Origin of the sequence: Mesorhizobium sp. WSM2240 (genome assembly GCF_040438645.1) — a bacterium.
GTDB lineage: Bacteria > Pseudomonadota > Alphaproteobacteria > Rhizobiales > Rhizobiaceae > Allomesorhizobium.
Genome location: NZ_CP159254.1, coordinates 1 through 55,483 on the forward strand (window position 1 = coordinate 1; position 55,483 = coordinate 55,483).

At 61.4% G+C, this 55,483-nt stretch carries 54 protein-coding genes, 5 pseudogenes and 2 riboswitches (1 of these 61 cut by a window edge); of the genes and pseudogenes, 40 read left to right on the forward strand and 19 right to left on the reverse strand.

The window, feature by feature from the left end:
• From repA to ABVK50_RS28420, 6 genes are all read left to right on the forward strand, one after another.
• Window positions 1–1,194, forward strand: coding sequence for a plasmid partitioning protein RepA (repA, locus tag ABVK50_RS28395; protein WP_353646136.1), 1,194 nt, complete (start codon window positions 1–3; stop codon window positions 1,192–1,194).
• The gene (gene repB / locus ABVK50_RS28400) at window positions 1,194–2,210 is read left to right on the forward strand and encodes a plasmid partitioning protein RepB (RefSeq protein WP_353646137.1); all 1,017 of its coding nucleotides are present in this window, start codon (window positions 1,194–1,196) and stop codon (window positions 2,208–2,210) included. Before repA ends, repB begins: the two co-directional genes overlap by 1 nt.
• Before the next feature lie 157 nt (window positions 2,211–2,367).
• Entirely contained in the window at window positions 2,368–3,573 is a 1,206-nt protein-coding gene (gene repC / locus ABVK50_RS28405) for a plasmid replication protein RepC (RefSeq protein WP_353646138.1), read from the forward strand.
• A 159-nt stretch (window positions 3,574–3,732) separates the two neighbouring features.
• The gene (locus ABVK50_RS28410) at window positions 3,733–4,026 is read left to right on the forward strand and encodes a type II toxin-antitoxin system Phd/YefM family antitoxin (RefSeq protein WP_128204710.1); all 294 of its coding nucleotides are present in this window, start codon (window positions 3,733–3,735) and stop codon (window positions 4,024–4,026) included.
• Window positions 4,013–4,444, forward strand: coding sequence for a plasmid maintenance toxin (PemK-like) (locus tag ABVK50_RS28415; protein WP_353646139.1), 432 nt, complete (start codon window positions 4,013–4,015; stop codon window positions 4,442–4,444). Before ABVK50_RS28410 ends, ABVK50_RS28415 begins: the two co-directional genes overlap by 14 nt.
• Before the next feature lie 169 nt (window positions 4,445–4,613).
• Window positions 4,614–4,877, forward strand: coding sequence for a DUF2934 domain-containing protein (locus ABVK50_RS28420; protein WP_353646140.1), 264 nt, complete (start codon window positions 4,614–4,616; stop codon window positions 4,875–4,877).
• Between the two features lie 138 nt (window positions 4,878–5,015).
• Here the strand turns inward: ABVK50_RS28420 and ABVK50_RS28425 are convergent, their stop codons facing one another.
• Window positions 5,016–6,212, reverse strand: coding sequence for a site-specific integrase (locus tag ABVK50_RS28425; protein ID WP_353646141.1), 1,197 nt, complete (start codon window positions 6,210–6,212; stop codon window positions 5,016–5,018).
• Window positions 6,213–6,219: 7 nt separating this feature from the next.
• On the reverse strand, window positions 6,220–7,113 hold the full coding sequence (locus tag ABVK50_RS28430; RefSeq protein ID WP_353646142.1) for an rRNA adenine N-6-methyltransferase family protein: 894 nt from the start codon (window positions 7,111–7,113) through the stop codon (window positions 6,220–6,222).
• Between the two features lie 198 nt (window positions 7,114–7,311).
• Between ABVK50_RS28430 and ABVK50_RS28435 the strand changes: the two genes are divergently transcribed.
• From ABVK50_RS28435 to ABVK50_RS28480, 10 genes and pseudogenes are all read left to right on the forward strand, one after another.
• Complete coding sequence (locus ABVK50_RS28435; RefSeq protein ID WP_353646143.1) at window positions 7,312–8,493, forward strand: RHE_PE00001 family protein; 1,182 nt, start codon at window positions 7,312–7,314, stop codon at window positions 8,491–8,493.
• Window positions 8,494–8,898: 405 nt separating this feature from the next.
• Window positions 8,899–9,171 (forward strand): hypothetical protein, encoded by a 273-nt coding sequence (locus ABVK50_RS28440; protein ID WP_353646144.1) that lies wholly within the window; start codon window positions 8,899–8,901, stop codon window positions 9,169–9,171.
• Window positions 9,172–9,432: 261 nt separating this feature from the next.
• Window positions 9,433–9,640: riboswitch (cobalamin riboswitch) on the forward strand.
• Window positions 9,641–9,865: 225 nt separating this feature from the next.
• Complete coding sequence (locus tag ABVK50_RS28445) at window positions 9,866–10,855, forward strand: ABC transporter substrate-binding protein (protein ID WP_353646145.1); 990 nt, start codon at window positions 9,866–9,868, stop codon at window positions 10,853–10,855.
• Between the two features lie 6 nt (window positions 10,856–10,861).
• The gene (locus tag ABVK50_RS28450; protein ID WP_353646146.1) at window positions 10,862–11,905 is read left to right on the forward strand and encodes an iron ABC transporter permease; all 1,044 of its coding nucleotides are present in this window, start codon (window positions 10,862–10,864) and stop codon (window positions 11,903–11,905) included.
• A 1-nt stretch (window position 11,906) separates the two neighbouring features.
• Window positions 11,907–12,692 carry an ABC transporter ATP-binding protein gene (locus ABVK50_RS28455; protein ID WP_353647060.1) on the forward strand — a complete coding sequence of 262 codons (786 nt, stop codon included), beginning with the start codon at window positions 11,907–11,909 and terminating at the stop codon, window positions 12,690–12,692.
• Entirely contained in the window at window positions 12,655–13,350 is a 696-nt protein-coding gene (locus ABVK50_RS28460) for a class I SAM-dependent methyltransferase (protein WP_353647061.1), read from the forward strand. Before ABVK50_RS28455 ends, ABVK50_RS28460 begins: the two co-directional genes overlap by 38 nt.
• Before the next feature lie 197 nt (window positions 13,351–13,547).
• The gene (locus ABVK50_RS28465) at window positions 13,548–13,922 is read left to right on the forward strand and encodes a hypothetical protein (RefSeq protein ID WP_353646148.1); all 375 of its coding nucleotides are present in this window, start codon (window positions 13,548–13,550) and stop codon (window positions 13,920–13,922) included.
• Window positions 13,923–14,116: 194 nt separating this feature from the next.
• Window positions 14,117–14,643, forward strand: a pseudogene (locus ABVK50_RS28470) (YcnI family protein).
• Window positions 14,644–14,705: 62 nt separating this feature from the next.
• Complete coding sequence (locus ABVK50_RS28475; RefSeq protein ID WP_353646150.1) at window positions 14,706–16,310, forward strand: CopD family protein; 1,605 nt, start codon at window positions 14,706–14,708, stop codon at window positions 16,308–16,310.
• Window positions 16,311–16,405: 95 nt separating this feature from the next.
• Window positions 16,406–16,664: riboswitch (cobalamin riboswitch) on the forward strand.
• 762 nt (window positions 16,665–17,426) lie between these two features.
• Window positions 17,427–17,836, forward strand: a pseudogene (locus tag ABVK50_RS28480) (IS6 family transposase); the annotation flags it as partial.
• A gap of 297 nt (window positions 17,837–18,133) precedes the next feature.
• Here the strand turns inward: ABVK50_RS28480 and ABVK50_RS28485 are convergent.
• The 4 genes from ABVK50_RS28485 to ABVK50_RS28500 form a co-directional block, all read right to left on the reverse strand.
• Window positions 18,134–18,298: a hypothetical protein gene (locus ABVK50_RS28485; protein ID WP_353646151.1), complete on the reverse strand. Its 165-nt coding sequence runs from the start codon at window positions 18,296–18,298 to the stop codon at window positions 18,134–18,136.
• Window positions 18,299–18,531: 233 nt separating this feature from the next.
• Window positions 18,532–19,347 (reverse strand): substrate-binding domain-containing protein, encoded by an 816-nt coding sequence (locus tag ABVK50_RS28490; RefSeq protein WP_353646152.1) that lies wholly within the window; start codon window positions 19,345–19,347, stop codon window positions 18,532–18,534.
• Between the two features lie 28 nt (window positions 19,348–19,375).
• Window positions 19,376–20,101, reverse strand: a complete 726-nt coding sequence (locus ABVK50_RS28495; RefSeq protein WP_353646165.1) for a phosphate ABC transporter ATP-binding protein — start codon at window positions 20,099–20,101, stop codon at window positions 19,376–19,378.
• A gap of 5 nt (window positions 20,102–20,106) precedes the next feature.
• Window positions 20,107–20,808: an ABC transporter permease gene (locus tag ABVK50_RS28500; RefSeq protein WP_353646153.1), complete on the reverse strand. Its 702-nt coding sequence runs from the start codon at window positions 20,806–20,808 to the stop codon at window positions 20,107–20,109.
• Window positions 20,809–20,901: 93 nt separating this feature from the next.
• Here ABVK50_RS28500 and ABVK50_RS28505 point away from each other — a divergent pair, with 93 nt between their 5' ends.
• The 8 genes from ABVK50_RS28505 (at window position 20,902) to ABVK50_RS28540 (ending at window position 29,532) form a co-directional block, all read left to right on the forward strand.
• Entirely contained in the window at window positions 20,902–21,786 is an 885-nt protein-coding gene (locus tag ABVK50_RS28505; RefSeq protein ID WP_353646154.1) for a helix-turn-helix transcriptional regulator, read from the forward strand.
• A 78-nt stretch (window positions 21,787–21,864) separates the two neighbouring features.
• A complete protein-coding gene (locus ABVK50_RS28510) occupies window positions 21,865–22,800 on the forward strand; it encodes a LysR family transcriptional regulator (protein ID WP_353646155.1) in 936 nt (311 codons plus the stop codon).
• Between the two features lie 88 nt (window positions 22,801–22,888).
• Complete coding sequence (locus ABVK50_RS28515; RefSeq protein WP_353646166.1) at window positions 22,889–23,371, forward strand: formate dehydrogenase subunit gamma; 483 nt, start codon at window positions 22,889–22,891, stop codon at window positions 23,369–23,371.
• Window positions 23,372–23,376: 5 nt separating this feature from the next.
• Window positions 23,377–24,927, forward strand: a complete 1,551-nt coding sequence (locus ABVK50_RS28520) for an NADH-quinone oxidoreductase subunit NuoF (RefSeq protein WP_353646167.1) — start codon at window positions 23,377–23,379, stop codon at window positions 24,925–24,927.
• A 10-nt stretch (window positions 24,928–24,937) separates the two neighbouring features.
• Window positions 24,938–27,817: a formate dehydrogenase subunit alpha gene (fdhF, locus tag ABVK50_RS28525; RefSeq protein ID WP_353646156.1), complete on the forward strand. Its 2,880-nt coding sequence runs from the start codon at window positions 24,938–24,940 to the stop codon at window positions 27,815–27,817.
• 22 nt (window positions 27,818–27,839) lie between these two features.
• Window positions 27,840–28,661, forward strand: coding sequence for a formate dehydrogenase accessory sulfurtransferase FdhD (fdhD, locus tag ABVK50_RS28530; RefSeq protein WP_353646157.1), 822 nt, complete (start codon window positions 27,840–27,842; stop codon window positions 28,659–28,661).
• Window positions 28,651–28,956, forward strand: coding sequence for a formate dehydrogenase subunit delta (locus ABVK50_RS28535; protein ID WP_353646158.1), 306 nt, complete (start codon window positions 28,651–28,653; stop codon window positions 28,954–28,956). The genes fdhD and ABVK50_RS28535 overlap by 11 nt, the downstream gene beginning before the upstream one ends.
• A 507-nt stretch (window positions 28,957–29,463) precedes the next feature.
• Complete coding sequence (locus ABVK50_RS28540; RefSeq protein ID WP_353646168.1) at window positions 29,464–29,532, forward strand: helix-turn-helix domain-containing protein; 69 nt, start codon at window positions 29,464–29,466, stop codon at window positions 29,530–29,532.
• A gap of 32 nt (window positions 29,533–29,564) precedes the next feature.
• Here the strand turns inward: ABVK50_RS28540 and ABVK50_RS28545 are convergent, their stop codons facing one another.
• Together ABVK50_RS28545 and ABVK50_RS28550 are read right to left on the reverse strand one after the other, a co-directional pair.
• A complete protein-coding gene (locus ABVK50_RS28545) occupies window positions 29,565–30,419 on the reverse strand; it encodes a hypothetical protein (RefSeq protein ID WP_353646159.1) in 855 nt (284 codons plus the stop codon).
• Complete coding sequence (locus ABVK50_RS28550) at window positions 30,397–30,621, reverse strand: hypothetical protein (RefSeq protein ID WP_353646160.1); 225 nt, start codon at window positions 30,619–30,621, stop codon at window positions 30,397–30,399. Before ABVK50_RS28550 ends, ABVK50_RS28545 begins: the two co-directional genes overlap by 23 nt.
• A 565-nt stretch (window positions 30,622–31,186) precedes the next feature.
• On the opposite strand from ABVK50_RS28550, the gene ABVK50_RS28555 reads away from it, so the two are divergent.
• Window positions 31,187–31,408, forward strand: a complete 222-nt coding sequence (locus ABVK50_RS28555) for a hypothetical protein (RefSeq protein ID WP_353646161.1) — start codon at window positions 31,187–31,189, stop codon at window positions 31,406–31,408.
• A gap of 197 nt (window positions 31,409–31,605) precedes the next feature.
• On the opposite strand, the gene ABVK50_RS28560 is transcribed toward ABVK50_RS28555, so the two are convergent.
• Both ABVK50_RS28560 and ABVK50_RS28565 read right to left on the reverse strand, forming a co-directional pair.
• Window positions 31,606–32,349, reverse strand: coding sequence for a Crp/Fnr family transcriptional regulator (locus ABVK50_RS28560; RefSeq protein ID WP_353646162.1), 744 nt, complete (start codon window positions 32,347–32,349; stop codon window positions 31,606–31,608).
• A 517-nt stretch (window positions 32,350–32,866) separates the two neighbouring features.
• On the reverse strand, window positions 32,867–33,118 hold the full coding sequence (locus ABVK50_RS28565) for a hypothetical protein (RefSeq protein WP_353646163.1): 252 nt from the start codon (window positions 33,116–33,118) through the stop codon (window positions 32,867–32,869).
• A 625-nt stretch (window positions 33,119–33,743) separates the two neighbouring features.
• On the opposite strand from ABVK50_RS28565, the gene ABVK50_RS28570 reads away from it, so the two are divergent.
• Both ABVK50_RS28570 and ABVK50_RS28575 read left to right on the forward strand, forming a co-directional pair.
• Entirely contained in the window at window positions 33,744–34,850 is a 1,107-nt protein-coding gene (locus ABVK50_RS28570; protein WP_353646081.1) for a chemotaxis protein CheB, read from the forward strand.
• A pseudogene (locus ABVK50_RS28575) lies at window positions 34,850–35,383 on the forward strand (chemotaxis protein CheB); the annotation flags it as partial. The gene ABVK50_RS28570 and the pseudogene ABVK50_RS28575, both read left to right, overlap by 1 nt.
• Here ABVK50_RS28575 and ABVK50_RS28580 read toward each other — a convergent pair.
• Window positions 35,279–35,518, reverse strand: coding sequence for a hypothetical protein (locus ABVK50_RS28580; RefSeq protein ID WP_353646180.1), 240 nt, complete (start codon window positions 35,516–35,518; stop codon window positions 35,279–35,281). The pseudogene ABVK50_RS28575 and the gene ABVK50_RS28580 overlap by 105 nt on opposite strands.
• A gap of 21 nt (window positions 35,519–35,539) precedes the next feature.
• Between ABVK50_RS28580 and ABVK50_RS28585 the strand changes: the two genes are divergently transcribed.
• Window positions 35,540–38,392 (forward strand): CheR family methyltransferase, encoded by a 2,853-nt coding sequence (locus tag ABVK50_RS28585; RefSeq protein WP_353646169.1) that lies wholly within the window; start codon window positions 35,540–35,542, stop codon window positions 38,390–38,392.
• A gap of 20 nt (window positions 38,393–38,412) precedes the next feature.
• Window positions 38,413–38,814, forward strand: a complete 402-nt coding sequence (locus ABVK50_RS28590; RefSeq protein ID WP_353646082.1) for a hypothetical protein — start codon at window positions 38,413–38,415, stop codon at window positions 38,812–38,814.
• Between the two features lie 632 nt (window positions 38,815–39,446).
• Here the strand turns inward: ABVK50_RS28590 and ABVK50_RS28595 are convergent.
• The 3 genes from ABVK50_RS28595 to ABVK50_RS28605 all read right to left on the reverse strand — a co-directional run bounded on the left by ABVK50_RS28595 (window position 39,447) and on the right by ABVK50_RS28605 (window position 41,214).
• Complete coding sequence (locus ABVK50_RS28595; protein WP_353646083.1) at window positions 39,447–40,142, reverse strand: IS6 family transposase; 696 nt, start codon at window positions 40,140–40,142, stop codon at window positions 39,447–39,449.
• Window positions 40,143–40,324: 182 nt separating this feature from the next.
• Window positions 40,325–40,642: a hypothetical protein gene (locus tag ABVK50_RS28600; RefSeq protein WP_353646084.1), complete on the reverse strand. Its 318-nt coding sequence runs from the start codon at window positions 40,640–40,642 to the stop codon at window positions 40,325–40,327.
• A complete protein-coding gene (locus tag ABVK50_RS28605) occupies window positions 40,639–41,214 on the reverse strand; it encodes an arginase family protein (protein ID WP_353646085.1) in 576 nt (191 codons plus the stop codon). The genes ABVK50_RS28600 and ABVK50_RS28605 overlap by 4 nt, the downstream gene beginning before the upstream one ends.
• A gap of 873 nt (window positions 41,215–42,087) precedes the next feature.
• On the opposite strand from ABVK50_RS28605, the pseudogene ABVK50_RS28610 reads away from it, so the two are divergent.
• A pseudogene (locus tag ABVK50_RS28610) lies at window positions 42,088–42,240 on the forward strand (hypothetical protein); the annotation flags it as partial.
• Window positions 42,241–42,418: 178 nt separating this feature from the next.
• On the opposite strand, the pseudogene ABVK50_RS28615 reads toward ABVK50_RS28610, so the two are convergent.
• Window positions 42,419–43,392: pseudogene (locus ABVK50_RS28615) on the reverse strand (helix-turn-helix domain-containing protein).
• Between the two features lie 149 nt (window positions 43,393–43,541).
• On the opposite strand from ABVK50_RS28615, the gene ABVK50_RS28620 reads away from it, so the two are divergent.
• The 9 genes from ABVK50_RS28620 to ABVK50_RS28660 all read left to right on the forward strand — a co-directional run bounded on the left by ABVK50_RS28620 (window position 43,542) and on the right by ABVK50_RS28660 (window position 51,665).
• Complete coding sequence (locus ABVK50_RS28620) at window positions 43,542–45,467, forward strand: DUF3604 domain-containing protein (RefSeq protein ID WP_353646086.1); 1,926 nt, start codon at window positions 43,542–43,544, stop codon at window positions 45,465–45,467.
• Between the two features lie 62 nt (window positions 45,468–45,529).
• On the forward strand, window positions 45,530–46,120 hold the full coding sequence (locus tag ABVK50_RS28625) for a hypothetical protein (protein ID WP_353646087.1): 591 nt from the start codon (window positions 45,530–45,532) through the stop codon (window positions 46,118–46,120).
• Window positions 46,117–46,746 (forward strand): HupE/UreJ family protein, encoded by a 630-nt coding sequence (locus ABVK50_RS28630; RefSeq protein ID WP_353646088.1) that lies wholly within the window; start codon window positions 46,117–46,119, stop codon window positions 46,744–46,746. The genes ABVK50_RS28625 and ABVK50_RS28630 overlap by 4 nt, the downstream gene beginning before the upstream one ends.
• Entirely contained in the window at window positions 46,743–47,345 is a 603-nt protein-coding gene (locus tag ABVK50_RS28635; RefSeq protein ID WP_353646089.1) for a HupE/UreJ family protein, read from the forward strand. The genes ABVK50_RS28630 and ABVK50_RS28635 overlap by 4 nt, the downstream gene beginning before the upstream one ends.
• Window positions 47,342–48,226 (forward strand): peptidylprolyl isomerase, encoded by an 885-nt coding sequence (locus tag ABVK50_RS28640; RefSeq protein ID WP_353646090.1) that lies wholly within the window; start codon window positions 47,342–47,344, stop codon window positions 48,224–48,226. Before ABVK50_RS28635 ends, ABVK50_RS28640 begins: the two co-directional genes overlap by 4 nt.
• On the forward strand, window positions 48,226–49,212 hold the full coding sequence (locus ABVK50_RS28645; RefSeq protein WP_353646091.1) for a HupE/UreJ family protein: 987 nt from the start codon (window positions 48,226–48,228) through the stop codon (window positions 49,210–49,212). Before ABVK50_RS28640 ends, ABVK50_RS28645 begins: the two co-directional genes overlap by 1 nt.
• A gap of 50 nt (window positions 49,213–49,262) precedes the next feature.
• Window positions 49,263–50,003: a DUF2092 domain-containing protein gene (locus tag ABVK50_RS28650; protein WP_353646092.1), complete on the forward strand. Its 741-nt coding sequence runs from the start codon at window positions 49,263–49,265 to the stop codon at window positions 50,001–50,003.
• A 5-nt stretch (window positions 50,004–50,008) separates the two neighbouring features.
• Window positions 50,009–50,329 carry a hypothetical protein gene (locus tag ABVK50_RS28655; RefSeq protein ID WP_353646093.1) on the forward strand — a complete coding sequence of 107 codons (321 nt, stop codon included), beginning with the start codon at window positions 50,009–50,011 and terminating at the stop codon, window positions 50,327–50,329.
• On the forward strand, window positions 50,319–51,665 hold the full coding sequence (locus ABVK50_RS28660; RefSeq protein WP_353646094.1) for an alpha/beta hydrolase: 1,347 nt from the start codon (window positions 50,319–50,321) through the stop codon (window positions 51,663–51,665). The genes ABVK50_RS28655 and ABVK50_RS28660 overlap by 11 nt, the downstream gene beginning before the upstream one ends.
• A gap of 65 nt (window positions 51,666–51,730) precedes the next feature.
• On the opposite strand, the gene ABVK50_RS28665 is transcribed toward ABVK50_RS28660, so the two are convergent.
• From ABVK50_RS28665 to ABVK50_RS28680, 4 genes are all read right to left on the reverse strand, one after another.
• The gene (locus ABVK50_RS28665) at window positions 51,731–51,919 is read right to left on the reverse strand and encodes a hypothetical protein (protein ID WP_353646095.1); all 189 of its coding nucleotides are present in this window, start codon (window positions 51,917–51,919) and stop codon (window positions 51,731–51,733) included.
• A 68-nt stretch (window positions 51,920–51,987) separates the two neighbouring features.
• Window positions 51,988–52,218 (reverse strand): DUF2950 family protein, encoded by a 231-nt coding sequence (locus ABVK50_RS28670; protein ID WP_353646096.1) that lies wholly within the window; start codon window positions 52,216–52,218, stop codon window positions 51,988–51,990.
• Between the two features lie 145 nt (window positions 52,219–52,363).
• Window positions 52,364–52,447, reverse strand: a complete 84-nt coding sequence (locus ABVK50_RS28675; protein WP_353646170.1) for a hypothetical protein — start codon at window positions 52,445–52,447, stop codon at window positions 52,364–52,366.
• 116 nt (window positions 52,448–52,563) lie between these two features.
• On the reverse strand, window positions 52,564–54,642 hold the full coding sequence (locus ABVK50_RS28680) for a mechanosensitive ion channel family protein (RefSeq protein WP_353646171.1): 2,079 nt from the start codon (window positions 54,640–54,642) through the stop codon (window positions 52,564–52,566).
• A gap of 769 nt (window positions 54,643–55,411) precedes the next feature.
• On the opposite strand from ABVK50_RS28680, the gene ABVK50_RS28685 reads away from it, so the two are divergent.
• On the forward strand, window positions 55,412–55,483 hold the start of the coding sequence (locus tag ABVK50_RS28685) for a diacylglycerol kinase family protein (protein ID WP_353646097.1). The gene runs 849 nt beyond the window's last position; only the first 72 of its 921 coding nucleotides appear in the window; the start codon lies at window positions 55,412–55,414; the stop codon falls past the right edge of the window.

Genomic DNA, 55,483 nt, shown 5'->3' on the forward strand with positions numbered 1-55,483 from the left:
ATGTTACAGACTTCTTTTCAAAGGCGTGAACAGGAGCACCTGCCGTCCATGTTGTCGGCGGATTCGCTGGAACTGTCACGTCAGTTGCAGTTGCACCAGCAGAAGATTTTTCCTCCGAATTCTCAGAAGGTGATTCGCAATTTCAGCCCGGCCGAGGCCTCCTACTACATCGGCATCGGAGAAGGGTACCTCAGGCAGATTGCTTCCGAAGGCTATGGCCCAGAGCCGCTGGCTAACGGTCGGCGCATGTACACGCCGGACGACATGGGGCGGATTCGACAGACTCTCGACGAAAAGAACGGGTCCCCCAAATATGTCCCGAGCCGCCGTCCTGGAGAGAAACTTCAAGTGATTGCGGTCATGAATTTCAAAGGGGGTTCTGCAAAAACTACCACGTCCGCGCACCTTGCCCAGTATTTGGCGCTTCGAGGTTACAAGGTTCTGGCGATTGATCTCGATCCGCAAGCCTCGCTTTCCGCTCTGTTCGGCCATCAGCCCGAACTTGATGTTGGCGCCGGAGAGACGCTCTTTGGCGCTATCCGGTATGACGACCCGCGACCGCTCTCGGACATCGTGCGGGCGACATACACTCCGAATCTGCACATTGTGCCGGGCAATCTCGAGTTGATGGAATTTGAACATGAGACCCCGAAAGCGATAATGACCGGATCGGCGGAATCGATGTTCTTTGCCCGTATCGGGGAAGTCCTGACCGATATTGAAAGCCTGTACGATTTGGTCATTATCGACTGCCCCCCGCAACTGGGCTTCTTGACGATGTCGGCGCTTTGTGCCGCGACATCGGTTCTCATTACCGTTCACCCACAAATGCTCGATGTGATGTCGATGAGCCAATTTCTGGCGATGACCAGCGAGTTGATGGCAGTCGTGGAAAGGGCAGGGGGTCGCACCAGCTACGACTGGATGCGCTATCTCGTGACACGTTTCGAGCCGAATGACGGGCCGCAGAGCCAGATGACTGGCTTCATGCGCGCCATCTTTGGGAATCGGATGCTTCACAGCCCCATGCTCAAATCGACGGCGATCTCCGACGCGGGCGTGACAAAGCAGACCCTCTATGAAGTCGAGCGGTCGCAATTCACCAGGGGAACCTACGACCGGGCAATGGAGTCATTAAATCAGGTCAATTCGGAAATCGAAGGCTTACTGAAAGCGACTTGGGGAAGGAAATAATGGCCCGCAAGAATCTCATTGAGGTTTCGGTTGATAACCCAGCGACTGAAACTTCATCGCCCATGACGGCTGCGAGACCGATTGCAGGCTTCGTTCCTCCGTCCATACGCAACCCTCCCGTTGGGGGGATCACCAAGACCCTCGGCAACATCACGGAGAAGTTCGAGCGCGCCCAGGATATCGAGAAGCAGTTAGCCGAAGGGCAAACGATCATTGAGATCGATCCAGCCCTCGTTGCTTCCTCTTTCGTCAGCGATCGCATTGGCATCGATGCCGTCAAGCTCGCCCAGCTTAGCGAGCAAATCAAGGACCACGGACAACAGGTTCCGATTCTAGTGCGCCCTCATCCAGATGGTCCGGGAAGGTACCAGGTCGCCTACGGCCATCGGAGACTGGCGGCCGCTAAGGCACTAGGCATCAAGGTCCGTGCAGTCGTCCGGGCACTTTCTGACGACCAGCTCGTAGTCAGCCAAGGGCAGGAGAACAACGCCCGGACCAATCTTTCATACATCGAGCGAGCACTCTTTGCAGTTCGGTTGGAAGACCGCTCATTCTCCCGAGAAACCATCATGGCAGCTCTTGGGATCGATAAGGCCGCTCTGTCGAAGATGATCTCAGTTGTGCGGCAGGTGCCAATCGAGTTGATTGAAGCCATAGGTGCAGCGCCTGAGATCGGCCGTAGGCGGTGGATGGAACTCGCGGATCAGCTGCCGAAGGCAAACGTCAAAAACCTGCTGGCATCGCTGTCCGCGCCAGAAACCAAGGCGCTCTCCAGCGATCAACGCTTTCAAGCAGTGGTCGATGCCCTGGCAACAAAACCTGAGAAAACGCCCAAAGACATCAGCGCTCTCAAATCCTGGGCCCCTGAAGACAAATCGGTTCGCGTCTCGCTGAAGGCCAACGGCAAAACCACCACAATCGCCATTGGCGAGGTCAATGGGCCGCTGTTTGCAGCATACATTACCGAACGGCTGGATGACCTCTATGCCGATTGGAAGTCGAAGCAGGAGAACTGAAACCGCAAAAGAAAAAGGCCCCCGAACGTCGCCGTCGCGGAAGCCCTTTCTCGTAGATCGCACTTCGAGAATCTCATTTCCGCGAATCACTGTCAAGAGTTTTAAGCGTCGGTTCGGCGAGCGGATTTCTTTTGCCTAACTGAAGGCGAAGGAAGAAATGGAGACGGGTATTGCAGCGACGCCCTTTGGGCGGCGGCCGATGTCGCTTGCCTTGTTGGCAGCGCAGAATGAATCACGCGAAATCCCCGAAGGGAAGTCCGTAGACAAATGGCAGCTCTACAGGTGGCTTTGCGAAGGCAAAAGCCTCGTCGGCATCGGGGACCGTTCCCTGGCGGTACTTGCAGGCCTGCTGTCGTTCTATCCCGATAACGAGCTGAGCGAGGAAAACGGTCTGATCGTCTTTCCGTCGAACAAGCAGCTGTCGCTCAGGGCACACGGTATGGCCGACACGACGCTCAGGCGGCATCTGTCGGCATTGCTCGATTGCGGCCTGATCCTTCGCCGGGACAGCCCGAATGGCAAGAGATATGCCCGCAAAGGTGGGGGAGGGGACTTCGAGGACGCGTTCGGCTTCTCCCTGGCGCCGCTTTTGGTACGCGCTGACGAGTTTCAGGAGGCCGCAGAACGCGTTCAAGCCGATAACCGCGCCCTGAAGCTCATGAGGGAGAGGATCACGCTCCACAGGCGGGATATCTCCAAGCTGATCGAGGTGGCTGTCGAGGAGGGCGCCGCGGGTGACTGGGGAGGCCTTTGGAGGCGATTTCGGGCGATCGTGGACGCAATTCCGCGCCGGGCGACTGTCGACGACCTGGAGCCGTTTGTAGCCGATTTGGCAGCGATCCGCGAGGAAGTGGACAACCTATTGGATTCTCACATGAATGTTGTGAATCCGGATGGCAATGAGTCCCATACTGGACGGCAGCAATCTGATTCAAATACCGACTCAATTTTTGAATTTGAACCTGCTTTCGAAAAAAGCGGGGCGACGGCCGAGCCAAGAACGAGGGAGGCCGAGAAGCCGAAAGGGTATCCGCTTGGGCTGGTGCTGAAAGCCTGCCCCGAAATTGCGGATTACGCCGTCGACGGGATCGGCAATTGGCGCGATTTCATGGCAACGGCGGCCCAGGTGCGCGGCTATCTCGGCGTGTCGCCGTCCGCATACGAGGACGCCTGCCATGTCATGGGGCAGGAAGCTGCGGCAATCGTGATCGCCTGTATTCTGCAGCGGGCGCAGCACATCAATTCGGCTGGCGGCTATCTCCGCGTGCTGACCGATAAGGCCAGAGCAGGGGAGTTTTCGGTCGGGCCGATGCTGATGGCCGCCTTCAAGACCAATGGGTCGATGTCAAGGATGACGGGATGAGCGCCCATCGCATTCTATCAGCGCATGTTACGCCGGTTCGAGCGGCCTTGCCGCTTTTGGCAAGCTGTGGCTGTTACGGCCCATCCTCATTATGGTTAGCCCTCAATCCTTGCGGCAATGCCGTAAATCCCGTATATTCCGGAATGCAAGGAGCTTCCGATGACCACCACCGTTACTGCTGCCGCTGTCTCGAAAAACTTCGGTGCTTACCAGGATGCCGCGGTTCGAGACCCCGTCATAATCACCAAGAACGGCCGCCCGCGTACCGTGCTGATGGCCTACGAGGATTTTGTTCGGTTGTCGAAGCGCGATCGGCGGGTTGAGCTCACGGCAGAACTGAGTGCGGACGAGATCGCTGCGGTTGAAGCATCTGAAATGGAGCCGGGGCTTGACCATCTCAACGACGAACTTTCCGGGGCAAATCCGCTGACGGCAAAAAATGCTGCCGACTGAAATCAAGGTCGGCTACGTCTTCCGCTATTCCTATCTATGGCATTGGCAACACCTCGAAGGGCGAGAGGAGGGGGACAAGGACCGGCCCTGCCTGGTGTTGGCCCTGGTCGCCATGCAGGAGGACGGCACTCCGGTCGTTCGGGTGCTGCCGATCACTCATACCCCGCCATCCAATCCCGATGATGCCGTCGAGATCCCGGCTGCGGTCAAGCTACGCTTGCGGCTAGATCACGAGCGGTCATGGATCGTTCTGACGGAAAGCAATCGGTTTGCCTGGCCCGGACCGGACGTCCGGCCGCTGGAGACCGAGAGCGGCTATTACGGGCCCCTGCCGCCGGCATTGTTTGCCACGGTCAAGCGAGGCTTTATTGCCCTCGCGAAAAGTCAGGCACATCAAAGCACTCCGCGCACAGCCTGAATTCGCGAGCCGGTCAGCAATCTTCATCAATACGGCTTACCTTGTCGCGGCATGGATGCGAGGGCATCGGCGAACCACCGCGATGCCAGCCTCGCCGCTTCATAGCTGGACAAAACCATCGTTTGCGGAGACGCTTGCGAGGCGAAAAATGCGAAGCAGGGAGGAAGCCATGGCTGGCGATCGAGAGGCTCGGATTCGGGCGCGTGCTCACGAAATCTGGGAAAGGGAAGGTCGGCCCGTCGGCGAGGAGAAACTGCACTGGGAACAAGCCTCACGCGAGATCGATAGGGAGGAGGCGGAGAGCAGTCCCGGAATGATCTCCGGCGGCGAAGGTGGTTCAGCAAAAAAAGATGTGGCCGGCCGTAGCAAACCGGGACGAGTTTCCCCTAAAGCTTCGGGCGCGCCAAAACGCGGTCGAGGTAAGCAATCCTGAATCCCCGCGTCGTTCGCTCAATCGCGATCTGGTTGCGGCGTGCCGGGGCGACGCCCACGGATTTGCCTCTGAATACAGCCCGATCAGATCGTGGCAACGAACGGACGTTGCCTGATTTCCGTGGAACAACCGGCCGGGTTAGACGATCAGCCGTGCTGCTCGGCCGAGTGTCCGCTCCGCGTCGTTGTAATAGTTGGAGGCCTGCTGCACGGAGCGGTGCTGCGACTGCTGCATGGCCTCGGGCAGGGGAATGCCGCGGCGGGCGGTTTCGGTGAGATAGCCGGAACGCAGGCCGTGGGCGCTGAAGGCGTTTGGGTCGAGCCCGGCCTCGGCGACGCGGCGTTTCAGGATCAGATTGACCGCCTGCGGGGTCAGTGCGCGTTTTTCGAGATTGCCCCAGCGGTCGATGCCGCGAAACACCGCGCCTTCCGAAATGCCCGACCGCATTAGCCAGTCTTTCAAGGCAAGCACCGGCCGGCCGACCAGCACGACATAGGCGTCAGTGTCGGCCTGCGTTGTCTTGGTGCGGCCGAGCCGGATTTTCAGGCAGGGGAGTTTTGGCCCGTCCGGATCCTTCGGATCGACGGGAACCGGTTCTTCCTCGGTGAGCTGTTCGAGGCGCAGCGAGGAAACCTCGCTGCGGCGCCGGCCGCCGGAAGCGAAGGCCATGAGCAAAAGAGCGCGGTCACGCACATCGACAAGACGGTCGCCGGCGCAGGCCTTGAGGAGGGCGGAAAGGATATCGGCGGTCACCGCCTTTTTGCTCTTGCGGCCGCGCGGCCGGGCGCTGGCGCGCACCGCGAGTTTTATCGCGCTCTGCAGGCCCGGCGCGTTGAATTTTCCCCTAAGACCGCGCCATTTGGTCAAGGTGGACCAGCTCGACAGCCGCCGGCGCACGGTGGCCGGCGCATGCGGGCCGTCGATGCGCAGCAGTCCTTGGGATTTCAGCGCCGCCATCACCTCCCCGGGCATTCCATGCGAAAGATCGGTTTCACGCTTGGCAGAATCCCACAAATGCTGGGCGACAAATTTGATCAGCAGCGCTTCAGGCGCTGGCCAGGGTAGGGGATGTCCGGTGGCGGCAAGCGACCATGCCTCGAGATAGCCGAGATCCGAGGCGAGGGCGCGCAGTGAATTCTCGCCGATGCCTTGTTTCGCCAAGTGCCGCAGCGTCTCGACGTCGTCGTCGGTCAAAAGCGTGGCCAAAAAATCGCGGCGGTCGAAGGGCAGCACGGACTCCAGTGCATCGAGCGGTTCGGCGCGGCGGCCCACGCCGGTGTCGTTCCGGGGGAGACCCAGTGTTGCGGCATGCTCCGGCGGTTGTTGCGTCGCCATCGACGGCTCAGACTTCATCATAGCAAAGAGCCCACTTATCGCCGACGTACCAGCAGCGTTCGACCGGCGGCGCGGTCTTCCAAAGCAGGCTTTTGACGAACTCGATGCCGCCGCGCTTGAATGCCGCCGTCAAACGCTGGAGCTCATCCGGCGTGGTTGCGAGCTGCCCGTCGGCGCAGACGAAATAGGCCGGTCCAATCGATGTCGCAGCAAAGCCATTCTGAGCGTTTTCGATCCGCAGGGCGGTGCCATGGCGTGCGTGGCGGCCGCCGGTCACCGGCCGCTCTGGGCGTGGAACGCCGAGCGGCAACACCAGTCGCCCGCCGGGCCGAAGCTTGTCGATCCAAGCCTCGGCCGGGCGCGGAACCGAAAAGTTGACGTAAATCCCATCCGCCGCCTGCCGCGGCCATGCCGCGCCGTCGCCGGTGATCACCGTGACATTGGCTCGATCGGCAAGGGCCGCTTCGGCGCGCCGCGCGAGATGACCGTCCCACTCGATTGCCAGCACATGTCCGGCGGGCCCGACCAACTCGGCGAGAATTGCCGTATAGTAGCCGGTGCCGGCGCCGACATGGACGATGTGCTCGCCGGGCCTGGCGTCGAGCGCGACAAGGAGCCGGGCGTGCAGCGACGGGCTGCCATTGTTGACGCCTCTGTCCGGGGCCAGCGCGAAGAGCGTGTCCTGGTAGGCGAGGACGGGGTCTGCGCAGGGCAGGGGCCTGTAGCCGCCGCGCAGGTCGGATACCAGCCACGGCGGGTCGCCGAGGAAGGTTTCGCGCGCAACGGCGGCGAACGCGGCCTCGACGCGTGGGTCCATGGTTGCGGCGGCGCCCGCTATCTGGCGGGCATAGGCGCGACGGACGATGGCGAGTTCCTCAGGCGTGAACGGTTGATTGGGCATCGAGGCGTGTATTCCAAGCGGATTCCACAGCCGTTGCGGCGGTGCTTTGCGCCGACTCTAGCGGTTTTGCGCCGTGAAATCCATCACTATCGATAAGAGGTACTTATCGTTAGTGTATTCTGTCCTCAAAGAAATCACCTGTGGCGGAAGCCAGTGGCGAGATAGCTTCGGTAGCGCGAATCGGCTACAAACGAATCAATGGCTTACGATTTTTCCGACCTGCCCCTCGACACCCTGCTGGGGCCGCTGGCCCGCGCCGACGACCTTCTCGCCCGCCTCGACGAGCGCTTGGCAAAAAGCCCGGTCCGCGAGGGTTGTGTCGAGCGCCAAAACTTTGCCGACGCGGCGGCCGCGCTGTGGCTCGACGGCGAGCTCGTCCACGCCGAAGACCTAGTCCTGCACGACGCCCATATGGACGTCCGCACCCCGACCCACGAGCTGACCCGCGCGCACGCGGTGCTGCGCGCCCGCCGCCGCATTTTTGCGCAAAAGCCCGACTGGGCACTTTCTCGCGTCGGCCTTTCGACCCTGCGCGGCCGCGAAGGGCAGGACGGCAACGCGGCGCGCGCGGCAAGTGCCGCCAGGCCCGATGCCGCGGCGCCGAACGAAGACGCCGACCCTGCTGAGGAGGCCGACCAGGACGATGCTCTTGCCGATGAACTGGCCGAGATCGACGCCGTGCTGGCCCGCTCCAGCCGACTGCTTGCCGGCGAAGATTTGTCGCCGCGCGCCGCGGACAGCCCGGAGGTCGACACGGCAGGGCAGGGGGCAAACGCGCGGCAGGCCTTGCCGGACAGCCTCGGGCCGCTGATCCGCGACCTCGACTGGGACGAGGACCAGCGGCTGGCCGACTGGCTCGCGGTCGTCGGCCGGCTGCGCAGCGAGGGCATGCCGGCGGTGCTGCAAGCGGCGATCGCCTGGGACGCCTGGCAGGACATCGAACCGCTGCAGCACCAGCATTGGCTCGGCAATCTGCTCGTCGCCGCGCTGTTGCGGGAGACCGGCAAGGTCGGCTCGCATCTCTTTTGCCTGAACGCCGGGCTGCGCATCGTTTCGCGGGAGCGGCGCAAAAGCCCAATTCGAACCACCCGGCTGATGGCCGTCCTCGACGCCCTTGCCGAAGCGGCCTCAGCTGGACTGAAGGAACTCGACCGGCTGGTGATGGCCAAAAGCCAGATGGAACGCCGGCTGAGGAACCGGCGAAAAAACTCGAGCCTGCCGGCGCTGATCGACCTGGTGCTGGCGCGGCCGGCGGTGTCGGCAGGGCTGATCGCGGCCGAGCTCAAAATCACACAGCGCGCCGCGCTCGGCCTGATCGCCGAGCTCCACATCCGGGAGGTGACGGGCAGGGGGCGCTACAGGGCGTGGGGGATCATCTAGATCGTTGCATCTGCGGCCGGACCCGAACCAGACCTATTTCTTCGATGCCGGGGGGAGGCGGTCCACGTATGGAATGACAGTACCTGCCGCGTTCCGGCTCGAAGCGTTCATCATTGGGCTGGGACTTCTGTCGCGCGGATCGAAACAGGCTATGCAAAAGGGCCGCGACCGATGGGTTCATGTATGAGGACCGCGCCGTACCGTAGAAGCAAAACCGGCGCAACTGCTCGACGCACCAGCCGTAGCCGCGGTGGCCGCATTGCTTTCCGCCCGGCAAGAGGCGACTCGATGTGCCGCATGCGGGAGGCTCGCGCCCGTTACGGGGGGCCAAAGTCTGCTTTTCGTCGCGGTGAATCATGCTAACAATGCGACATCGACAGTGGGTCCATCCCGGAGGTTCCGAGCATGCGCACAATCAGGTCACGATGGACCGTCGTTCTGGCGATGGCGTTCTGCGCCTTGCCGGCCGCCGCGCAGACGGGTTCCGACGATGCGGCGGCGGCCGCGTTGGTCGGCGACCAGATTCGCGAACAGGGGTTTGCCTGCGCGGAGCCCGCCAACGCCATGCGCGACCCCTCGGTTGACGAGGATGCCGTCTGGATGCTGACCTGCGCCGATGCAAAATACCGCGTCAGGCTGGTGCCGGATCAGGCCGCTGTGGTCGAGAAGCTCGACTGAGACACAATGTGATCGCTGTGGCACTGCTTTGCGCAGAGCGTCGCGCGATTTCTCTCGCGGATGCGATCGCTCTGCCCGAGCAAGGTCAGAAGCGGGAGCGATGCGGCCCGTAACAGTGGGTTGGGAAACTGATCGGCCGTCCTACTGGTTCCCTGCCAGTGCTCGTCGACGTCAAAACCGCCGCAAGAAATGGGATGCATCCAGAACGGCACCTGCTGAGTGAGTTCGACGGTTTATCGTTTGACCGGATGTGCCCACACTGCTACCCACAACGCTGACGGTTCCGCGTTCGTAGCGGATGAAAAGGGAACACGGTGAGGACGACCCGAAGAAGGGCCGAATCCGTGGCTGTCCCCGCAACTGTAAGCGGCGAGTTTTCGTCAGATGCCACTGGGGTAAGTTCCCTGGGAAGGCGACGAAAAACCGGGACCCGCGAGCCAGGAAACCTGCCGTCAGCCGTGGTCACGCGCGAAACCGTAGGGCGGGGTGTCCTTTTGGTGTGACGAGCTGCATGCCTATGCATGGAGTTCGTTCGGTTCGCGGTGACGGAAGCCACAACACAGGTCTTGCGATGCCGCGTTCTCTCCTTTCTGTTTTCAAAACAATTGTCGTGTCAGCTCTTGCCGCGCTTCTTTCCCAATCGGCATTTGCCGAAACCGCTAAAATAACCGATGTCAGCGGTCGAACCTTCGAAATGGAAGTTCCGGCCAAGCGCGTCGTTCTCGGTCTCTATTTCGAGGACTATTGGGCGATCGGCGGCGATGCCGCGATGGACAAGCTTGTCGGCATTTCCAAAGCCGCCTGGAGCGACTGGCGTCCGGCCAACTGGCAGGCCTATCTGAAAGTTCGGCCTTCCCTTGACCAGATTCCGGACGTTGGCGAAGTCGAGGTCAGCACCTTCTCGGTGGAGAAGCTGATCGCCCTGAAACCTGACGTCGCCATCCTTGCCGAATGGCAGGTCAACGGCATCGGCGGCGACTTCCAGCGCATCGTCGATGCAGGGATTCCCGTGGTGGTGGTGGACTACCATGCTCAAACCGAAGAACGCCATGTCGCCAGCACGAGGCTGATCGGCAAGGTTATCGGAGCGGAGGACCGCGCCGAGAAAATTGCCCAGGAATACGAAACCTCGATCAAGGAAGTTCGCGACCGGATTGAAAAGGCCGGACAGCCGCGCCCGTCCGTCTATATCGAACTCGGTAGCAAGGGTCCCGAAGAACAGGGGCCAAGCTATGGCGACTACATGTGGGGCAAGATCGCGGAAGTCGCCGGTGGCGACAACATCACGAAGGACGTTGTACGGACTTGGGGGCCGGTCGCTCCCGAACAGGTCCTGGCGTCCAGGCCAGAGGTCGTCATGATGGCAGGTTCGGAATGGCGCAAGCATCCGACTGGCCAGTTGATGGGCGAAGGAGTCACCGCGGCGGAGGCGCTCGAACGGCTGAAGGACTTCACGCAGCGTCCCGGCTGGAGCTCGCTTCCTGCGATTGAAAACGGAAGACTTCACGCCGTCTATCAGGGCGCATCCCGGACGATCATGGACTACACCTCGGTGCAGTATTTCGCCAAGGCGCTCTACCCGGACCTGTTCAAGGACATTGATCCGCAGTCGAATTATCTCGCCTTCTACGAACGCTATCTGCCGATCCGGCCGAGCGGCACCTTCATGACCGGCTTGAAGTAGGCCCTCATGAGCGAAGCCATAAACGCTGCCCTGTCGCGGCATCGGGCGGCGGAGCGCAGGAAGGTGACGCTTGTCGCTGGCCTGCTTGTCCTTGCCTGCGTCTCCCTCGTCTTCGATATCGCGACTGGGCCGGCTCTGCTTCCGGTCCCCGACGTCGTCGCCGCGCTGATAAGTCCGGCAACGACTGACCCAACGACGCAGATCATCGTCTGGACGCTGCGCCTGCCGATGGCATTGATGGCGATTGTCGTTGGCGTCGCGCTCGGCTCGAGCGGCGCGACGATGCAGACGTTGCTCGACAACCCGTTGGCCAGTCCCTACACGCTGGGGCTGGCTTCCGCGGCAGGCTTCGGAGCTTCGCTGGCAATTCTCAACGGCGGATGGGGTCTCAATCCGCTCTTCATAGCCCCGGCCTGCGCCTTCATCGTCGCGTGCTTGGCATCTGCCCTAATATACGTTGTCGGCAACATGCGCGGCATGATGGGCGACACGATGATTCTGGCCGGGATCGCCCTGATGTTCCTGTTCCACTCCCTGCAGTCGCTTCTGCAGTTTCACGCCACGCCCGAGGTCGGGCAGCAGATCGTCTTTTGGATGTTCGGGACGCTCGCCAAAGCGACTTGGACAAACCTTCTCATGACGGCGGCCGCGGTTGCAGTTTCCATGCCCCTGTTGATGCTCAATGCCTGGAAGCTTACCGCTCTCCGCCTCGGCGAGCAGCGCGCACGCGCGGTGGGGGTTTCCGTCTCGAGCCTGCGTTTGACAACTATCGCGCTGGTCTCATTGATGACCGCCACGGCTATAAGCTTCGTCGGCACGATCGGCTTCATAGGATTGGTCGCTCCGCACATCGCCCGGATGTTGGTCGGTGAAGACCAGCGTTACCTTCTCGTGGCAGCCGGGTGTGTGGGTGCGGTCATGCTCTCACTGTCCTCGGTTCTCTCGAAGATCATCATGCCAGGCGTATTGCTGCCGGTCGGCATCGTCACCGCCGTCATTGGCGTGCCGTTCTTTCTTCATCTCATCCTTCGACGTTCGAGGGAATACTGAGATGCTGTCGGTCACTGACCTCGATCTGGCGCACGGCAATGTTCCCGTCGTCGACGATCTCAACATCAACTTCATGGCAGGCCAAGTGACTGGCATCGTCGGTCCGAACGGCGCGGGAAAGTCGACCTTTCTGCGCACCCTGTTCGGAGACCATGCCGCCAGGAGAGGAAGCCTTCGCCTTGGCGAAGAACAATACAGCCCCGCCCATCGCCGAAAGTGGCAGGCCCGTATTGGCTTCATGCCGCAGGACAATGGTTCGCATGGCGGACTGACCGCGCTGGAAGTGGTGCTTCTCGGATCTATAGAGCACCTTTCCCTTCGCCTGAACGATGTCGCTCTGCGCCGTGCCGCGTCCGTGCTTGATCGGCTCGGGATGATCGACCTTTCCCAGCGCCGCGTCGAGACTCTCAGCGGCGGGCAACGGCAGCTTGTGTATTTCGCGCAGGCCTTGATGCGGGAACCTGCAGTGCTGCTTCTGGACGAACCTGTCAGCGCGCTCGACATGCGTCACCAGATGCTGCTGATGAAACAGGTCCGGGAAATCACCCGCCAACGCAGGATTATAACCATCGTCGTTCTGCACGACCTCAATCTTGCTGCGAGCTTCGCCGACAGGCTGATCATGATCCACGACGGCAAGGCCGAGGTCGATGGAATTCCCCGCGATGTTCTGTCCAGCCAGCTTCTGGAAAGGGTCTACGGGGTGCAAACGAGACTTCATTATGACCCGGACGGCCGCCCGTGGGTTCATGTCCACGACGCGAACGAGGTCCACCGTGCAGTCTGACACATCCGTCTTTGATGACGTCACCGAATATTGGAACCGTCGCGCCCCGCTGTTCGATGGAGCGGCGTCTCATGTCCGCCACAAAGCCGAATGGCTCATAGTTCTGCGAGCGGCATTTGCAACCGCTGACGCGAAGGATGTTCTCGACTTGGGTTCGGGCACTGGCGCGTGTGCGCTGGCCGCCGCCGAACTCGGGCACCGGGTAACCGCCATCGACGGAGCAGCCAAGATGCTGGCGCATGCCCGGCGGAATGCGCTTTTGCGAGGGCTGGATATCAACTTCATCGTCTCGTCGATCGACGACTTCGCAGCAACGCCCGGCAGCGCCGATATAGTCACCATCCGCAACGTTCTGTGGACGCTTAAGGACCCGCTCGCGGCATTGAAAAAGGCGCGAATGCTGCTTCGCCCGGATGGAAGGATTGTGGTGTCGGACGGCCTGTGGTCCGTCGATCCAGGGAATCAATCGACCTATACGACCGATCTCGCTGCCCGACTGCCATTTCACGCCGGGCTTACACAGCCTGACGCCGAAAAGCTCCTGAACGATGCCAGCTTCGGTGACGTTCACTCCTGGCATCATCTGTTAAATGCATTGCCATACCCTGGCGGGGCGCCGTTCTTTGTCCTCTCGGCTGTGACACCAGTGACCAGGTAATGCGCGTGTCGAACTGGGTTGTGGCAATGTCGGCAGGCACTGAATTCAAATGCGGCCATTGGATAACGATCCCGGGATGAGGGACGCAGATGCGATACAAATTCAACTCAGACGGATGCGACTGTCAGTCGATTGGCCGCAATTGAAACCTGTTCGTTTCTCGCCGCTGTCATGCTAGGAGCATCGCCGGAGGCCGAATGCTCGACTTAGCGGCACACAGGAAAGACAAGACGGTCGCGTTCATCGCGACACTTGTCCTGTTGCTGCAGACGTTCTTCGTGTCCTGGTCCCTCGCGGCTGCTCCGCACGACGGGATTTTGGATGCCTTCGGCAACCCGCTCTGCGTCACCAGTTCCGACCCAACTCCATCGGACGGCCCCCTTGAGGGACCGACATGCTGCACGCTCGGTTGCAACATGTCGTCGACGGTCTTCCACACGCCAGCCCCCGATGCCGTGCCAGTCAGGCAGGATGTTGAAGCGAACGTTCAAGTTGGCATTGAGCATGCCCTTCTTCGTGCCAGTCCCGATCATAATCCGGGCAGCCCTCGCGCTCCCCCTCTGACGGCCTGATCGCCGGGGCGTTCGCGGTAACCCAACCTGTCAGGTGTCGCCCGCGTCGGCCCTGTGCGGCGGGCGTGCTGGAGCAAGTCCATCACCGGATTGCGATCGCGCCAGGCGCGCGGCCGCGACGAAATGCGAAGGCCGTCCCTTCGCGCCAATCCCTGTCGGCGGGGAGCGCCGACATAACAGAGAAAAGGGAAACCATGTTGAAGAGAATCACGCTTGCGCTGGCGATGGCCAGCATTGCCGTCCCGGCATTCGCGCACGTCACCCTCGAGCGGAGCGAGGCCCCGTCGGCACGACCTACAAGGCCGTGCTGCGCGTGCCGCATGGCTGCGAAGGCAAGCCGACCAACATCGTGCGCGTGCAGGTGCCGGAAGGGATGTATGCAGTGAAGCCGATGCCGAAGCCCGGTTGGAAGCTGGAGAAGGTGATCGGCAAGTACGAGAAGGCCTACGACAACCACGGCACCCAGCTGACCGAAGGTGTCAAGGAAGTGATCTGGAGTGGCGGCAATCTCGCAGACGACGAATACGACGAGTTCGTGCTGCGCGGCTCGCTGGCTGGCGACTTGCCTGTGGGATCGGCTCTCTATTTCCTGGTCGTTCAGGAGTGCCCGGAGGGGCTGGCCGAACGGTGGATCGAGATCCCGGCGGAGGGGCAGACGAGCGACGACCTGGAGATGCCAGCCCCGGCCCTCAAGCTGATCGAAAAGACCGACGGCCACTGACCTGAAGCATCGGAGGCGCGCCGGACATCGCGCGCCTCCGTAAATACTGGAGGAATGAGTCGATGGATGGACACGGCACATGCTGGCGGATCGTCCGGCTGCTGACGCTGGCATTGCTTGCTCTTGCTTTCCAGGCATCAGCCGCTTTCGCCCATGCCGCGCTGAACGGCAGCGTGCCGCAGGACGGATCGATGGTGGAAACCGTGCCGTCCGTGTTCTCCCTGGTGTTCAGCGAACCCGTCTCTCCGCTGACCCTGAAACTTGTCCGTCCTGACGGGTCTTCGACCGACCTGAGCGGTTTCGAGCTGAAGGACCGGACACTTGAGATTGCCGCGCCTGATGATCTTGGACGGGGAACCCATATCCTGACGTGGCGCGTCGTTTCCGCCGATGGGCATCCCGTCGGCGGGTCCGTCGTCTTCTCCATCGGCGAGGCTAGCGCTCACGCGCCCACGGCCGCCAACGAAGTCGACTGGACGGTGCGGATCGGCGTGTGGCTGAGCAAGACCGCTCTCTATGCGGGGCTGTTCATCGGTATCGGTGGCGTGTTCGCCCGCACTGTCCTGATGCCTGGCGTAAAGGCGGGCGTACGCCCCACCGCGGCCGCGCTTGCCACGGGAGCCGTCGGGGCAGTGCTGTCTCTCGGCTTCCAGGGACTGGATGCGCTAGGCGTGCCTATCGGAAGCTTGACCGACACACGTGCGTGGTCTGCCGGGTACGGGACAACCTTCGGCTCAACCGTCGTGGTCGCCCTGGCCGCGTTCGCTCTGGCCGGCATTGCGAGTGCCCTCCGGGGCGTGAGCGCAAAGGTTCTGGCCAGCGTCGCCCTGGTGCTTGGAGCCGGATCGCTTGCGCTGAGCGGCCACGCGAGCGCCGCGTCTCCGCAATGGCTGATGCGGCCTGCCGTGTTTCTTCACGCAGCGGCCATCGCCGTCTGGCTCGGCGCCCTGATCCCGCTCGGTCTGGCATTGAGGCGCTATGAAGCCACGAGCGTTTCCGCGCTGGCGCGGTTTTCGAAGTCCATCCCTGTCGTCGTGGCCGTGCTCATTGTCGCGGGGGTGATTCTGGCCATCGTGCAGGTGGGACGGCCGGAGGCCCTTTTCACCACCTCCTACGGCCGGGTGTTCGTCGTGAAGCTTTCCCTGCTGGTCGGCCTGTTCGCGCTGGCGGCCATGAACCGCTGGAAACTCACCGCTCCGACGGAGGCAGGGGATCACTCAGCCGCTCGGCGTCTCGCCCGCTCGGTCGCGGCGGAAACGCTGATAGTCATCCTCGTCTTCGGAGCGGCCGCCGCCTGGCGGTTCACGCCCCCTCCGCGGGCGCTCGCTGCGGCCGCGGCGGAGCCAGCCACGTTGCATGTCCACGGCCCGCAAGCCATGGCCGACCTGACGATCACGCCGGGTCGCGCGGGCAAGGTCGGCGTCTCCGTCTTCGTCATGGCAGGTGACTTCGAACCGCTGGATGCCAAGGAGGTCACCTTCGTCTTTTCCAACCCGGCAGCTGGGATTGAGCCGTTCCGCCGCCGCGCTGAAAGATCCGACGGTGGCCCCTGGCGAGCCGACGGCGTGGTGCTGCCGCTACCCGGGACATGGACCGTCCGCATCGACGTCCTGATCACTGACTTCGAGATCGCCCGGCTCGAGGGCGAGATCAGCATTAAGCCGTGAACCAACGAAACCGGCAGCAGGCAAGGAGACTACCTGATGGCATCAAAGGACCGGGATAGGCGAATCCACATGTTGACGCTGGCCAGGCAAGCGGTTCAACTTGCTGTCGTTATGGTTCTTCCGAGTCGGTTCTGGCTTGGAAGCTAAGAGGGAAGCCGGTACCCTTCGGGAATGCCGTCGCTGCCCCCGCAACTGTAAGCAGCGAGTTGCTGTCGCTCAGTGTCACTGGTGTCGAGGCAACCAGCGTTAAGGCGGAGAAGATTGGATCAGGCGTGGTTGTCTCAGGCCATTTGAAGGCAAAGTGCTCCATCGCGGCTTGCAGAGCCGGATACTACCAGGGGCTGGACGTCGCTATCGAGGCAAATATCAAATACGGCTCAAATCGGGCGTGTGCCGTACCTCTGACAGCTCTGACAAACGCGACAATCTGATCCCAGTTGGACCAGCGCATGATGCAACCCCCGGACGTGCTACTTCAAGAACGCAAGTATTTGGAGTGTTGCCGCCCTAGAAACAATCGTCAAGACATAGGTGATCGCAGGAAGAGCTTAGTCTCTTTCCTCTGATCCGGGATCTGAACCGCCGTCCGCGCCCGCCGCTGGCCCTCGCATCCGCCTCCGAAAAATTCAACGTCGAGGATTCAACGAAAAAAGCCCGGTCGGTTGGGCGGGGGATGTGGGAACCGGCCGGGCTTGCTCAGCAACTTGCAATGCCGAAGATTAGATCGTCACTGAAGAACGCGGCGTTGATATGGCAGGGCGGGAACAGCAAGAAAAAGAGGCCCGACCGAACGGGGCAATGTCGGCCGGGCCTTTAGTTCATGCATATTAGGCAGAAGGAATATAATGCGGGTCACGAAGAGCGGTCATTTATAAATGACGTATCGGCGATCAATGTTAACCCCGACAGAACAAGTCGAAGGCACCGTAGATTTCTGGAACATTCCGGCATTGGCGCAGTTGGGTTTTCGATCGTGGGTTCCCGTCAGTGTTCACGATCAAAGGCCTGTTGCAATCGAGGCCGAAGCCCGCCGCGTTCTATGTGGCAACCTCCTACGTGGCGGGGTTGTATCCCGGTGCAGTTCGGCCGTTGAAACGCCCTCTCGTTGACCTCAATTTCCCGCTCAGCCTGCGCATGGTCGAGGATATGCTGGCGGCCCGTGGCATCATCGTCACTGATCAGACCATTCGAACCTGGGCGGAGAAATTCGGGCGGCACTTCGCGGGGAAGATCAAACGACGGTCAGCGGGTCGCCTGAGCGACGAATGGCATCTCGACGAGATTGTGGTCAGCATCGGCGAAAAGAAGCAGTGGCTCTGGCGAGCGGTCGACCAGGACGGCTTTGTCCTCGACGTTCTCGTGCAAAGCCGCAGAGACGCCAGGGCGGCAAAACGGCTCATGCGAAGCTGCTCAAGGCTCAAGGGCGTGCGCCACGGGTCATGATCACCGACAAGCTCGGGTCGTATGCCGTCGCTGGAAAACAGATCATGCCGACAGTCGAACATCGCCGACACAAGGGCTTGAACTGATGCTTCTTGGTTCCGGCCTCGGGCTCACCATGGTGTCTCCCTGGTCCAACGTAAGCGCCAGCGTCACGACCTTGGCCGTGTCCACCGCGATCTGGCTGGTCATCGTTCAATGGCTCTCGTCGGGTCTGGGCGGCTATCTGACCGGGCGCCTGCGGACAGTTGGAACGTCAGGGTCGAGTCAGTACTGCCGGTACCAGTTGTCAGGACAAACGGCAGAGAAGGGTCGAACCTTGCCGATCAGGCAGCGGCGAAACGCCTACCGTGAATCTGTGTCCCGATAATGCACAGGGGCCCTTAATGCCAAGGCCCGCGATCGCTTTGCTCGTGCAGAGTGTCGCCCGCCACCTGAAGATCAGGCTGCGCCAATGCACAAAGCGTGTTTCGTGCGAACGGACGCACCTCAAGTCCCCGCTCAGCGGCGATCGCCCGCGGGTGTTCGAGGTTGGCCGATGCGAACACATCCGCGTCCTCGCCACCGGCGATCCGTTCACGCAGGTGACCGGATGCGCGAAGCCGTTCTCGACCGCTGTTCCGCTTGCGGCCGAGTACGCTTTTCCGATGTCCGTCATCCCGGCCTTGAGGCTGCCGGCGGCGAGCAGCTTCACCGGCTCCGATCCTGATGCGGAACCTGTGAGAGACAGTGTCGCTAGCATCAAGACAGCAACGAGCCGCATCGGGAGATCCCCCGTTCCTCAGCTTCCGGCCGCATTCGGAAAGAAGAGCTGCTGACCGTTGATCTTGTACTCGGCAATCGCCTTCTGACCTTCGGCCGAGATCAGCCAGTCGATGAAGGCCTGGCCCTGCTCCGCCTTCACATGCGGATGCTTCTCAGGATTCACGAGGATGACGCCGTACTGATTGAACAGTTTGGCGTCTCCCTCGACAACCACTTGGAGGGGTCCCTTGTTTTCGAATGACAGCCATGTTGCGCGATCAGTCAGGGTGTAGGCGGGCATCTGCGCAGAGGTGTTGAGCGTGGGGCCCATCCCAGTGCCGAGCTCGCGGTACCAGTCGCCCGAAGGCTCTATCCCCGCCTGCTTCCAGAGCGCCAGTTCGGCCTTGTGCGTGCCGGAATCATCCCCACGCGAGGCAAACGTCGCGCCAGCCTCGGAGATTTTCTTCAGTGCGGCCACGGCATCGTTGCCGCCCTTGATGCCCGCAGGATCTTCGCCAGGCCCGACGATGACGAAATCATTGTACATGACCTCCTGGCGCTCGACGCCGGAGCCTTCCGCCACGAATTCCTCCTCGGCTGCCTTCGCGTGCACGAACACCACGTCGGCGTCGCCGCGCCGCCCGGTCTCCAGCGCCTGACCCGTGCCTTGGGCGATCACCCGGACTTCGATGCCGGATTTTTCCTGAAAGTGCGGAAGGATGTGACCGAACAGCCCCGACTGCTCGGTGGACGTCGTCGACGCCACGGTGATGAATTCCTGGGCGTTGGCCAGGCCGATCATCGATCCCAGGACGATCGCGGCCGCGACAAAGACCTGTCTCATGAAGCTCATACGTATTTCCCTCCTTGAAGAAGCAGGCTCACCACAAGAGTTCGCCCTTGATGAAGGCGCGTGCGGCTTCCGACCGCGGGCGCTCGAAGAATTCGTCGGCTGGAGTCTGCTCCAGTAGACGGCCGTGATGCAGAAAGAGGACCTCGTCGGCGAGACGGCGTGCCTGGCCCAGATCGTGCGTCGTCATCACGATGGTCATGCCATCGGCATGAAAGGCCCCAACCATCTCTTCCACTGCCCGCGTTGCCGCTGGGTCGAGCGACGAGGTTGGCTCGTCCAGGAACAGCACCTCCGGATTGAGGCCCCATGCCCGCGCCATCGCGAGGCGCTGCTGCTCGCCTCCGGAAAGATTTCTTGCGGGTCTGCGCGCCAGTCCCGCGAGCCCGAATCGCGCGAGCGCTTCCTTTGCCCGTGCATGGCGTTCGACACGCGACGAGTTCCCGAGAGACAGCGCATGGACGAGATTGGCCAAGGCCGAGCGCCGCAGCATCACGGGCCGTTGGAAGACCATTGCGTGTCTCTTCTGCCCGTTTGCCTGAACGGCGCCGCTCCAGCGGATCGATCCCGAGGTCGGCTCAATGAGCCCGTGGCAGAGGCGGAGGGTCAGGCTCTTGCCGGCGCCGTTGGGTCCCATGATGATCGTCCGGCTGGCGCGGGCGATCTCGAACGAGACGTCGTCCACCAGCGCCCGCCCGTGCACGCTGTAAGTGAGTTGGTCGACCCGCAGAGGGAGGATCGAGAAGCCGCCATGCATCGCGTTCACCCCGCCGCCTTCAGAGCCAGGCGTCCGGTCACATAAGCGGCCGCGTTGAGGGACAGGGTAATGGCCAGCAGAATGATGCCGAGTCCAAGTGCCAAGGCGAGATCGCCACGACTTGTCTCCAGCGCGATCGCTGTCGTCATCGTGCGGGTGTGGCCGGCGATATTGCCGCCGACGATCAGGATCGCTCCCACCTCGGCGCTGGCGCGGCCGAAACCAGCCAGTATCGCCGTGATCAGGCTGAAACGGCCGTCCCACAGGAGTGTCGGGATCGCCTGGAACCGGGAAGAACCAAGCGAGCGCAGCTGCTCCTCATACTCGCCCCATAAATCCTCAATGACCTGGCGCGTCAGCGAGACGATGATCGGCGTGATCAGGAGCGTTTGCGCCACAATCATTGCCGACGGGGTGAACAGGATGCCGAACCAGCCGAGCGGGCCGGAACGCGACAACATCAGATAAACGACAAGCCCGGCAACAACCGGCGGCAACCCCATCAGTGCGTTGAAGGTTACGACGAGGAAGGATCGCCCGGGGAAGCGCGCAAGCGCCAGCGCAGCGCCGGCGGGAAGCCCAACGATGGCCGAGACGAGCAGCGCCGTCAATGTGACCGTCAGCGACAGAACCACGATTTCACCCAGAACGGCGTCGCCGCTCAGGATGAGACTCACTGCGGTCGTGAAGGCGTTTTCCTGCTGCATCGCGCAATCTCTTGCGTGCATTATCGCCAGCAATTAGGATCTCGCAAGCTGCGGAATTCTTGCAATCAGTTGCAGCAAAGTGCAGGAGGTTCCATGAACTGGATGGAATATCTAACGACGTCCGAGGTCGCAGCCTATCTGCGCGTGAAGGAGCGAACCGTCTATGACCTGGTGGCGCGCAAGGCGATCCCGTGCTCCAGGGTGACCGGGAAGCTGATTTTCCCGCGGCGTCTGATCGACCGCTGGCTCGATGCGAACGTTCATCTCGTGGAGAGTGCCGTTCTCTCTCCGCCGCCGATTTTCGGCGGATCGAGCGATCCTCTCCTTGAATGGGCGCTGAGGGAATCCCACTGCGGGCTTGCCACGCTCTTCGAAGGGAGCAGCGCCGGGCTGAAGCGCTTCGCCGAGGCGCAGGCGTTCGCAGTCGGAGTGCACCTCAGGAATCCCGAGGACGATGATTTCAACATCGCGGCGGTCAGATCCCTGGCCGGAGTTCACGACGTGCTGCTCATCGAGTGGGCGGAGCGCGAACAAGGGCTTGTGGTTGCACGCGGAAACCCGTTGAACCTACGCCAACTGCGCGATGTCGTCGACAAGCACGCCCGGTTTGTCGTTCGCCAGGAAGGCGCGGGAGGACATCTGCTGTTCAACGTCCTGCTTGCAGGGGAACAGGTTGATTCCTCAGGCTTGCTCCACTCTGAGCGACCGGCGTTGACCGAAGCGGATGTTGCTTCCGCAGTGGCCGACGGAGAGGCGGATTGTGGCCTAGCCGTCGGCTCGGTCGCACGGCGCTTCGGGCTAGATTTCGTGCCGCTCCAGCGAGAGCGTTTCGACGTCGCGTGTCGCAGGCGCGACTATTTCGAACCGCCCCTCCAAAAGCTGTTCGAGTTTACGCGAACGCAGGCATTCGCCGAAAAGGCCAGGCAGTTGGGGCACTACGGGGTTGAATGTACCGGAACCGTTCGGTTCAACGCGTAGCATTAGATGCGGCGGCAAACGTTCGGTTTGAGGAAGATCCCGCAATGCACGAGCGGTCCGTCGGTAGAGGGGAACCCAATGCTCCAAAAGCTGGAATACTTGATCGCGCTTGCCAAGACGCAGCATTTCGGACGGGCGGCATCCGAGCTCGGCATCGCACAGCCGACCCTGTCGGCCGGTATCAAGCAACTGGAGGATCAGCTTGGCGTCATGCTGGTCAAGCGCGGCTCCCGCTTCCAGGGCCTCACGCCGGAAGGCGATCAGGTGCTGGAATGGGCGCGGCGCATCACCGGCGATGCGCGCACGCTGCGCGAGGAAATGCGCGCGGCCCGGCGCGGCCTCTCCGGCCGCATCCGCATCGCCGCGATCCCCACCGCGCTCGCCATGATCCCCCGCCTGACGACGCCGTTTCGCGAGAAGCATCCCGGCGTGACGTTCTCGGTCCTGTCGCGGACCTCCATCGAGGTGCTCTCGCTCCTCGGCAATTTCGATATCGACATCGGGATCACCTATCTCGATAACGAGCCGCTGGGCCGCGTCGTGAGCGTGCCGCTGTATTCGGAACGCTACCAGCTGATCACCGCCGCCGGAAACCCGTACTCCGACCGCAAGACCGTTACCTGGACACAGGTCAGCGAGCTGCCGCTCTGTCTGCTCACGCCCGACATGCAGAACCGGCGCATCATCGACCAGCATTTGGCGGAGGCCGGGGTGCAGGTCCGCCCGACACTCGAGTCCAACTCGATGATCGTGATGTTCTCCCACATACGGACGGGCAAATGGTCGTCGATCATGCCGCTCAATCTCGCGGAGACGTTAGACTTCGCGGAACCGATAAGGGCGATCCCGATCGTGGAGCCGGATGCCAGTCATCTGGTCGGCGTCGTCGCGGCGCAGCGCGAGCCGCACACGCCGCTCGTCTCGGCGTTTCTCAGCCAAATGATGTCCCTAGCCAATGTCGACGGGAACCGCGGGATAGACGTCCAGCGGCTTTCGCCGACATCCGCTTCATAGAAGATTCCTATCAAGCGACGATTCCGCGTTATTGATTTCCGGCCCTTTTCAAGGCTTTCTGCCCCCAGGCATCCGATCAGGGAGGGCACTGCCGTTGACACAGGCCGCAGGTACCGACATTTTGACGCGCACGGCCGGCGTAATTGCCGACCACATCGGTCTTGAAGGGTCGCTGCTTCCCATTCTGCACGCCGTTCAGCACGAATTCGGCTACGTGCCGTCGCAATCCCTTCCGCTCATCGCCGATGCCCTGAACATCTCGCGCGCCGAGGTGTATGGCGTCGTCACTTTCTATCATGACTATCGATCAAAGCCGGCCGGCACCCATGTGTTCAAGGTCTGCCAGGCGGAAGCCTGCCAGTCGATGGGTTCCGACAGGATCGCGGGACAGCTGAAGCAGGCGCTGGGCATCGGCTTCCACGAAACCACTCTCGACGGATCCGTCACGCTGGAGCCGGTCTATTGCCTCGGTCTCTGCGCCTGTGCCCCTTCGGCCATGCTCGACGGAGCGCCGATCGGGCGGCTGGACGCAGACATGATTGCCGAGATCGTCGCGGAGATCAGGCCGTGAGCGGCGTGGTCATCTATATCCCCGGAGACAGTGCAGCCGTTGCGGTTGGCGCGGATCGGGTCGCGTTGGCGATCGAAAGCGAGCTCGCAGCGCGCGGGCTCGAAGCACAGATCGTGCGCAACGGCTCGCGCGGCATGTTCTGGCTGGAGCCGATGGTCGAAGTCGCTACCACGGTCGGGCGCATCGCCTATGGTCCGGTCAAGGCGAAAGACGTCGCCGGCCTGTTCGATGCCGGCCTGATGACCGGAGGCGATCACGAAAAGCGCCTCGGCGATCCGGAAAAGATACCCTTCCTGGCGAAACAGACCCGCCTGACCTTTGCGCGCGTCGGTATCACCGATCCTCTATCGCTGGACGATTACAAGGCACATGGCGGATTGCGCGGTCTGCAGAACGCGGTCGCTATGGCTCGTGGCGACATCGTCAAGCAGGTCACGGACAGTGGCCTGCGCGGGCGCGGCGGAGCAGGCTTCCCCACCGGCATCAAATGGAAGACCGTCCTCGACCAGGTTCAGGACCGCAAATACATCGTCTGCAATGCGGACGAAGGCGACAGCGCGACCTTCGCGGATCGGATGATCATGGAGGGCGACCCCTTCGTGCTTATCGAGGGCATGGCGATTGCCGGCGTCGCGACCGGCGCGACCAAGGGCTTCGTCTACATCCGTTCCGAGTACCCGCACGCCGTGGACAAGATGCAAAGGGCGGTGGATATCGCCCGGTTCGCCGGCGTGCTTGGCGTCAATGTGCTGGGTTCGCCGAACGCTTTCGATATCGAGATCCGCGTCGGCGCCGGCGCCTATATCTGCGGCGAGGAAACGTCGCTGCTCAACTCGCTGGAGGGCAAGCGCGGCGTGGTGCGCGCCAAGCCGCCGCTGCCGGCGATCGAAGGCCTGTTCGGCAGGCCCACGGTGATCAACAACGTCATTTCGCTCGCCTCCGTGCCGATCATCATGGATCGCGGCGCTGCCTTCTACAAGGACTTCGGAATGGGCCGCTCGCGCGGCACCATCCCGATCCAGGTCGCCGGCAACGTCAGACGCGGCGGGCTGTTCGAGGCGGCGTTCGGCATGACGTTGGGCGAGATCGTCGAGGGCATAGGCGGCGGCACGGCGACCGGCCGTCCCCTCAAGGCGGTGCAGGTAGGCGGGCCGCTCGGAGCCTATTTCCCGCCGTCCCTGTTCGACACGCCGTTCGACTATGAAGCCTTCGCTGCGAAGGGCGGGCTGATCGGCCACGCCGGCATCACCGTATTCGATGACAGCGTGGATATGCTGAAGCAGGCGCGCTTCGCGATGGAGTTCTGCGCCATAGAGAGCTGCGGCAAGTGCACGCCCTGCCGCATCGGTTCGACACGGGGCGTCGAGACGATCGACAAGATCGGCGCCGGCGACGATTCCGAGACGAACCTCGCTCTGGTCACCGACCTTTGCAACACGATGAAGTACGGCTCGCTCTGCGCCTTGGGCGGCTTCACGCCCTACCCGGTTATGAGCGCCATCAATCACTTTCCTCAGGACTTCGTGCCCCGTTTGGTGGCGGAAGCCGCGGAATAGGGAACGTACCATGGGTCTCGTCCACGAAATCGATTTTGGCACGCCGGTCGTCAATGCGGAGAAACAAGTGACGCTCACCGTTGACGGCTTCACGGTTACCGTCCCGGAGGGCACCTCGATCATGCGGGCCTCGATGGAGGCCGGCATCGCGATCCCGAAGCTCTGCGCGACCGACATGGTCGACGCCTTCGGCTCCTGCCGGCTCTGCCTCGTCGAGATCGAGGGCCACGCCGGCACGCCGTCTTCCTGCACGACGCCGGTCACACCCGGCATGGTCGTGCACACGCAGACCGGCCGGCTCAAAGACATCCGCCGCGGCGTGATGGAACTCTACATCTCCGACCATCCGCTCGACTGCCTGACCTGCGCCGCCAATGGCGACTGCGAACTGCAGGACATGGCCGGCGCGGTGGGGCTGCGCGACGTCCGCTACGGCTACGACGGCGAAAACCATGTGAAGGCGACGGTCGACGGCGTCGCGAACTTCAGCTGGATGCCGAAGGACGAGTCCAACCCGTATTTCACCTATGATCCGTCGAAATGCATCGTCTGCTCGCGCTGCGTGCGCGCCTGCGAGGAGGTGCAGGGCACTTTCGCGCTGACCATCGAGGGCCGAGGCTTCGGATCCCGCGTTTCGCCCGGCACGCATGAGAGTTTCCTCGCATCCGAATGCGTTTCCTGCGGCGCCTGCGTTCAGGCCTGCCCGACCGCGACGCTGACGGAGAAGAGCGTAATTGAGATCGGCCAGCCGGAGCATTCGGTCGTCACCACCTGCGCCTATTGCGGTGTCGGCTGTTCGTTCAAGGCGGAGATGCGCGGCGAGGAGCTCGTTCGCATGGTGCCGTGGAAGGACGGGAAGGCGAACCGCGGTCACTCCTGCGTCAAAGGCCGCTTCGCCTATGGCTACGCCACGCACAAGGAGCGCATCCTCAACCCGATGATCCGGGAGAAGATTTCCGATCCTTGGCGGGAAGTTTCGTGGGAGGAGGCGTTTAAGCACCTAGCCAGCGAGTTCCGCCGCATCCAGTACCAGTACGGACGCGGCGCCGTCGGTGGTATCACATCGTCGCGCTGCACGAACGAGGAGACTTACCTCGTGCAGAAACTGGTGCGGGCGGGATTCGGCAACAACAACGTGGATACCTGTGCCCGCGTCTGCCACTCGCCCACCGGCTACGGTCTCGGCCAGGCCTACGGCACCTCCGCCGGCACCCAGGATTTCGATTCCGTCGAGGATTCCGACGTGATCATGGTGATCGGCGCCAATCCGTCCGCTGCGCACCCCGTGTTCGCCTCGCGCATGAAGAAGCGCATCCGCAAGGGTGCGAAGCTGATCGTGCTCGACCCACGCGAGACCGAGACGGTCAACTCCGTCCATGCCAAGGCGACCTATCACCTGCCGCTGAAACCGGGAACCAACGTGGCGGTCATCACTGCGCTCGCGAACGTGATAGTGACCGAGGGGCTGTTCGACGAATCCTTCATCCGCGAGCGCTGCGACTGGTCGGAGTTCGAGGACTGGGCGGCCTTCGTCGCCGAGGAGCGCAACAGCCCGGAGGAAGTAGAAAAGCTCTCCGGCGTGCCGGCGGACCTGATCCGCAGCGCCGCCCGGCTATATGCCACGGGAGGCAACGGCGCGATCTATTACGGTCTCGGCGTCACGGAGCACAGCCAGGGCTCGACCACGGTAATGGCGATCGCCAACCTCGCCATGGCAACCGGCAATATCGGCCGGCGCGGCGTCGGCGTGAATCCGTTGCGCGGGCAGAACAATGTGCAGGGTTCCTGCGATATGGGTTCGTTCCCGCACGAATTGCCGGGCTACCGCCACATCTCGGGCGATGCCGTGCGCGACATCTACGACACGCTCTGGGGCACCAAGCTCGAGAACGAGCCGGGGCTCCGCATCCCCAACATGCTCGACGCCGCGGTGGAGGGCACGTTCAAGGGCATCTACATCCAAGGCGAGGATATCCTCCAGTCGGATCCTGACACCAAGCACGTCTCGGCTGGCCTCGCCGCGATGGAATGCGTTGTGATCCACGACCTCTTCCTCAACGAGACGGCTAACTACGCCCATGTCTTTCTGCCGGGCTCGACCTTCCTCGAGAAGGACGGGACGTTCACCAACGCGGAACGCCGCATCAACCGCGTCCGCAAGGTGATGTCGCCGAAGAACGGCTATGCCGACTGGGAGGTGACCCAGGAGATGGCGCGTGCGATGGGCCTAAATTGGAACTACACGCACCCCTCGGAGATCATGGACGAGGTCGCGGCGACGACGCCGAGCTTCGCAAATATCTCGTACGGCTTGCTCGAAAAGGTCGGCTCGGTGCAGTGGCCTTGCAACGAGAAGGCGCCTCAGGGCACCCCGATCATGCATGTCGACGGTTTCGTGCGCGGCAAGGGCAAATTCATCCGCACGGAATACATCCCGACTGACGAAAGAACCGGACCTCGTTTCCCGCTGCTGCTCACCACCGGCCGGATCCTGTCGCAATACAATGTCGGCGCGCAGACGCGCCGCACGGCGAATGTCATGTGGCATGCCGAGGACCTGCTGGAAATCCACCCGCATGATGCCGAGCAGCGTGGCATTCGCGAGGGCGACTGGGTGAAGCTCAAGTCCCGCGCCGGCGAAACGACGCTGCGCGCCGATATCACCGATCGGGTCGCGCCGGGTGTGGTCTATACCACCTTCCATCATCCAGACACGCAGGCCAACGTGATCACCACCGACTATTCCGATTGGGCGACCAACTGTCCCGAATACAAAGTGACGGCGGTCCAGGTTGCGCCATCGAACGGGCCGAGCCAGTGGCAGGAGGAATATGAGGAATTGTCGAAGCGCTCGCGCCGCATCGCGGGGCGACTTGAGGCTGCGGAGTAGCCTTGAACGCCCGGCCAGTCCCATGAAGTCGCCGCTTGCGCCAGCGAACCGCGTTGCCCGCCGGTCATCGGGCACGCTGAGCGCGCACCGCAACGTTCCGGAGGAGACGCCGATCGCGCTTTCCTATGGCGGCACCACATACGCCGTCATGATGGGCACGCCGACCGATCTGGAGGATTTCGCACTCGGATTCTCGCTGACGGAAGGCATCATCCAGTCCGCCCATGAAATCGAAGACTTGCAGGTCGTGGATCTGGGCAGCGGTATCGACATCCAGATCGGACTTCGAGACTACGCCCGCGACCGCTTGAAAGCGAGGCGTCGCAGGATGGCCGGACCTGTGGGTTGCGGTCTGTGCGGCATCGAATCCATAGAGGAAGCCCTGCGCAAGCCGCAGTCCGTAACGGGCCACGCCCTTACACTCGAGGCTGGCGAACTCACGAACGCTGTCAGGCTACTGTCAGGTCAACAGCCACTGCATGCGCAGACGGGAGCCGTCCATGCAGCGGGATTCTACATTCCTGAAGACGGGCTCGTCGCGGTACGCGAAGATGTCGGCCGCCACAACGCGCTCGACAAGCTTGCAGGAGCGCTCTTGAACGCTAATATGAGCGGGCAGCGCGGCGCGGTCGTGGTGACGAGCCGCGTCTCCGTGGAGATGGTGCAGAAGACGGCCGTCATCGGCGCCTCCCTTATCGTCGCCGTTTCCGCTCCTACCGCCCTTGCAATACGCACGGCTGCGGAGGCCGGCATGACACTCGTGGCCTTGGTGCGTGGCGATGAGTTTGACATTTTCACTCATCCCTATCGCTTGACGGATGGAGCCGTAAGACATGTTGCATGAAAACAGTCACACGTCGCTCGTGGCCGCCAGAATCATACGCATGGCAAACCAGATCGGAACCTTCTTTGAATCCAAGCCAAGGGGAGAAGGCGTGACCGGCGTGGCCGAGCATATCAACAAGTTCTGGGAGCCGCGTATGCGCCGCCACTTTCTCCAACTGATCGAATCCGGCAGCGCTGGATTCAAATCAATCGTGCTCGAAGCCGCTGGACAGGTGCGCCGCCCCACGGAACCCGTCAGCTCCGCCGAAAACGGCAGTCAAGCTGACTTGGCTCGACCGAGAACAACCTATTGAGGCTGCACACCTAGCTTGGACGACACAGAGTGAGTGCATTCCGACAGATATTGTGCTGATTTAAGTGCGACTTCGTTCGAAACTGACACCGCAGCGCCTTCCATGTTCACGAGTCGTGCTCGATGTTGTAACCAAGTTCGAATGTCGCGTGGCCAGCAAAGTAGAAATGTCGCATGGCGGTGGGGACGGCCACGCCGAAAGCGCCCGACCGGGGCGGCGCTGGTCAGGGTTGCACAGCCGAGCGTGTCTCGGCGTCCAGGGAGTCCGGTGTCGCTTGGCAGTTAATCGTGAGAATGCGGTCGTTTCGGTCATGTTTGGCAGTTAATTGCGAGAATGGGGTAGCTCAGATTCTCAAATTAACTGCAATCGCATCGGGGTGAAGGTTACGAAATCCTTTGAATTTCACACGCCGTCTTCGGCAAATTCGACGCCGTTGCGTCGCCGGCCGGTGGTATCGGCCGGTCTGATCGCGACCGAGCTCAAATTACCCAGCGCGCCGCGCTCGGTCTGGTCGCCGAACTCAATATCCGGGAGGTGACGGGCAGGGGGCGCTACAGGGCGTGGCGGGTCATGTAGGGGCTAGAACAGGAACTGTTTCCAAAGACACGCTAAGGGTGAACTGAAAGCGCGAATGCGGCGATCGGCTCGCCCTTTCCGCGCTGATTGCATGATCGCTGCGCCGTTCGGCGACTTCCGGGGATGTGAAAAATCGAGCCGATCCGGTCGGTCCGGCGGGTAACCTCGAACGTCCAGAATGCAGCTGCCCTCATGCGTTCGATGTAGTCACGGCAGCGGGGCACTGGATTCCAAACATCAGCTTCGCCGTGGAAGGCGCGGATGGGTGCGGCACCGACATTGAGCTCTCCCTCAAGCATGAAGTTGCACGGCGCGTAGAAGGGCAGATGGGCGGCGAACCTGGCCTTGTCCGACCCGTAAAGCTCTTCGAAGCGCGTCATACTGGAATAGAGCGCTGCAATCCCGCCGCGCGAAAAGCCCATTACCGCAATGCGCTCCGGGTCGATGCGTGGGTCTGCCGCGAGCAGGTCGAGCGCGCGGAAGCTATCGATTATGTTGTTGAATTCCCCGACCCTGCCTTGAGCCGTGAATATTTCCTCAAAACCTCGGCCCGAGTAGCTGTCGATGCGCAATGTTGCGATACCGATGCGGTTGAGCACCTTGGCCCAGTTCCAAGCCATGGCGTTGCCCGGACCGCCTGACCCATCAAGCAGAATCACGGCGGGAAAGCGGTCCCCGGACGGCGACGGCAGCTGTAGCTTGGCCGACAACATGACAGGCTTTGCGTCTGCTTCCTTGCCTTTCAGGAACTGTTCGTCAGTCATGGTCAAGGAGGAGAAGGCAACAATCTCTTCTGGTGGCGCTGCCTGTGCCCAAAGTTCAGCACCAGGAGCCAGCAAAAGAAACAGAGCGACACGGAGCGGTTTAGCCAATCTGAAGCGTGCCATGGCTACGTCCTCGGAAGTAATGCGGATGCATATTGTGGCCGAAGCCTAGCATGAGGCTCGCTGAAACCAGAATGAAATCACCTGATGAGAGGTTGGCGTCGGCTGCTTTGGGTGGAAAATCGGACGATGTTTCAGGCTCCAGCTTCGCGCTATCCGTAAATCCGTGCAGCAGGAGGACGGGCACGCCGTTGGCATCGCCCATCGCCCAACTCGACGTAGGCGAGGGCGGACACCGTTCGGCAGCAGGGTCGTCCGCTTCAGCGCCGCAAAGTGGTCTTGGGAATGAGATTCAGCCACGCGTCCGGCCTTGATGCTCCTCAACAGACTACATGAAGCCGGAACGGTTGGGCATGTATTTCACGCAGTCGCCGACATGACGGCCCGGGCGCTGCTGCGCATCATAGCGCGTCTGAAAGCAAGGCACCCCGACCCGATCCGACCAATGCTTGTGGCAGCTTCGGCTCTCGCCGCTATGCCGACCACGGAAAGAAGCGTGACCCGCGCAGGACGAAACGAAGCGGAAGCAAAAATTGGAGCTTGACCTCCATGCCCGATTAAAGAAGCAGACGTTGCCGGTGACCATGCAGGGAGGTCGTGGTCGCGCCAAATCGCCTCCTGGAGAACGGCAGCGGCGTCTGAATCAGTACGTGCGACGGGTTGAACCTATATCCGGCCGGGGCTATTGTCCGTTGCATCGTTGGCGACAGGAATCGGTGATCCAGCGATGAGAGGGGACGCTCTCCGCCGTTGTTGGAGCGTACTTTCTTATGCCAAGTCTAGAGCGCGCCGCGGCATCGGGCGTTTATTCCCCCGAACAGCTTGCCGAACTGAGAGACATTTTCGACCAGACCTGCGCCTCACTTACGCTCGAAACCGATTCGCCTGAAGCCGATGACATCGCGGTCAAGATCCTCACTGTCTTCAAACTTGGCTATGATAAAGAGACAATGCTGGCATCGCTCCTCGGGACGCCGAACGAGCGTTCGTAGGCCGCCGCCATGTTTTCAGCGTTCCCGGAATCTCGGTCGATTTTCGATGTGCGACTTCCTTGAAATCAACGATGGCAGGTCGGGGACCGCCAGCGACCGTGGAACCGCCGATTTGATTATCCGAGCGATCAACGTTGTTGCTACCATCCGTGCTGTTGACGAGGAGGCCAACTGGCAGAATTGAGAGCCACTGGCAATTATCTCAGGCTGGATGTCGGTCTGGCGCTCACTGAGCTGACGACATGCTTGGATCGGGGCTCGGCATCCCTCATCGGGCTCATTCGGCCAATGAGGCGTTCGTATTCAGCCTTGGGCTCGCTGTAGCCGCCGTCAGCCAAAGCGATGAGGTTCTCGCGGTCCCGGACGACAATGTTGCCCCGCGTGGCGCGAATGAGGCCTTTCCCCTCCAGGATATGGATTGCTGTCGTAACACCGGGCCGTCTGACCCCGAGCATGATCGACAAAAACTCATGGGTGATGGTGATCGTATCGCCGGGCACTCTGTCATGACACATCAGCAGCCAACGCGACAGGCGCTGTTCGAGCGAGCAGCGGACGTTCACGAGCGCGGTGTAGCTCGCCTGGATCGAGAAACTGAGAGTGAACCGCAGCAGGAAAGGCCGAAGTGTCGAGCTTTCGGTAAGGGCGGCTGTGAAGGCCGCTGAAGCTATCCGATGTCCTCTTCCGGCCAGTTGCATGTAGCAATCGTGTGGGCTTCGGTCGTCAGTCATGACAATCGCAGTGCCGATCATGCCCTCGTAACCGATGACGCCGACCTCGGCGTCTCGTCCCAAGCGCATCTTGGCAACTGTGGAGGCGATGCCTTCTTCAGGGAAGTAGGCGAACTCAACCGGTTTCCGCTGCCGTTCGAGGTACATGTTCTTTGGCAGCGAACATGGTTCCAGATGGGGATTCAGCACGGCGAGATCATCCGCGCTCAACCGGCGCAGAAGTTCATTGCGGTAGGGAGTGATAGAAAAGGGAAACATGGCTCTCTCCTTGTTCAGGCAAGAGCATCGTCATCTCCCAGCCGTCCGCGCCCATTGGATGTGCAGACGATGTAGACATCCTACTCCGCAGCAATCATTAGAGCAACAATTGGATTGGCCGCATCAACGACGGCCTGTCTCGCGGCGGCGTCACCATCGAACGACACGCAAAGCCCGCGTGAAACCGCCAAGGCATGTCAGCCAGCTCACGATCAGTTTCCGTGCATTTTGGCATCAGGGCGCGGATGGCCCGGATCGCGGGTTCGGTGGATAGAATTTGCGAGCTCCGCCTGGAGCTCACATAAGCTTCGACGGCATCCTGGGGTCGACTTCACTGCAAGCGAGATGATCGCCATCTTCGCTCCTCCCAGCTCAATTTCTATGCAGGAGCCCGATGTGGCGACGGTATTCGGGGTTGTCGAGAAGCCGGAAGGTAGTCGGTACGCTACAAGACTAAATTAACGCGGCGTCAGGGCTGCGGTCCGGTTTCGTGGGCCGCCCTCGCGAACAGAAACTCGAGGATCATATTCCCCTCTTCATCAATAATCTCGAAGCTGTGGCCAAGTGGGGCTGGACGCCCGCTGAGCAGCGCCTCCGCGATGATCTCCTTGGCCGAGGTCATTGCCTCGTTCTCGACTGCCGATAGACCATCAAGATCAATCCCCTCGGGGTCTTCGTTGAGTTGTTGTCCATCTCGAACATTGAAGAAATACCGAGGCATGGCAGCATCTCCTTGTCCCTGCCAAGGTAGGCGCTCGCACTCCCCGGGTAAGTGCGGAAATCGCACCGAAAGGCTATCCGTCTGGTTTCAGACGCAAACTCCCTGTGGACGCCGCAACCACTCACGGCAGCCGTCTATCGGCGATCGATCTGGCACTTCGTCAATGATAGCAGCTTTCATAGGGAGGGAGTTTGCGTCAGCGAACTTCACACCGCAGTATGCGCCGGTCGAGGTCGCATCGTGGTCTCCTGAATGGCCGCAAAAAGCGGAACGCCTCCCATTGTGGAAGTGGGCTAGCGAAGGGCCTTTTCAGTCCATTTGCGCCAAAACGCAAGCAAGTCCGGATGACTGCATCGGGCACATGAGCGGCAGTAGGCAAACATGCCTGCCGGCGGATCCGCTCTGAACCTGTGTAGGTCGTGCTCGCGCCAGGAGCTGACTTCCTGGCGGTTACTGACGCACGGAGGCAACAACCGCCGCTAGCTCGGGTTGCCTGGCCATCGTTCAGTGACCGACGGCCGTTAGGAACTCCGGTAATTGCTCGACGTTGATTGGGAAGTTCAATTTTTGAGGGATTGGCCGCCGCTGCCGTCCCCCAGAAGCATCGCGGCAAAAAGGAACCGCCATGGACGACGGATTGATTTCGGTTCGCCCCGGCCATCAGATCGATCCTGATGCGGCGAAACATGCCTCTTGGCTGTGCGACAACCGATGCATCATTACGATCGGCGCTTCCGCCGGCGGCGTCGAGGCGCTGCAGCGGCTCATGAAGGAGTTGTCCGCGGATATTCCGGCAGCGGTTTTCATCGTGCTGCATGTCGGCGCGACGAGCCATCTTGCCGACATTCTCGACCGCGCGGGGCCACTTCCAGTGGTCAACGCGGTCAGCGGCGCACCGATAGAAATCGGGCGCGCCTATGTTGCGCCGCCGGGCGCTCATCTGCTGCTCCATGACAGCCATATGATGCTGCGGCGCGGGCCGCGCGAAAACCTGGCTCGCCCCGCCATAGATCCGCTGTTCCGTTCCGCAGCCTGCAGCTATGGCTCGAGAGTTGTCGGCGTGGTGTTGACCGGAAGTCTGTCGGACGGCACGGCGGGTCTTCGCGCCGTCAAGGCCTGCGGCGGAACCAGCGTCGTTCAGCATCCCGATGATGCCACGGTCCCGGACATGGTGCTGAGCGCACTGCGCCATGTAGAGATCGATCATTGCGTCCCGCTGTCGGGCATGGCGGCATTGCTGGGCAAGCTCGCGGGAGAGGCGGCAGGCGAGACGCCGGAGATACCGTCGGGCATTCGACTGGAAGCTGCGATCGCCGCACAGGAGCACGGAACCATGAAAACGGAAGATCGACTTGGCGACCTCTCAGTGTTTGTATGTCCAGAATGTCATGGCCCATTGTGGGAAATCGCAGATGGGCCGATGGTTCGCTACCGCTGCCACACGGGCCACGCCTTTACCGCGGATGTAATGATGGAAGCCCAGTCGAGCGAAGCTGAGCAGATCCTGTGGAGCCTGTTGCGTGCTCATCAGCAGCGCGCCGAACTGGCACGCCGCATGGCAAAGCGGGAAAGATTGCACAAGCGGCACGAACTTGCGGCCCAACTGTCTGAGCGGGCTAAGGAATACAAGGCTGACGCCGAACTGGTACAACAGATCATCGAGAAAAGACATGGTGGCGGGTCGCAGGTTCTTGAAACCGCGACCACCTCAGGGGGCAACGGTATCGATTGATGGACAGCAAGACGCCCAAGGGGACGGAGGAAGACCATCAGCCCGGCAAACGAGACGACGACTGCCCGGTGGTAGGCATCGGGGCGTCGGCGGGAGGCATCGCTGCGCTTCAGAACTTCTTTTCCAATACAGCAGCCGATAGCGGCCTCGCCTATGTCGTGGTCCAGCATCTCGACCCGAACTTGGCCAGTGAACTGCCGGAAATCCTGCAGCGTTCAAGCCTGATCAAGGCGACCGTCGTCAAAAACGAAGCCAAGATCGAGCCCAACAGGATCTATGTCATCCCGCCTGGAAAAGGCCTCACCATCAGCAAATGTCGTTTGCACCTCGCCAAGCAAATCGATGCCCGGACTAAGCGCACACCGATAGACGAGTTCTTCGTTTCGCTCGCAGAGGACCAGGGAGAGAATGCGGCCTGCGTCATTCTTTCAGGGACCGGCAGCGACGGAACCATCGGGCTGCGAGCGATCAAGGAACATGGCGGGCTGACGCTGGCGCAGGAAGGAGCCGAATACGACGGCATGATGCGCAGTGCGGTCAATACCGGGCTTGTCGATATGGTGATGCCAGCCGACCGTATGGCCCCGAAGCTTGCCGCATATTTCAAGCACGCCCACGCGGCGCGAAAGCGCAGTCCGGAAGGCCTGAATCGCGAGGCAGTCGATCATCTGTCGAGGATCGTGGCGCTATTGCGGGCGCGCACCGGCCACGATTTTAGCGGTTACAAGGACAATACCATCGTCAGGCGCATCCAGCGCCGCATGAAGGTGTTGCAGATCGAGAATCCGCAGGAATTTTGTGACCATCTCCGTCGGGAGCCGCGAGAAGTCGATTTCCTTTTTCAGGATCTGCTTATCGGCGTCACCAATTTCTTCCGCGATCCTGAAGCGTTCGAGGCGCTTGAGCGCGAGGCCATGCCGAAGCTGTTCCAGAATAAGGGGTCGGACGACGTGGTCCGGGTTTGGGTCCCGGGCTGCTCGACAGGAGAGGAAACCTATTCGATAGCGATGCTCCTGCGAGCGCAGGCCTCGAAAGGTCCTGCCGCTCCGAAGCTGCAGATTTTCGCAAGCGACATTGACGAGCGCGCTTTGGAAGTAGCCCGCATCGGGCGATATCCGGCAGCCATCGCTGAGGATCTATCCCCAAAACGCCTGAAGCAGTTCTTCACGCAGGAAGATGGTACTTACCGCATCAGCAGCGACCTGAGGGAGATCTGCCTTTTTTCACCGCACAACATGCTGCGCGATCCGCCGTTCTCCCGCGTCGACCTGATCTCGTGCCGCAACCTGCTCATCTATCTGGGGGCGGACTTGCAAGAGCGGGTTATCCCGCTCTTCCACTATGCGCTGAGGGACGATGGCTTTCTTTTCTTGGGTTCGTCGGAGAACATCACTCGGCACGCAAGCCTTTTTTCCACGATAGACAAGGCTAGCAGGCTGTTTCAGAAGCGCGCCCGGAGCAGCACCAGGCTCCCGGAATTCCCACTGACCGCACCGGTGCGTCGGCCGCAACTCAACCGAGCGGCCGATACAGCCGCGAGGTCGTCATTACAGGATCTTGCCGAGCGGGAACTGCTTGACCGCTACACTCCGGCCCATGTGATCGTCAACGCCGGCGGCGAAGTCCTGCATAGTTCGGCCGGAACGGGCAAATACCTCGAAATGGCAGCTGGTTCTCCCGACCACAACATCTTCACCATGGCCCGTAGCGGTCTGCGCCTGGACCTGCGCGCCACTGTCCACAAGGCGGTTTCGACGGGAAAGCCGGCCACCCACAACAATGTCACCGTGGCGACCGATGGTGGCCGCCAGGCAATCGATCTTGTCGTCCAGCCCCTCCGCCGAAGCGGCGATTCCGTGTTCATGGTGGTATTCCGGGATCAAGGAAGCTTGTGGACAGACGCCGAGACCGAAGTTCTCGAATCCGGCGAAGATGCGAAGAACCATGGAGTCAGCCACCTTGAAGCCGAACTGCGTGCGACGCGGGAACGGCTGCAGACGACGACGGAGGAGCTCGAGTCTTCCAACGAGGAGCTGAAGTCTGCCAACGAGGAATTGTCTTCGATCAACGAAGAGCTTCAATCATCAAACGAGGAACTCGAAACATCCAAGGAGGAACTCCAATCGATCAACGAGGAGCTTCAGACGGTCAACGCGGAACTCAACATGCGGGTGGAGGAACTGAGCCGCGCCAACAGCGATGTCTCAAATCTGCTGGAGAGCACGCAGATTGCAACCATTTTCCTCGACCGCGACCTGTGCATCAAAAGTTTCACGCCGGCCGCTAAGGATCTGTTCAGGCTGGTTGAGAGCGATATCGGCCGGCCGTTGATGCATGTGCGGGCGCGCTTTGCGTGCGATACGCTGCAGTCCGATGCCGAGCATGTATTGCACAAGCTTGGAACTGTTGAGCGACAGGTCGATTCCAGCGACAGCGATGCTCGCTACATAATGCGTATACTTCCTTACAAGACGACCGAGAACGTTATCGCCGGGCTGGTCATCACATTCGTCGACGTAACCCAGATTTCGTTGGCCGAAGCGCGAATCAAGTCGCTGTCCCAGAGCCTGAGGAACCGCGTCGAGAGCCTCGAGACCCTGCTTGACCTGGTACCGGTAGGCATCCTCATCACCGAGGACGGCGCTGCTGAAAGCTCCCGCGTCAACCGGCACGGGGCAGAACTGCTTGGGAGAACGCATGACAAAAACAAGCTAATTTCCATACCAATGGACATCCACCTCCGCAGGAATGGCTTCCGAATAGAGCCGCACGATCACCCTCTGACCAAGGCTGCTCGTACCGGTGAGTCAGTAACGAGCTTTGAAAGTGAGATCGAGCGCGAGGACGGTCGTCGTGTCGACATTCTGATGTCGGCGAACCCGCTCTTTGATGAGACGGGCAACGTGCGGGGCGCCATCGCGGCGATGATTGACATTTCGCAGCGAAAGGAAGCTGAGGCGCACCAGGAAATGTTGCTGCATGAATTGCAGCACCGGGTTAAAAATATCCTGGCCACCGTCACCGCGCTCGCCTCGCGTATGGTGAAGGGCAGCACCTCCATGGAGGACTTCTCGACGGCCTTTATAGACAGGCTCAGAGCTATGGCGCGGACACATGAAGTGCTGTCCCAGCACAAATGGGAAGGCGCGGACCTGAAAGCTCTGATCGAGACTGCGCTTTTGCCCTACATGACCAGCGATGGAGGCAACATCATTATCGAGGGTCCGGCGGTGCTGCTGAAGCCAAACACGGCCGCAACGCTCGGCATGGTTCTTTTTGAACTTGGGACCAACGCAGCCAAGCACGGGGCGCTTAATTCCCAAAATGGCTTGGTCGAACTGACTTGGTCGGTGCGCAAGACGGAACAGCCTCAACTGGAACTAAATTGGGTGGAACGTGACGGCGCGCCCGTCGCGGCAATGCAAGCCAGCGGCTTTGGAACCAACTTCATCCGCCGCAGTTTGCAGTATGAGCTAGGAGGGGCCGCTGAACTGAGGTTTGAACCTTCCGGCCTGAAATGCATACTCAACCTGCCGCTTTAGCGCCCTCGAGGCAAAATCAGATGAGTCACATCCAGCAAGCCGACGCAATGCCGCTTTCCGGCTTGCGTGTGCTGGTGGTCGAGGATGCGTTCCTTATTGCAGAAGATCTTGCCGACCAGCTTTCCATGTGGGGTTGCGAGGTGATCGGCCCCGATGGACACGTCAGCAGGGCTTTGGAACAGATTGGGGACAACGAGCTTGATGGGGCGCTACTGGACGTCAATCTCAAGAATGAGACAAGTTTTCCGATAGCCTCGGCTCTCGCCGCACGGGGCATTCCCTTCGTTTTCCTCACTGGCTATGACAGCGACACCGTCTTCCCGAACGAATTCCGCTCGTCGCCCAAGATTGGTAAGCCGGTGGATCCCGAACTGCTGGCTCGTGTCATGGAACAGCATTTTAAAAGAGCCAGCCACACCTGATGAACTTCTCAGGAACGGAGCATCGAAGAGCGTCGGTGCCGCCTGAACTACAGTTCAACCTCCTCGGAGTCTCGCGATCGTGCCGAAGTCATCGATGAGCTATTTGGCGTGAGCCGGCTAAATACCGAACGTCCGGCGAAGTCGCGGAGATGACCGGCTCGTCTGTCTTGAAAGCGTACCGGTGGGGCTCGCGGTATCGGCCCTGGCTCTTGCCTGACCCACGACGCCCGGCTTCCAGCCGACGCCGGCCCGCACCAGGAATTGATGCTCAGCCGGGAGGTACTCCATGACCTTGCACATCCTGCTTTGCAGCCCCTCTGCGCAAACTCTCGTTGCTTCCTGTAGGGGCTCTAATCGTCGCCCTTTGAAGCTGCAGGGATTTCGGAAGTCGCGGATGCGACGCCCGCGCTCCGAATGGACCGGCCTGGGAAGCGATGAAAGCAGCCTACATTGAAGTGACAGTGGCGGCCCTTGCGGATTGGGTTGCCTGGCGGTCCGAGGCACTGCTTGACGGCAGCAGAGCATGGCGGACGCTGATGCCGTGTTCTTCCGCCAGGAGCTGCGGTTGCCAGCACACAAGGGTTCTGTCGCAAATCGAGACTGATCACAACGGGAGCCTTGTGCGCAGCGGCTCAGGCGGCGAGGATCTCGAACTGCTCAGCGATGGATGGATCAGGGTTGAAGGCAAACCTCGCCTGCCGTTTGCGCATCATGTGAACCATCTCGATGCCCGAGAGGATAATTTTGGCACTCGCCATTGCCTTGAAGCCGAACATGGACCGGACACGTTTGATGCGCCGGTGATCCTGCTCGATCCGATTGTTGAGGTACTTGCTCTTACGGATGCGGATTGGTTTCATTGCTCGTCGCGATCGGTCGCGCAGGCGGTTTTCGGCATCGCAGGAAATGATCGCCTCGTGATTGGTCTGGCTGCCGTCGACGACGACGCGATCCGGTCTGCCGTGGCGCCCTAACGCCTTTTGGAGGAAGCGTTTGGCCGCTGGCAAGTCACGGTGTTCGCTGAAGAAGAATTCGACCGTATCGCCGACACTGTCGATCGCGCGGTAAAGATACATCCACTGGCCGCGGACCTTGATATAGGTCTCGTCCATATGCCACTTGCCAGTGACGGTTCGCTTGCGCCGGTTGAACCGTTCTAACAGCTGCGGCGAGAAGCGCACGACCCAGCGATGCACGGTGGAGTGATCGATGTTCAGGCCGCGTTCGGCCATCATCTCTTCCAGATCCCGCAGGCTCAGATTGTAGGTCAAGTACCAGCGTACGCACAGCAGGATCACTGATCCGTCGAAATGGCGGCCTTTGAACATAGCAACTCCTCGAAAATCGGAGGGCTTCATTGCCGGACATATGTTGCCATTCCGTTTGCGACAGAACCCAAGTAGTTCCGCCTCGTCGTAGACGCTTAGCTGGTTGGCTACCCTCACCACGGTACCCCCGTGGAGCACCATACATGGGATCGAAGGCAGTCGACTCGTCAACCCCTACGCGATCACAGCACCAAAGCGTCGGAAAGCAAGCCGATTACCCGCCGGAAGCTTTCCGCCTCGTCCGGCGCGTGATCAGGATTCACTTCGGTCACCGTCAACACTCGGCGGTTCGGCAGTGCAAGCAGTTCAGAAAGCGTGGCACTGAGTTCCTCAAAAGTAAGACCCACCCCGCGACGCGTGTTTTCCGAAAGCGGAAAATCGGCGAAGTCCAGCACATCAGCGTCGAGATGTATGAGGATTGTATCGAATGCGAGGGCCCATTGTGCGGCTCGGCGCGCAGCTTCGACGGGGCCCGCTTTCACCTCGTCGAGTTCGATCACTGCCAGATTGCGGGTTCTAACAGTATCTGCCTCGCCGCTCGTGACATTGGCGGCAGCGAAGACAGGACATCAGGAGCGCCAAGCATGGGCCGCCTTACAGCAAGGCCCGCCAGTTCATCGGCGACGCCAGGAAGGTCCAGGAGATGGGCGACACCCGTCCAGTCGAGTGCACCGTCACTCGCAGCAGGCGGGTTCAGATCGAGGTCGACATCGACATAGATTAGCCCGACAGAAGCGGAGCGTGAAAGCGTTCCCGCCACCACGCCGAGCTCGACCGTGCAGTCGCCGCCGAGGATGAGGAGGTTGTGCTCTTCGTGAAGTGCCGTGCTTACCACCTCCGCCAACGTCTTCGCGACGTCGCGCACTGCTTGGACATTCATTGCCTTCGGGTTCGACGGATCAGGCCGCCAGCGAAAGCCGGGCACGTCGCCTCGATCAAGCACAGTCAGACCCGACCGCCTCAACGCGGAGATCAATCCGTGGCGGCGGAACGTGGAAGGCGCCTTTTCCTGTCCTGGGGCGTAGGCTCCGGCACTGCTGGGAGCGCCGACGACGCTGAGCGTGCGGGCCATCTCCTCTACCTCTCAAAATCAAGACGAAACATCGTACCGCAGTTTAGCACGGCTGCGACGCGAGAGCCCGCCATCTGAGGCGCGCTCTCGCGCACGCACGCAGGCAGGCACGGAACTGGTCTCGCCGCGTTTTCAGCGAGCGAGTCCTCCTCCGCCAGACTTCAAAGGCTCGGCCTATCTCGCCTTCGCAATCGGGAATCTCACCCAGGTCGCGAACCTCGACGTCTGCTGCTGCGGCTAAGCGCTGTACTAAGCCCATGTCTATGAGGCGCAGGGGGTCAGCTCCAACCCTATCGCCGCGCACACCTCCATGAAACGGAGCCAAAACAACTGTCACGGGTATCATGGATGATAACGAAGCGGCTCAAATCCCGGGGTGTCAATATCAGTTGCGGAAGTGTTGGATTTCCGCTTCCACCAGGCGAAGCCGCTCATGACTGTTCCGGTTTGCAGCTGACAGGAGACTGCCAGCTATCGGGGCGAGTTCAGCGCACAGCTGCCATTCGGCAAGCGACCTCATTTCGGTCGTTCACTCTGAGATCGCAAATCCCAAAAGCTGAAGTGTACTGCCCTGCCTGGCTCTCTGTCTGCCAGAAGGCCAGGTAATCGCTCGACCGCATCATCATTCGTGATCGCGCGCGTGAATATAGATAAAGACATCGAAGACCGCGGCTCTATCCTGCATGGTCGTGTAGTGGTGGGGATGACTATTGCGATCGCCTTCAGGTCGCCGAGTGCATCCACAATTGAGAAACGCATCGCCTCGTCAGGCAAAGCCACAACCCTACAGAATATTTCCATCTGGCCTCGGCACATGTGGTTGGGAGACGGTTGAGGAAATGCTGAAGGCGGCGGGGTTTGCGCACGGCGCGCCGTTCGATCTCCGATGACCTGCTCAAGCACATCTCGCCGCTCAGTTGGGAGCACATCAACCTGACCGGCATCTATAGCTGGGACACCGAGCACCAAATGCCCGAAGGCTTCCGGTCACTCAGACTGCCGGCGAGGCGACTTCGTGCCGCTTGACGTTCACGCTTCGTTCGAGCTTAGCGTGTCTGGGGGAACAGTTCTTGTTCCGACCCCCTAATGGTTGAAGGGTGCCTTATTGGGGCCGATGGCCATCGAAGCAACAACTTATGGTCGCAAACGGCTGGATTGCCCGCCAGTCGACGCCAAACGGACTCGACCTGCGGCAGGTTTTCGATCAAAAAACCTCGGCATTGAATCTCGACGGCGAGATGCCCTTCCAGCGCTTGAAGGCCCGCGTGAAATGGGCCGGGTCACTGTAACCGAGACGGTACGCGATCTCGGTCATGCTGTGCTCGCCTTCGGCGAGCAGCCGGATTGCCTCGCTGCGCCGCGTCTCGTCGAGCAGGTCCTCGAATACGACCCCGCAATATTTAAGCCGCCGCTGCAGGGTCCTTGTCGACAGGCCGAGCCGCCTCGCCACCGCGTCGGCCGTCATCTTGCCGGATTCGGCCAATGTCCGGCTGACGAGCCGCGCCGCCACGACCGTCGTTCTCAGCCCCTCTGCGGCCTTAGACGGCACGCCTTCGCCTTTTGTCAGCGGCAGGTCGAGCAGTTCGCGGTCGAACTCGACCATGTCGTCGTCGCAACCCATCTCGATGTCGGGCCGAGACACGCCTCCAGCGCCTCGCTGCCTCGTGTCGCCTCAGCCGACAGGTGCACACGGATCGCCGAAGGCTCGCCAGTGAGCAGTGGTACTTTGCGCAACACCGCCAGGCTGCCCAAGATGAACTGCCGCGGGTCGAACTCCGAGCGCCCTTCGAAGCGGAAATGGATCCGGGCGGTGCGGCCGTCGATCAAGAAGCGAACGTCCGATCCACGGTGCAGCATCCGCGCACTAGCCGCCGCACGCGTGCACGCGTGGGCGATGTCCGGGGCGGTCAGCACGGATCGTCCCCAATCGCCGAGTTCCTGCAACTGGGTCAGAGAGCCTACGTACGCCCCCGCGAACGCATCGTTCGCGATGTGCGCCATTTCGTTCCCCACATGAAAGCACTGATCGCGCGGGATCCAGCCGTCAGCGTTCTGGAACAGATTAGGCGACATGCCCAGCCGTTGGAAGAATTCAATCGAAGAGACGCCCCGCGTTGCCAGATAAGGTGCGATCTGAAGAAAGCTGCGGATTCGTATCGAGGGAGCGGAATCTAGCATTTGCAGCCGAATTTGGCACCAAACGGCAAGACGAGGTGGGTGTACTATAGCAATATGAGATCGATTGAAAAGTCGTTGCGTGCCTGACACAACGAGAGTTTATAGCTATTTGAAAAGCTTCGGCACAATGCCGATTAATGGAGGGAACGATGTCCAGCAAGATCATAGTCAGCGTCGCTATGCTTCTAGTGTCGGCGGCGCCCCTGGCGGCTCAGGACGCCGGAGCGCTTTCCGCCGACAAGGCAGGCAAGGCGCATCCCTCGCGCCCCGACTATTCGCCCTATGCGGACCGCAAGTTCCCGGTGCAGCCTTTCTTCGGCGACACCCACCTGCACACCTCGTTCTCGATGGATGCGGGTGCGTTCGGAGCCCGGCTGCCACCCCGCGATGCCTACCGCTTCGCCCGTGGAGAGCAAGTGACGTCCTCGACCGGCCTGCCGGTCAAGCTCTCGCAGCCGCTCGATTTCCTCGTGGTGGCGGATCACTCCGACAACATGGGCTTCTTCCCCGACCTGTTTGCCGGCAAGCCCAACATGCTGGCCGACCCGACCGGCAAGAAGTGGTACGACATGATCAAGTCGGGCAAGGGCGCGGAGGCGGCGATCGACATCATCGTCAGCTTCTCGCACAACAAGTTTCCCGATGACCTGATGTATTTCCCAGGCACCAAGGCCTACCGCAATGCCTGGAACGAGACGATCGCGGCGGCGGAAGAATACAACGAGCCCGGACGCTTCACCGCCTTCATCGGCTATGAATGGACATCCAACACCGGCGGCAACAACCTGCACCGCAACGTGATCTTCCGCGACAATGGCGACAAGGCGAGCCAGGTCGACCCCTTCACCGTCTATCCGCCCTATGGCAGCGACAATCCCGCCGACCTGTGGAAATGGATGCAGGCTTATGAAGACAAGACCGGCGGCGACGTGCTGGCAATCGCTCACAACGGCAATCTCAGCAACGGACTGATGTTCCCGACCGTCGAAGCGTTCGGCAAGAAACTCGACAAGGACTATGTCGAGACGCGCGCCAAATGGGAGCGCCTGTTTGAGGCCTCGCAGACCAAAGGCACCGGCGAGGCGCATCCGGCCCTGTCGCCCAACGACGAGTTCGCCGATTTCGAAATATGGGACAAGGGTAATCTCGACGGCAGCGTGGCCAAAAAGCCCGAGATGCTGGAGTTCGAATATGTACGCTCGGCCTTCAAGAACGGGCTCAAGCTGGAGAAGGAACTCGGCACCAACCCCTACAAGTTCGGCCTCATCGGCAGCAGCGACGCGCACAACTCGCTGTCGGCGCTGGCAGAGGATAATTTTTTCGGCAAGACAGTGCCCCAGGAGCCGAGCCCCGAGCGCATGATTGCGGCCTTCATCGACAACAAGCAGACCGGCGTGAAGATCATGGACTGGGAGGTCGGCGCATCGGGCTACGCTGCCGTGTGGGCCGAGGAGAACACGCGCGAATCGATATGGGACGCGATGCAACGCAAGGAAACCTACGCCACGACCGGACCACGCATGGCGGTGCGCTTCTTCGGCGGCTGGGAATTCACCGCCGCCGACGCCGAGGAGCGCCAGCCTGCCTATGTCGGCTACACCAAGGGCGTGCCGATGGGCGGCGACCTCGGCGAGGGCCCCGAAGGCAAGGCGCCGACCTTCCTGGTGGCGGCGCTGAAGGACCCGATCGGCGCCAATCTCGACCGCTATCAGATTGTCAAGGGCTGGATGGAGGCCGACGGCACGCTGCAGGAGAAGGTCTACGACGTCGTCTGGGGCGGCGACCGCCAGCCAGGTGCCGACGGCAAGCTGCCGCCGGTCGGCGATACAGTCGACGTGGCCAATGCGAAATGGACCAACACGATCGGTGCGCCGGAACTTATCGCGGTGTGGACCGATCCGGATTTCGACCCGTCCGAGCCCGCGTTTTATTACGGCCGCGTCATCGAGATTCCGACCCCCCGGTGGACGGCTTACGATGCCAAGTTCTTCGGCACGACGCCGCTCGACGGTACCAGGATGAAAGTTCAGGATCGCGCCTATACCTCCCCGATTTGGTATGATCCTGCCGGCTAAAAGACATGAAACCGCGGCATTGCGAATCGAATGGACCTGCTACGGGCGTTAGGAAAGTGCTTTTGCGCTCAACCCTTGTCCTCACGGCGTTGTGGTCGGTCGCAACCGACAGTATCGCCTGCGGGTACGAGAACCCCACTGCCATCTCGCTTGGCATTCTGAACTGGTCATATCCCGAAGCACTTCATATACGAACCGCGGTCTGGCAGGCTGAGAACACGGGCCTGCTGCAGCCGCGTGGCAAACCGCCGACAACTGGCTTGCTCGCCTTCTACAGGGCTGCGGCAAGCATGAACCGGCTTGGCGGTCTCCTCGAAGGAGCAAAGGAGCAGACACCGGCAACTTTCTCCATCGTACTCATCCCGCAGGTTATGTGGACCCGCTTTGTGCCGGACGGCGATCTTGTGAGGGTGATGACGCATGCGCCGGGGCCGCTGGCGGGCGAAGCAGTGGTCGTCACAAATGAAAAGGTCGTGCGGGCCCTGCTGGACAGGCGTCTGGGGTTGCGTGATGCTGAAATGCAGGGACTGCTGCGCATCTACGGCGAGGAAGCCAAGCAGGTGGCCGTACGCGACGCTTTGGCGGTCGCTGTGCGGAGCGAGGCCAAAGCTGTCCGAAAGCATGCGAGTGCCGCTTTGCAGGAGGGACAATGAGCATAGCTCAGGAACGTAGAACGGCCCATCATTCCGCGGCGACAATCGCATGCACCACGGTGGTCTTTCTGCTCCTGCCGGCGCTCGGTACCCCTGCTTTCGCTCATGACGCGTCGGGCGTCGCCGGCGGCTTCGCGTCCGGTTTCCTGCATCCGATCCTCGGCTGGGACCATGTGGCGGCGATGGTGGCTGTCGGCCTGTGGGGCGCCTTCCTCGGCGCGCCGGCGATCTGGTTGCTGCCGATCATCTTTCCCCTCGTGATGGCTTTTGGCGGCACCCTGGGAATCGCCGCCGTTCCGCTTCCGGCGGTCGAAACCGGCATCGCCGCCTCGGCCGTCGTGCTCGGCGTCATGGTGGCGCTGGGGGCGAGGCCACCGCTCTGGGTGGCGGCTATCATTGTCGGCGCCTTCGCGATCTTCCACGGCCACGCGCACGGCACGGAGTTGCCGGCCGCCGCCGATGCCGTCGCCTATGCCGTCGGGTTTGTCATCGGAACCGGGCTTCTGCATCTGGCAGGCATCACCTTCGGCCTTGCGTCAAAGTGGGAGGGCGGGAGGGTCGCGGTCCGGGCCGCTGGCGGGGCGATTGCGGTGACCGGACTCGCCTTCCTGACCGGGTTCGCATGAAGGCGCAGTTCGTCCTTGCAACCCTCCTGATGGCGGGCGCTTGCGGCCCCGCCATGGCCCACGCACCGATCAAGGGCATCGGCATTTTCTATAACGGCCTCCTTCACCCCGTCCTCGTGCCGGCGCATCTGCTTGTGCTGGCGGCCGTCGGTCTGCTGATCGGGCAACACGCTCCCCGCGTGAGCCGCCTTGCACTGCCCGCATTCGCGGCAGCTCTCACGGTGACGCTGGCGCTGACCGACGCTTCGCCGCGTGCTCTGCAGCAATGGCCGCTGCTCGCCATCGCGCTGGCCGCCGGACTGGCTGTCGCGCTTGCCCGGGCGGGCAGCCTGGTCGTGACCGCGCTCGCCCTAGGGGCGGGCGTTGCCGTGGCGCTGGATTCGGCGCCCGACGGCGTCCCCGACGAACAGATCTGGCTTGCGCTTTCCGGCACCGGCCTCGGCGCCGCCCTGGTCGTTACCTATGTCGGTGGGTTTGCCGCCTGGCTCGAGCTGCCCTGGCAAAGGACAGCGATCCGCGCCGCCGGCTCGTGGATCGCCGCGGGCGCGCTCCTCGTACTGAGCTTGGACCTTTTCCCGGCCGCGAGCCCTCCCGCATGAGACGTGTTCGCCAGTTGCTTTCCGAACCGCTTATCCACTTCCTGATCATCGGTGTCGCAGTCTTCGGCGTCTGGTCCGTCCTCGACCGCTCGCCGCGCGACAGCGACCCGCGGGTGATCGAGGTGGGACCCGGCCGCATCGCGCAGCTTTACGAGACATTTTCACGTACCTGGCAGCGGCCCCCGACGCCCCTTGAGCTGAATGGCCTTATCGAGGCGTTTGTGAAGGAGGAGATCTTCTACCGGGAGGGCGCCAGGATGGGTCTCGACCGCGACGACACCGTCATCCGCCGGCGAATGCAGCAAAAGATGGAATTCCTGTTCGAGCCGAGCGAGGCCGAATTGAATCCGTCCGATGAGGAACTCCGAGCCTATATCGCGGAGAACGCGGCAACCTTCCACGTTCCGGTCCGTATCGCCTTCCGGCAGGTATTCTTCGACCCGACCAGACACGGCGAGACGCTGAAAACCGACATTGATAGACTGCTCGCCGCAATCGAGGCGGACGAGAGCGGCGAGGTTCCGACCGGCGCGGGCGATCCGACGCTGCTACCCCCAGCGATGCCGCTTATGGAGACCGATAAGATCGCCGCCAATTTCGGGGCCGAGTTCGCCGAAGCGCTCATCGCAGCGCCGGCCGGGCGCTGGACGGGCCCCCTCACGTCGACCTTCGGCCAGCACCTAGTGTTCGTCGACGACCGGACGGAGAAACGCGATCCCACGCTCGACGAGGTCCGCGATCTGGTGCTGCGCGAATGGCAGTCCGCGAAGCGGCGCACAATTGCGGACGAACGATACGGGGCGATGCGTGCGGACTACCGGGTAATCGTGACTCTGCCGGGCGACGACACGACGTCCACTGACGGTGCGGACCGCGACTGATGTGGCCGTTGGCGATCTTCCTCTTCGTGCTTTTCGGTGTTGGCGGCGCCACCGCGCACGAACTGCGCCCGGCCTACCTCGAAATCACGGAGACGGCGCCCGAGCAGTATTCCGTCCTCTGGAAGGTACCTGCGCGCGGCGAATACCGGCTATCGCTGCATGTCGACCTTCCCGAGGCCTGCACGGAAGTGACGACGCCAGTGACAGCGATTGTCGAGGCGGCATCCACGAGCCGGTGGAATGTCCGCTGCGATGGCGGGCTGGCCGGGCGGACGATTTCCGTTGACGGTCTCGTCGCTACCTATACCGACGCCCTCGTCAGGATAATGCGCGCTGACGGTACGGTCCAGACAGCACGGCTGGCGCCAGACTTCCCCGAAGTGGCAGTGGCCGCCGTATCGACCGCCACTGACACCGCCCGGACCTACCTCCTGCTCGGCGTTCAGCACATCATGCTGGGCCTCGACCACCTGCTTTTCGTGCTTGCATTGCTCCTGCTCATTCGCGAACCGCGCACGCTCGTCGCCACCATCACCGCTTTCACCGTCGCGCACTCGATCACGCTCGCCTTCGCCGCGCTCGGCCTTGCGGCCGCTCCGCAGGCGCCGACAGAAGCCCTGGTCGCACTCAGCATCGTATTTGTCGCGGCCGAGATCGTCCGCAAGCAACGTGGGCACGCCGATATTGCCGGCCGCTACCCCTGGCTGATCGCATTTCTCTTCGGATTGCTGCATGGCTTCGGGTTCGGCGGCGCGCTGCGCGAGATCGGATTGCCGCAGAAGGACGTGCCGCTGGCGCTGCTTACTTTCAATCTCGGCGTCGAGGCCGGCCAACTCCTTTTCGTCACGCTGGCGCTTGCCACCATCGCGAGTCTGAGGAAGCTGCTCGCTTTCTCCGTCGAACGACCGCGGCTGGTGACCGCCTATATCATCGGCTCGCTATCCGCGGCCTGGTTCGTGCAGCGCGTCATCGCCTTCGGGGGGTGAGGAATGGAGTGTGACCAATGAGATGTCATGTCGGTAAAGCTGGAATTTTAATGGCCCTGTTCCTGGCTTCCTTTTCGGTCGAAAGGGCCTTCGCACAGGCTGAGGTCGAGGCAGACGCCGCCAAGATTCTTGGCGCGATGTCGGAGTATCTTGGTTCGCTCCAACGCTTCTCAGTCGACTACGACGTGGAGACGGATGTCGTGTCCTATGACGGGCAGAAGCTTCAGTTCGCCAGCTCGGGCGAAATAAAGGTGCAAAGGCCCGACAAGCTTCACGCATCCCGCAAAGGCGCGATCGCCGATCTGGAACTGATCCTTGATGGCAGCGCGCTGACACTCTACGGCAAAAAAGCGAATGCGTTCTTCCAACTGCCCGCCACGACCATAGACCAAGCTGTCGATGCCCTTCGCAACGATGTTGGCTTCGATGCACCTGGAGCCGACCTTCTCTCCGAGAAGCCCCTGCAGCACGCTGAAACGGATATCGCCAGCGGCATGCATGTCGGGATGGCGTTTATCGACGGCGTCGAGGTCCACCATCTCGCTTTCCGAGGCAAGGAGGTAGACTGGCAGCTTTGGGTGACCGACGGCGAGAAACCCTTGCCGCTCAAATACGTCATTACCAGCAAATGGGTTGCAGCCTCTCCCGAATATTCGATCGAGTTCAGAAACTGGAACACAGCGCCGACGATCGATAATTCCAGCTTTGTCTTCACGCCTTCAAAGGATGCGAAGAAGCTCGAAACATTTGCCGTCGACGAGATTGGCGAAATCGACCTGGCCGGGGAGTGACGGTGATGAGATTTACGTTTCGCAAAGGCATGGTCCTTGCCCTCTCGCTGGTGACTTTCCTCCAGATCGATCCGGCGGCGGTCGTGACAAACCATTCATTGCTCTCGGAAGCCAATGCTCGGATAGGTCACCCCGCCACTCCGGGGAGCGTGGCTGGCGTGGCCCGCCGCACGACCCGTCGGACTGTTCGGCGGTCGGCAATCTACATCAGCGCGCTGCCTGCGGGCTGCGCACGTGTAACCGTCTACGGCACATTGGTTTGGCGATGCGGTGGGACTTACTATCAGTCCTCCGGGTCGAGATACGTCGTCGTCTATGTGGACTAGCAGCCGCTCCCGAAGCTCTGTCGAGCGCGCTTGTTCGGCTTCCAGTGCTGGACGCGCTCGGGGCATTGTGGCGGCCGTGGCGCTGCTCACTCTTCTGGAGGGCTGCGCCAGCCGCCCGACGGGTGTCCTTTCGCCGGTAGCCGATACCGCGCCGTCCACCAGCAGGGTCGAGATGCTGGTCGCGACAACGCGCGGCCGGGCTTCGAAACAAGGTGAGATGTTCGCCGGGGAACGCGGAATGACGCCGGCCTTCGCCGAGATCACCGTGTCGATTCCGCCCGACAATGTCCGCAAAGTCGGCGAGGTCGCCTGGCCAAAAAAACTGCCCTCGAATCCCGCGACGGATTTCGCAACCCTGCGGGCGGAGGAAGTCTCTCGGGATACGGCCGAAAATTGGCTCAAGATGTCCGTTTCGCAGAATTCGGATCGCAGCGTCCTTGTTTTCATCCACGGCTTCAACAACCGGTTCGAGGACTCGGTCTACCGTTTCGCCCAGATCGTCCATGATTCAGGAACGCGCAGCGTTCCGGTGCTGGTCACCTGGCCCTCACGGGGTAGTCTTCTCGCCTATGGATATGACCGCGAAAGCACCAACTATACGCGCAATGCATTGGAGAGCCTGTTTCAGTATCTGGCGCGCGATGCAGGCGTTAAAGAAGTTTCCGTCCTGGCCCACTCGATGGGAAACTGGCTGGCGCTGGAGTCTCTTCGGCAGATGGCGATCCGCAATGGCCGCTTCCCGCCCAAATTCAAGAACGTCATGCTGGCAGCGCCCGACGTCGACGTCGACGTTTTCCGGTCGCAGATCGCCGACATGGGAGCTCCGCGCCCACAATTCACACTCTTCGTCTCGCGTGACGATCGGGCTTTAGCGGTATCGCGGCGCGTCTGGGGCGATGTGACCCGGCTGGGTTCGATCGATCCGGAGCAGGAGCCCTACAGGACCGAACTCGCGGCCAACAACATCTCGGTCATCGACCTTACCAAGATCAAAGCGGGCGACGATCTTCATCACAGCAAGTTCGCCGAGTCGCCCGAGATCGTCCAGCTCATCGGCACCCGTCTCTCGAGCGGACAGGCGTTGAGCGACAATCGGTTGGGCCTTGGCGACCACATCGTCACCGCGACCGCGGGTGTGGCGCATGCAGCCGGCACCGCGGCGGGGCTGGTAATCGCCGCCCCCGTTGCGGTGGTCGATCAGAACACACGGGACAACTTTGCCGGCCACGTGGGAGCGCTGAGCGCAACTGTAGCTGGCGGGCCAGCAACGGGCAGCCCAGTCATTATCGATTGCGTTTCCGCGATTACAACCGCGACGAAGCCATGTGGCCGTTAGCGCGCGGAGGAAGACGAAGTGCTGCTGCGCGGCAAAGGGCGCAGAGACCGCGTCATGCCCATTCCTCAGGATCTGGCGAGAGCACTGACGGCCTTGATGGACGAACCTGGAATCGCCAGCACGAGCCGCGACCGATATTCGTCGGCGCCCGCAATGAGCGCCTGACGCGCTTCGGAGCAACCTATATGGTGCGGCGTGCGGCCGCCCGGCCCAGGAACTGGTGTGGTGCAGGCCAGGCCGGTAGCGAAGAACATTTGCCCACTCCTGCGCCCGAGGTCGAATTTCTCGATCACCGCCACGACCACGTGATCTTTTGCGTCACCTAGTTGCCTGTGACCTCCCAGCTGTCATCTGGGTTGAACAGATTGAACGCGTCAACTTTGGCATCGGTATCCGGTCCGAGATCGGCCTCGTAGACGATGCCCCGATGGCTGACGACTAAGGTGCGGACGCCCGCTTCGTATAAGTGACGGGTCAAGCGATCAGAGCAAATCCGGCAATCACGTTGCCGTTGATAGCATAGTCGTAGGCCGCAACACCACCGCAATGGCAAACATGACCGCGGTTACCCAGCGCCACGGACCTTCGCATGTGGAGTTCCTCGTCGTGCCGCTGCAATGTTGTCGCCTTGTCCGGCCAGGGTACCGAATCGGTAGCCGAAATAGCCCTCGTCCTTCTTTGCCTGGTCGAGCGCCGCCTCATCGGCGAAGGCGCCTGCCGGGCTGACGGTTCACCTCGTTGGCCGGCCAGTAGAGCCCGTCGGTCTGTTCCTCGCCGCTCAACAGCTTCTGTGCATATTCGAGGACGCCGTCGCCTTGCGTTGACCCCCGTTGCTAGAAGCCTAACCTGGGCCGCCATTCACCCGTACTCGCGGATGGCGTGGACAAATCGCGCAGCGCTACGGCGTGTCCCTCACCACCTCCAAGGGGGCCTTGCTCTTTTTCGAGGCCTCGTAAGCCTGATGTGCGGCGGCCGCGGTCCCTCCACCACCCTCGACGTGAACGGTCGGATAGGCGATTTTGATGCCGTTTTCCACGAAAGCCGTCTTGATCATCATGAGGGCGCGTCGCCTAATCGTGAATTGGGTACCGGGCTTCGTCATCAACTTCATCCGCAGGATGACCGCGAAATCGCCAAGACTATCGATGCCCTGCATCTTGAGCGGTTCGATCGTGTCGCCTGCAAATTCCGGATCGGCGGCCAGCTCCTGGCCGATCTTCTTGATAAGCTTGCGCGCCAAGTCGACGTCGGAATCGTAGGTCACGCCAATCGTCATCTTGTCGATCGCCCAATCCCGGCTCATGTTCTGGATCGCCCCGAGCTCACCAAACGGGACGGTATAGACGGGGCCGCGATGATGGCGCAGCCGAACCGACCGCAGGCTGAATGATTCGACCGTGCCCTTATAGCTGCCGCTCTGGATGTATTCGCCGACCCGAAAAGCATCGTCCATCATGTAGAACACGCCGCTCAGCACGTCCTTGACCAGGGTCTGCGAGCCGAAACCGATAGCGATGCCGAAGATGCCGGCGCCCGCAATGAGGGGAAGTATCTGCACGCCCAGCCCAGCGAGGATCGTCAGCGCGGTGACGGCGGCTATGAACACGGCAAGGGCGTTGCGGAAGATCGGCAACAGCGTGCGCAGCCGACCGCTGCGGGCCAGCTCATCGGCGCTGCTCCCATCCGCCGGAGCGAGGTTCATCCGATATTCGATCAACGCCTTCGACAGTTGCCAGAGCAGGTCGGCGATCAGCAGAATGATGATGCCGTTAAGCAGTCCGGTTATCAGGAAGCCAGCGGTTTCGCTGCCGACGACGCTCGCGGCCCTGACCCGCCAGATATAGGCCAGCCATGCGACAGCCGCGGCAATGACCACTGCCCTGGCGCCCCTAACAATGAGCACGTTGAGTACCACGCCCATCGCGCCGCTGCGCTTTGACCTGCCGGCAAAGGCGCGAGCCGCGTCGCCGACGCCGCGCACGGCTGTCGGCAGCACCAGGGCGAAAATCCCGAGCCAGAGGACGCCGAGCAGGCCGGCCACCCAGGCCACCCACAGCACGATCAGGACCAAGGTGAGAAACGATTGCTTGACCAGAGAGCCTCGCCTGTCGGGCCGCCTCCAGACGACGTCGACCGCGGTTGCCAAAATACCAAGCCCGAACAGGAAGGCGGCCAGCCCTGCGACCTCTCGGGAGAAGCCCAGTCCAGGCATGAGGCTGGCGATCGCCCAGCCGAAAAACAGAAAGCCGGCCACGAGGCTGATCCGCCAACGCCAGAAACGAGTCGATGCGTCACTTTCGAAAAGCGGAGCCGGCTTCCCCGGTGCTTCACTCGTCGCGCCGCCGAACGCAAACAGCAATCGGGCTGCCGTGCGAACGGCACGGAACGCGATGAATGCAAGAAGCAAGGTCAGAATGATCCTGCGCATCAAGGGTGGCCATTCGAATGCCAGGAACGAACCGGTGCTGGCTATGGCAAAGGTCAGCAGGGTGACGGCTTCGAAGAGGATTGCCTGACCAACGTCTTCTTGGGCAACCACGCTCCTCGTCCCGGCGAGCGCTCGTTGGACCAGCCACTCGGCTCCGAAGCCGACCGCAATCAAGACTGCCAGGATGCCTATAACCAGCCCTGGCCTGCCTGAGTTCACGTCACGCGAGACAACGTCAGCGGCGCGCGCCAATTCTTCCGGCAGGCGCGGGATCGCAGCGCCGAGCGCTCCGATGCGGGCACGAATACCCGCCTCCAGGTTCAAGATGTTGTCAGAAATAGATAGGCCGGGCTCGTCCGTGGCCGCAGGAATTTTTCCCTCGAGCCATGCCTTTAGTTCCGGATCGGACAAAAGCTCGAGGAACTGCTTCGCCTTTTCGGGCGGGACCTCGGGAGACGACTGTTGAGCGAGCGAAGTTCCCTGCAAGAGCGCTAGCAAGATCACGGCGACAACTGGCAAGAACCCGAGTCGAATGAGCATGTTCTTCATGAGCCCCCCGAGTTTTTTAACGTCACAGCTGCTTCCGCACAAAGCAGCTCCCTCAATAGCCAGACTGTGCTGGCCAAATGCTACGTCTCCGGGAAGACAGCGGTAAGGATGTTTTTCGTCAAACAGTAATGCGCTTAAATGCAGCCGCCTTGCTAAACTTTGATGCCCGCCGCGATCCTCCAATCTCTTCTATTTCCACAAAGATATTGAGCTACATTGATTATATCGGTTCGAGCCCAGCTCGTTGAGAGCGTTGAGGTCCGAAAGTCACCCTACCGACGCCTTGTTCCCTCAACAAGCGGCAATTACGGAATCAGGTCACGATTTGCCGTAGTGCCGCGCCGAGGAAAGGGGAGAGCAGGGTCGAGAGCGGCCGAAGAAGCGGCGAATCTGTCTGCCCTGAATGCTTCAGGTTTCGCAACGAGTAAGACGCCAACTTGGTCGGGGTCATCTTGAAGGGACGACCGCCCTGCCGTCCGCGCGACGAGCGATTTTCAAATCGCCGTTTGCCCTAATGACTGTGAATCGGCATGCAAAAGTCTCTTACAGCACCCGTCCTAACTAATCGGCGTGAAAGTCTCGCTCGCCACCACCCTGAGGCGCCCGAAGGGTGGCCTCAGGCCAATGCGACTTTGAAATCGTCGCGACAAGGTGATCGGGATCCGGATTTAGGCCACTGTCGAAATGAGCGCTTGACGGCTTCCATTTTTTGTCCAACCGAAATTTTCGCACTCCGGGAGCGAAAGCCAAGCTCGCCCGTTAAGGCGCGATGGATGCGATCCTGTTCCACAATCCGACAGCCGGCGCGGGCGACCACGCTCCCGAAGGGTTGTGCGAGATG

What these genes read in the sequence shown, in the direction of transcription:
- ABVK50_RS28630 (WP_353646088.1), top strand. Translation starts at nt 46,117, where the DNA reads ATGAGCATAGCTCAGGAACGTAGAACGGCCCATCATTCCGCGGCGACA.
- ABVK50_RS28590 (WP_353646082.1), top strand. Translation starts at nt 38,413, where the DNA reads ATGAGTCACATCCAGCAAGCCGACGCAATGCCGCTTTCCGGCTTGCGT.
- ABVK50_RS28545 (WP_353646159.1), bottom strand. Translation starts at nt 30,419, where the DNA reads ATGGCACGCTTCAGATTGGCTAAACCGCTCCGTGTCGCTCTGTTTCTT.
- ABVK50_RS28465 (WP_353646148.1), top strand. Translation starts at nt 13,548, where the DNA reads ATGCTCGACTTAGCGGCACACAGGAAAGACAAGACGGTCGCGTTCATC.
- ABVK50_RS28415 (WP_353646139.1), top strand. Translation starts at nt 4,013, where the DNA reads ATGCTGCCGACTGAAATCAAGGTCGGCTACGTCTTCCGCTATTCCTAT.
- repB (WP_353646137.1), top strand. Translation starts at nt 1,194, where the DNA reads ATGGCCCGCAAGAATCTCATTGAGGTTTCGGTTGATAACCCAGCGACT.
- ABVK50_RS28460 (WP_353647061.1), top strand. Translation starts at nt 12,655, where the DNA reads ATGTCCACGACGCGAACGAGGTCCACCGTGCAGTCTGACACATCCGTC.
- ABVK50_RS28425 (WP_353646141.1), bottom strand. Translation starts at nt 6,212, where the DNA reads ATGGCGACGCAACAACCGCCGGAGCATGCCGCAACACTGGGTCTCCCC.
- ABVK50_RS28495 (WP_353646165.1), bottom strand. Translation starts at nt 20,101, where the DNA reads ATGCATGGCGGCTTCTCGATCCTCCCTCTGCGGGTCGACCAACTCACT.
- ABVK50_RS28440 (WP_353646144.1), top strand. Translation starts at nt 8,899, where the DNA reads ATGCGCACAATCAGGTCACGATGGACCGTCGTTCTGGCGATGGCGTTC.
- ABVK50_RS28650 (WP_353646092.1), top strand. Translation starts at nt 49,263, where the DNA reads ATGGCCCTGTTCCTGGCTTCCTTTTCGGTCGAAAGGGCCTTCGCACAG.
- ABVK50_RS28635 (WP_353646089.1), top strand. Translation starts at nt 46,743, where the DNA reads ATGAAGGCGCAGTTCGTCCTTGCAACCCTCCTGATGGCGGGCGCTTGC.
- ABVK50_RS28580 (WP_353646180.1), bottom strand. Translation starts at nt 35,518, where the DNA reads ATGATCGACTGCCTCGCGATTCAGGCCTTCCGGACTGCGCTTTCGCGC.
- ABVK50_RS28445 (WP_353646145.1), top strand. Translation starts at nt 9,866, where the DNA reads ATGGAAGTTCCGGCCAAGCGCGTCGTTCTCGGTCTCTATTTCGAGGAC.
- ABVK50_RS28550 (WP_353646160.1), bottom strand. Translation starts at nt 30,621, where the DNA reads ATGGGCGATGCCAACGGCGTGCCCGTCCTCCTGCTGCACGGATTTACG.
- fdhD (WP_353646157.1), top strand. Translation starts at nt 27,840, where the DNA reads ATGAAGTCGCCGCTTGCGCCAGCGAACCGCGTTGCCCGCCGGTCATCG.
- ABVK50_RS28430 (WP_353646142.1), bottom strand. Translation starts at nt 7,113, where the DNA reads ATGCCCAATCAACCGTTCACGCCTGAGGAACTCGCCATCGTCCGTCGC.
- ABVK50_RS28665 (WP_353646095.1), bottom strand. Translation starts at nt 51,919, where the DNA reads ATGTTCTTCGCTACCGGCCTGGCCTGCACCACACCAGTTCCTGGGCCG.
- ABVK50_RS28595 (WP_353646083.1), bottom strand. Translation starts at nt 40,142, where the DNA reads ATGTTCAAAGGCCGCCATTTCGACGGATCAGTGATCCTGCTGTGCGTA.
- ABVK50_RS28645 (WP_353646091.1), top strand. Translation starts at nt 48,226, where the DNA reads ATGTGGCCGTTGGCGATCTTCCTCTTCGTGCTTTTCGGTGTTGGCGGC.
- ABVK50_RS28505 (WP_353646154.1), top strand. Translation starts at nt 20,902, where the DNA reads ATGAACTGGATGGAATATCTAACGACGTCCGAGGTCGCAGCCTATCTG.
- ABVK50_RS28555 (WP_353646161.1), top strand. Translation starts at nt 31,187, where the DNA reads ATGCCAAGTCTAGAGCGCGCCGCGGCATCGGGCGTTTATTCCCCCGAA.
- ABVK50_RS28660 (WP_353646094.1), top strand. Translation starts at nt 50,319, where the DNA reads ATGTGGACTAGCAGCCGCTCCCGAAGCTCTGTCGAGCGCGCTTGTTCG.
- ABVK50_RS28655 (WP_353646093.1), top strand. Translation starts at nt 50,009, where the DNA reads ATGAGATTTACGTTTCGCAAAGGCATGGTCCTTGCCCTCTCGCTGGTG.
- ABVK50_RS28500 (WP_353646153.1), bottom strand. Translation starts at nt 20,808, where the DNA reads ATGCAGCAGGAAAACGCCTTCACGACCGCAGTGAGTCTCATCCTGAGC.
- ABVK50_RS28620 (WP_353646086.1), top strand. Translation starts at nt 43,542, where the DNA reads ATGTCCAGCAAGATCATAGTCAGCGTCGCTATGCTTCTAGTGTCGGCG.
- ABVK50_RS28450 (WP_353646146.1), top strand. Translation starts at nt 10,862, where the DNA reads ATGAGCGAAGCCATAAACGCTGCCCTGTCGCGGCATCGGGCGGCGGAG.
- ABVK50_RS28640 (WP_353646090.1), top strand. Translation starts at nt 47,342, where the DNA reads ATGAGACGTGTTCGCCAGTTGCTTTCCGAACCGCTTATCCACTTCCTG.
- ABVK50_RS28420 (WP_353646140.1), top strand. Translation starts at nt 4,614, where the DNA reads ATGGCTGGCGATCGAGAGGCTCGGATTCGGGCGCGTGCTCACGAAATC.
- ABVK50_RS28455 (WP_353647060.1), top strand. Translation starts at nt 11,907, where the DNA reads ATGCTGTCGGTCACTGACCTCGATCTGGCGCACGGCAATGTTCCCGTC.
- ABVK50_RS28435 (WP_353646143.1), top strand. Translation starts at nt 7,312, where the DNA reads ATGGCTTACGATTTTTCCGACCTGCCCCTCGACACCCTGCTGGGGCCG.
- fdhF (WP_353646156.1), top strand. Translation starts at nt 24,938, where the DNA reads ATGGGTCTCGTCCACGAAATCGATTTTGGCACGCCGGTCGTCAATGCG.
- ABVK50_RS28680 (WP_353646171.1), bottom strand. Translation starts at nt 54,642, where the DNA reads ATGAAGAACATGCTCATTCGACTCGGGTTCTTGCCAGTTGTCGCCGTG.
- ABVK50_RS28510 (WP_353646155.1), top strand. Translation starts at nt 21,865, where the DNA reads ATGCTCCAAAAGCTGGAATACTTGATCGCGCTTGCCAAGACGCAGCAT.
- ABVK50_RS28605 (WP_353646085.1), bottom strand. Translation starts at nt 41,214, where the DNA reads ATGGCCCGCACGCTCAGCGTCGTCGGCGCTCCCAGCAGTGCCGGAGCC.
- ABVK50_RS28490 (WP_353646152.1), bottom strand. Translation starts at nt 19,347, where the DNA reads ATGAGCTTCATGAGACAGGTCTTTGTCGCGGCCGCGATCGTCCTGGGA.
- ABVK50_RS28475 (WP_353646150.1), top strand. Translation starts at nt 14,706, where the DNA reads ATGGATGGACACGGCACATGCTGGCGGATCGTCCGGCTGCTGACGCTG.
- repA (WP_353646136.1), top strand. Translation starts at nt 1, where the DNA reads ATGTTACAGACTTCTTTTCAAAGGCGTGAACAGGAGCACCTGCCGTCC.
- repC (WP_353646138.1), top strand. Translation starts at nt 2,368, where the DNA reads ATGGAGACGGGTATTGCAGCGACGCCCTTTGGGCGGCGGCCGATGTCG.
- ABVK50_RS28565 (WP_353646163.1), bottom strand. Translation starts at nt 33,118, where the DNA reads ATGCCTCGGTATTTCTTCAATGTTCGAGATGGACAACAACTCAACGAA.
- ABVK50_RS28410 (WP_128204710.1), top strand. Translation starts at nt 3,733, where the DNA reads ATGACCACCACCGTTACTGCTGCCGCTGTCTCGAAAAACTTCGGTGCT.
- ABVK50_RS28570 (WP_353646081.1), top strand. Translation starts at nt 33,744, where the DNA reads ATGGACGACGGATTGATTTCGGTTCGCCCCGGCCATCAGATCGATCCT.
- ABVK50_RS28535 (WP_353646158.1), top strand. Translation starts at nt 28,651, where the DNA reads ATGTTGCATGAAAACAGTCACACGTCGCTCGTGGCCGCCAGAATCATA.